54 protein-coding genes (1 of these 54 running past the window's edge) are annotated in these 57,671 nt (G+C 38.0%); 35 read left to right on the forward strand and 19 right to left on the reverse strand.

Annotated features, from left to right (window positions below; all coding sequences use genetic code 11):
• On the reverse strand, positions 1-249 hold a 249-nt coding region (locus B5440_RS15465; RefSeq protein ID WP_143533302.1), incomplete at its 3' end, for a transposase.
• Between the two features lie 193 nt (positions 250-442).
• Between B5440_RS15465 and B5440_RS08625 the strand changes: the two genes are divergently transcribed.
• The 5 genes from B5440_RS08625 (at position 443) to ctlX (ending at position 6,069) form a co-directional block, all read left to right on the forward strand.
• On the forward strand, positions 443-1,126 hold the full coding sequence (locus tag B5440_RS08625) for a hypothetical protein (protein WP_070053193.1): 684 nt from the start codon (positions 443-445) through the stop codon (positions 1,124-1,126).
• Between the two features lie 252 nt (positions 1,127-1,378).
• Positions 1,379-2,665, forward strand: a complete 1,287-nt coding sequence (eno, locus tag B5440_RS08630; protein WP_070053194.1) for a phosphopyruvate hydratase — start codon at positions 1,379-1,381, stop codon at positions 2,663-2,665.
• A gap of 200 nt (positions 2,666-2,865) precedes the next feature.
• On the forward strand, positions 2,866-4,146 hold the full coding sequence (locus B5440_RS08635) for a citrate synthase (protein WP_070053195.1): 1,281 nt from the start codon (positions 2,866-2,868) through the stop codon (positions 4,144-4,146).
• Between the two features lie 47 nt (positions 4,147-4,193).
• Entirely contained in the window at positions 4,194-5,141 is a 948-nt protein-coding gene (locus tag B5440_RS08640; RefSeq protein ID WP_070053196.1) for a dimethylarginine dimethylaminohydrolase family protein, read from the forward strand.
• A gap of 4 nt (positions 5,142-5,145) precedes the next feature.
• Complete coding sequence (gene ctlX, locus B5440_RS08645) at positions 5,146-6,069, forward strand: citrulline utilization hydrolase CtlX (protein WP_070053197.1); 924 nt, start codon at positions 5,146-5,148, stop codon at positions 6,067-6,069.
• Positions 6,070-6,415: 346 nt separating this feature from the next.
• Here the strand turns inward: ctlX and B5440_RS08650 are convergent, their stop codons facing one another.
• Together B5440_RS08650 and B5440_RS08655 are read right to left on the reverse strand one after the other, a co-directional pair.
• The gene (locus tag B5440_RS08650) at positions 6,416-7,906 is read right to left on the reverse strand and encodes a BCCT family transporter (RefSeq protein WP_079711109.1); all 1,491 of its coding nucleotides are present in this window, start codon (positions 7,904-7,906) and stop codon (positions 6,416-6,418) included.
• A gap of 72 nt (positions 7,907-7,978) precedes the next feature.
• Positions 7,979-9,424, reverse strand: a complete 1,446-nt coding sequence (locus tag B5440_RS08655) for an SDR family oxidoreductase (RefSeq protein ID WP_070053200.1) — start codon at positions 9,422-9,424, stop codon at positions 7,979-7,981.
• A gap of 69 nt (positions 9,425-9,493) precedes the next feature.
• Between B5440_RS08655 and B5440_RS08660 the strand changes: the two genes are divergently transcribed.
• Positions 9,494-9,697, forward strand: coding sequence for a hypothetical protein (locus B5440_RS08660; protein ID WP_057482209.1), 204 nt, complete (start codon positions 9,494-9,496; stop codon positions 9,695-9,697).
• 2 nt (positions 9,698-9,699) lie between these two features.
• Here B5440_RS08660 and B5440_RS08665 read toward each other — a convergent pair whose 3' ends face one another.
• Both B5440_RS08665 and B5440_RS08670 read right to left on the reverse strand, forming a co-directional pair.
• Positions 9,700-10,332 carry a MarC family NAAT transporter gene (locus B5440_RS08665; RefSeq protein WP_070053297.1) on the reverse strand — a complete coding sequence of 211 codons (633 nt, stop codon included), beginning with the start codon at positions 10,330-10,332 and terminating at the stop codon, positions 9,700-9,702.
• A gap of 107 nt (positions 10,333-10,439) precedes the next feature.
• Positions 10,440-10,865: a hypothetical protein gene (locus tag B5440_RS08670; protein ID WP_070053299.1), complete on the reverse strand. Its 426-nt coding sequence runs from the start codon at positions 10,863-10,865 to the stop codon at positions 10,440-10,442.
• A gap of 180 nt (positions 10,866-11,045) precedes the next feature.
• Between B5440_RS08670 and argS the strand changes: the two genes are divergently transcribed.
• The 4 genes from argS (at position 11,046) to B5440_RS08690 (ending at position 15,855) form a co-directional block, all read left to right on the forward strand.
• Positions 11,046-12,827, forward strand: coding sequence for an arginine--tRNA ligase (gene argS / locus B5440_RS08675; RefSeq protein WP_070053202.1), 1,782 nt, complete (start codon positions 11,046-11,048; stop codon positions 12,825-12,827).
• Between the two features lie 356 nt (positions 12,828-13,183).
• Positions 13,184-14,512 carry a signal recognition particle protein gene (gene ffh, locus B5440_RS08680; protein ID WP_070053204.1) on the forward strand — a complete coding sequence of 443 codons (1,329 nt, stop codon included), beginning with the start codon at positions 13,184-13,186 and terminating at the stop codon, positions 14,510-14,512.
• Between the two features lie 33 nt (positions 14,513-14,545).
• On the forward strand, positions 14,546-14,920 hold the full coding sequence (locus B5440_RS08685) for a four helix bundle protein (protein ID WP_070053206.1): 375 nt from the start codon (positions 14,546-14,548) through the stop codon (positions 14,918-14,920).
• A 26-nt stretch (positions 14,921-14,946) separates the two neighbouring features.
• Positions 14,947-15,855 carry a bifunctional 5,10-methylenetetrahydrofolate dehydrogenase/5,10-methenyltetrahydrofolate cyclohydrolase gene (locus tag B5440_RS08690; protein WP_070053208.1) on the forward strand — a complete coding sequence of 303 codons (909 nt, stop codon included), beginning with the start codon at positions 14,947-14,949 and terminating at the stop codon, positions 15,853-15,855.
• 97 nt (positions 15,856-15,952) lie between these two features.
• Here the strand turns inward: B5440_RS08690 and B5440_RS08695 are convergent, their stop codons facing one another.
• The 4 genes from B5440_RS08695 to rluF form a co-directional block, all read right to left on the reverse strand.
• Positions 15,953-16,354, reverse strand: a complete 402-nt coding sequence (locus B5440_RS08695) for a YkvA family protein (RefSeq protein ID WP_317039364.1) — start codon at positions 16,352-16,354, stop codon at positions 15,953-15,955.
• Positions 16,355-16,385: 31 nt separating this feature from the next.
• Entirely contained in the window at positions 16,386-17,405 is a 1,020-nt protein-coding gene (locus B5440_RS08700; protein WP_070053210.1) for an AI-2E family transporter, read from the reverse strand.
• 18 nt (positions 17,406-17,423) lie between these two features.
• The gene (locus tag B5440_RS08705) at positions 17,424-17,846 is read right to left on the reverse strand and encodes a VOC family protein (protein ID WP_070053212.1); all 423 of its coding nucleotides are present in this window, start codon (positions 17,844-17,846) and stop codon (positions 17,424-17,426) included.
• A gap of 89 nt (positions 17,847-17,935) precedes the next feature.
• Positions 17,936-18,742, reverse strand: a complete 807-nt coding sequence (gene rluF / locus B5440_RS08710) for a 23S rRNA pseudouridine(2604) synthase RluF (protein WP_070053213.1) — start codon at positions 18,740-18,742, stop codon at positions 17,936-17,938.
• 134 nt (positions 18,743-18,876) lie between these two features.
• On the opposite strand from rluF, the gene B5440_RS08715 reads away from it, so the two are divergent.
• The 4 genes from B5440_RS08715 (at position 18,877) to dnaG (ending at position 23,535) form a co-directional block, all read left to right on the forward strand.
• Positions 18,877-19,446, forward strand: a complete 570-nt coding sequence (locus tag B5440_RS08715; RefSeq protein WP_070053215.1) for an RNA polymerase sigma factor — start codon at positions 18,877-18,879, stop codon at positions 19,444-19,446.
• Positions 19,424-20,272: a hypothetical protein gene (locus tag B5440_RS08720; RefSeq protein WP_070053217.1), complete on the forward strand. Its 849-nt coding sequence runs from the start codon at positions 19,424-19,426 to the stop codon at positions 20,270-20,272. Before B5440_RS08715 ends, B5440_RS08720 begins: the two co-directional genes overlap by 23 nt.
• Positions 20,273-20,328: 56 nt before the next feature.
• Positions 20,329-21,381, forward strand: a complete 1,053-nt coding sequence (locus B5440_RS08725; protein ID WP_070053219.1) for a YbaB/EbfC family nucleoid-associated protein — start codon at positions 20,329-20,331, stop codon at positions 21,379-21,381.
• Between the two features lie 189 nt (positions 21,382-21,570).
• A complete protein-coding gene (gene dnaG, locus B5440_RS08730) occupies positions 21,571-23,535 on the forward strand; it encodes a DNA primase (protein WP_070053303.1) in 1,965 nt (654 codons plus the stop codon).
• Here the strand turns inward: dnaG and B5440_RS08735 are convergent.
• Together B5440_RS08735 and nadE are read right to left on the reverse strand one after the other, a co-directional pair.
• On the reverse strand, positions 23,528-24,166 hold the full coding sequence (locus B5440_RS08735) for a response regulator (protein ID WP_070053221.1): 639 nt from the start codon (positions 24,164-24,166) through the stop codon (positions 23,528-23,530). The genes dnaG and B5440_RS08735 overlap by 8 nt on opposite strands.
• A gap of 114 nt (positions 24,167-24,280) precedes the next feature.
• Positions 24,281-25,072 carry an NAD(+) synthase gene (nadE, locus tag B5440_RS08740; protein WP_070053223.1) on the reverse strand — a complete coding sequence of 264 codons (792 nt, stop codon included), beginning with the start codon at positions 25,070-25,072 and terminating at the stop codon, positions 24,281-24,283.
• Positions 25,073-25,177: 105 nt separating this feature from the next.
• On the opposite strand from nadE, the gene gldB reads away from it, so the two are divergent.
• The 3 genes from gldB (at position 25,178) to B5440_RS08755 (ending at position 26,919) form a co-directional block, all read left to right on the forward strand.
• Entirely contained in the window at positions 25,178-26,137 is a 960-nt protein-coding gene (gene gldB, locus B5440_RS08745) for a gliding motility lipoprotein GldB (protein ID WP_070053225.1), read from the forward strand.
• Entirely contained in the window at positions 26,137-26,475 is a 339-nt protein-coding gene (gene gldC / locus B5440_RS08750) for a gliding motility protein GldC (RefSeq protein ID WP_057482192.1), read from the forward strand. Before gldB ends, gldC begins: the two co-directional genes overlap by 1 nt.
• Before the next feature lie 78 nt (positions 26,476-26,553).
• Positions 26,554-26,919, forward strand: coding sequence for a GTPase (locus tag B5440_RS08755; RefSeq protein ID WP_070053227.1), 366 nt, complete (start codon positions 26,554-26,556; stop codon positions 26,917-26,919).
• Here B5440_RS08755 and yihA read toward each other — a convergent pair.
• Together yihA and B5440_RS08765 are read right to left on the reverse strand one after the other, a co-directional pair.
• Positions 26,916-27,533 carry a ribosome biogenesis GTP-binding protein YihA/YsxC gene (yihA, locus tag B5440_RS08760; protein ID WP_070053229.1) on the reverse strand — a complete coding sequence of 206 codons (618 nt, stop codon included), beginning with the start codon at positions 27,531-27,533 and terminating at the stop codon, positions 26,916-26,918. The genes B5440_RS08755 and yihA overlap by 4 nt on opposite strands.
• Before the next feature lie 66 nt (positions 27,534-27,599).
• Positions 27,600-28,367 carry an alpha/beta fold hydrolase gene (locus B5440_RS08765; protein WP_070053231.1) on the reverse strand — a complete coding sequence of 256 codons (768 nt, stop codon included), beginning with the start codon at positions 28,365-28,367 and terminating at the stop codon, positions 27,600-27,602.
• A 280-nt stretch (positions 28,368-28,647) separates the two neighbouring features.
• On the opposite strand from B5440_RS08765, the gene mraZ reads away from it, so the two are divergent.
• From mraZ to ftsZ, 13 genes are all read left to right on the forward strand, one after another.
• A complete protein-coding gene (gene mraZ / locus B5440_RS08770) occupies positions 28,648-29,115 on the forward strand; it encodes a division/cell wall cluster transcriptional repressor MraZ (RefSeq protein ID WP_070053233.1) in 468 nt (155 codons plus the stop codon).
• Positions 29,102-29,998 (forward strand): 16S rRNA (cytosine(1402)-N(4))-methyltransferase RsmH, encoded by an 897-nt coding sequence (rsmH, locus tag B5440_RS08775; protein ID WP_070053235.1) that lies wholly within the window; start codon positions 29,102-29,104, stop codon positions 29,996-29,998. Before mraZ ends, rsmH begins: the two co-directional genes overlap by 14 nt.
• A gap of 52 nt (positions 29,999-30,050) precedes the next feature.
• Entirely contained in the window at positions 30,051-30,368 is a 318-nt protein-coding gene (locus B5440_RS08780) for an FtsL-like putative cell division protein (protein WP_070053237.1), read from the forward strand.
• Complete coding sequence (locus tag B5440_RS08785; RefSeq protein ID WP_070053238.1) at positions 30,369-32,360, forward strand: penicillin-binding protein; 1,992 nt, start codon at positions 30,369-30,371, stop codon at positions 32,358-32,360.
• The gene (locus B5440_RS08790) at positions 32,357-33,823 is read left to right on the forward strand and encodes a UDP-N-acetylmuramoyl-L-alanyl-D-glutamate--2,6-diaminopimelate ligase (RefSeq protein ID WP_070053240.1); all 1,467 of its coding nucleotides are present in this window, start codon (positions 32,357-32,359) and stop codon (positions 33,821-33,823) included. Before B5440_RS08785 ends, B5440_RS08790 begins: the two co-directional genes overlap by 4 nt.
• A 36-nt stretch (positions 33,824-33,859) precedes the next feature.
• Complete coding sequence (gene mraY / locus B5440_RS08795; protein WP_070053241.1) at positions 33,860-35,098, forward strand: phospho-N-acetylmuramoyl-pentapeptide-transferase; 1,239 nt, start codon at positions 33,860-33,862, stop codon at positions 35,096-35,098.
• Positions 35,099-35,104: 6 nt separating this feature from the next.
• Positions 35,105-36,472, forward strand: coding sequence for a UDP-N-acetylmuramoyl-L-alanine--D-glutamate ligase (murD, locus tag B5440_RS08800; RefSeq protein WP_070053242.1), 1,368 nt, complete (start codon positions 35,105-35,107; stop codon positions 36,470-36,472).
• A gap of 131 nt (positions 36,473-36,603) precedes the next feature.
• The gene (locus B5440_RS08805; protein ID WP_070053243.1) at positions 36,604-37,812 is read left to right on the forward strand and encodes an FtsW/RodA/SpoVE family cell cycle protein; all 1,209 of its coding nucleotides are present in this window, start codon (positions 36,604-36,606) and stop codon (positions 37,810-37,812) included.
• Between the two features lie 10 nt (positions 37,813-37,822).
• Positions 37,823-38,914: an undecaprenyldiphospho-muramoylpentapeptide beta-N-acetylglucosaminyltransferase gene (gene murG / locus B5440_RS08810; RefSeq protein WP_070053244.1), complete on the forward strand. Its 1,092-nt coding sequence runs from the start codon at positions 37,823-37,825 to the stop codon at positions 38,912-38,914.
• Positions 38,915-38,970: 56 nt separating this feature from the next.
• A complete protein-coding gene (gene murC / locus B5440_RS08815; protein ID WP_070053245.1) occupies positions 38,971-40,326 on the forward strand; it encodes a UDP-N-acetylmuramate--L-alanine ligase in 1,356 nt (451 codons plus the stop codon).
• Positions 40,316-41,032 carry a cell division protein FtsQ/DivIB gene (locus B5440_RS08820; protein ID WP_070053246.1) on the forward strand — a complete coding sequence of 239 codons (717 nt, stop codon included), beginning with the start codon at positions 40,316-40,318 and terminating at the stop codon, positions 41,030-41,032. Before murC ends, B5440_RS08820 begins: the two co-directional genes overlap by 11 nt.
• Before the next feature lie 3 nt (positions 41,033-41,035).
• Positions 41,036-42,403 carry a cell division protein FtsA gene (gene ftsA / locus B5440_RS08825; protein ID WP_070053247.1) on the forward strand — a complete coding sequence of 456 codons (1,368 nt, stop codon included), beginning with the start codon at positions 41,036-41,038 and terminating at the stop codon, positions 42,401-42,403.
• 120 nt (positions 42,404-42,523) lie between these two features.
• Positions 42,524-44,572 (forward strand): cell division protein FtsZ, encoded by a 2,049-nt coding sequence (gene ftsZ / locus B5440_RS08830; RefSeq protein WP_070053248.1) that lies wholly within the window; start codon positions 42,524-42,526, stop codon positions 44,570-44,572.
• Between the two features lie 81 nt (positions 44,573-44,653).
• Here the strand turns inward: ftsZ and B5440_RS08835 are convergent, their stop codons facing one another.
• The 6 genes from B5440_RS08835 to dacB form a co-directional block, all read right to left on the reverse strand.
• A complete protein-coding gene (locus B5440_RS08835) occupies positions 44,654-44,857 on the reverse strand; it encodes a hypothetical protein (protein ID WP_057482176.1) in 204 nt (67 codons plus the stop codon).
• Positions 44,858-44,946: 89 nt separating this feature from the next.
• A complete protein-coding gene (locus B5440_RS08840) occupies positions 44,947-45,552 on the reverse strand; it encodes an inorganic diphosphatase (protein WP_070053250.1) in 606 nt (201 codons plus the stop codon).
• Between the two features lie 10 nt (positions 45,553-45,562).
• The gene (locus B5440_RS08845; protein ID WP_070053251.1) at positions 45,563-46,120 is read right to left on the reverse strand and encodes a hypothetical protein; all 558 of its coding nucleotides are present in this window, start codon (positions 46,118-46,120) and stop codon (positions 45,563-45,565) included.
• A gap of 25 nt (positions 46,121-46,145) precedes the next feature.
• Entirely contained in the window at positions 46,146-47,675 is a 1,530-nt protein-coding gene (locus tag B5440_RS08850) for a helicase HerA-like domain-containing protein (protein ID WP_070053252.1), read from the reverse strand.
• Positions 47,676-47,751: 76 nt separating this feature from the next.
• Positions 47,752-48,804, reverse strand: coding sequence for a S66 peptidase family protein (locus tag B5440_RS08855; RefSeq protein WP_070053254.1), 1,053 nt, complete (start codon positions 48,802-48,804; stop codon positions 47,752-47,754).
• A gap of 24 nt (positions 48,805-48,828) precedes the next feature.
• Entirely contained in the window at positions 48,829-50,163 is a 1,335-nt protein-coding gene (gene dacB, locus B5440_RS08860) for a D-alanyl-D-alanine carboxypeptidase/D-alanyl-D-alanine endopeptidase (RefSeq protein WP_232755976.1), read from the reverse strand.
• Positions 50,164-50,332: 169 nt separating this feature from the next.
• On the opposite strand from dacB, the gene B5440_RS08865 reads away from it, so the two are divergent.
• The 5 genes from B5440_RS08865 to B5440_RS08885 all read left to right on the forward strand — a co-directional run.
• Positions 50,333-53,419, forward strand: coding sequence for a SusC/RagA family TonB-linked outer membrane protein (locus tag B5440_RS08865; protein WP_070053258.1), 3,087 nt, complete (start codon positions 50,333-50,335; stop codon positions 53,417-53,419).
• A gap of 17 nt (positions 53,420-53,436) precedes the next feature.
• The gene (locus B5440_RS08870) at positions 53,437-54,849 is read left to right on the forward strand and encodes a SusD/RagB family nutrient-binding outer membrane lipoprotein (protein ID WP_070053260.1); all 1,413 of its coding nucleotides are present in this window, start codon (positions 53,437-53,439) and stop codon (positions 54,847-54,849) included.
• A 71-nt stretch (positions 54,850-54,920) separates the two neighbouring features.
• Entirely contained in the window at positions 54,921-55,592 is a 672-nt protein-coding gene (locus tag B5440_RS08875; RefSeq protein WP_070053304.1) for a peptidoglycan recognition protein family protein, read from the forward strand.
• Positions 55,589-57,046: a M14 family metallopeptidase gene (locus B5440_RS08880; RefSeq protein ID WP_070053262.1), complete on the forward strand. Its 1,458-nt coding sequence runs from the start codon at positions 55,589-55,591 to the stop codon at positions 57,044-57,046. The genes B5440_RS08875 and B5440_RS08880 overlap by 4 nt, the downstream gene beginning before the upstream one ends.
• Positions 57,047-57,103: 57 nt before the next feature.
• Positions 57,104-57,671, forward strand: partial view of a 7-carboxy-7-deazaguanine synthase QueE gene (locus tag B5440_RS08885; protein WP_057482166.1) — the 5' portion only. It continues 65 nt past the right edge of the window; the window shows 568 of its 633 coding nt (coding positions 1-568); the start codon lies at positions 57,104-57,106; its stop codon lies off the right edge, out of view.

The following is a 57,671-nucleotide window of genomic DNA, read 5'->3' on the forward strand; positions in this document are numbered from 1 at the left end:
CTCAATTTTACGAGAGGAATACATATTGCGAAGGTACGCATAGATGGTCACCTTGAGCAACATCCGGGGATGGTAACTGGAGGTACCTCCTCCTTTATAACTTCGCTCCAGGTCAGCGATGTCGATTTGATCAATAATCGTATTGACGATCCTAACGGGATGATGGGCAGGGACCAGATCATCATAACTGGGAGGTAAAAGACTTAACTGCGACTGGTCATAGGTCTTAAATACTGCTTTGGCTTTCATTACATGAAAATACTAAAAACCAGAAAATAATACAACAAAAAAGGCTGCCTTTTCAGACAGCCTCTTTTAATTTATTAAAACTGATATTGTTCTAAATTGCCGCATCAATCATCAAAAATCATCAATGAAAAAATTATTAATTTTCAGCTTTTGCCTATTTTCATTTATTTCCAATTATGCTGATTAGATTAGGATGGCGCCTTTCAAACTAATTTTTATCGGTTTTTTATTTCTCTGTATTTCTAAGGTTCATGCACAAAAACATCCTGTTTTCTATGCGGGTTTTGAAGGCTACAGGCATACCGATTTTGAAGATAATAGCTTCGGGAAGTTTTCAGTAGGATCTCAGATCTATCAAATTAAGTTTTTTGCTCCCGAAATTGGTTTCGATTATGGGGGAGGCACGCTCCCAGAAAGAACTGTTTTTGGTGAAGATTTTACTATTCAAGATCCAAGAAAGGGGCTTTTGAGGCAACGGTTTAAATTTTCAGTATTCACCTTAAACCCGAAACTTAAATTTGGTGAAGAAGATGCCTATATTACCTTTTCTCCAAAATATCATATAGGCAGGTTAATAGGCGAAGCTGCTTATCTAGTGTATAGTGGTGATAATAATGGCTACATAGGTGTGAAGGAAAGCGAGGAGTCTAAAATTAAAACTTCTTTTTGGAGTTTTGCTATTGGCTTTGAAGGTATTCAGATTTCTCCTAGGTATTGGTTTGCTCTTTCCATTCAGTATACATTGGTAGATGCTAACGAGGTTTGGGATGCCATGGAGTTTTCAACCGAAGATGCATTTATGCAGTCAGCTTCAACTTCTACAATTGGTTTGGGTTTGCGCTTTTATTATAACCCTTTTGCTTCCAAAAACGATTAAAACAATTAGATTTCCCAACATGGTTATTCATAAAATAACCTGATAAATTTTAGAAATGCGTAATTGGTTTGCTTTTCGGCAAATTCGTAACAAATAAAACCTTTTCCTGAAATTCCTTTAAAGACTTTCCTTTAGAAAACCATTTCGTGTTTTCATAATGTTATAAATGCTTTAAAACTACCTGTTTCGCTCGCTATTTTGGGCTTCAATTTGTATCTTGCATTTAAATCAATTAACTAATTAAAGAACATTATGAGTGTAATAATAAATATTCACGCCCGTCAGATTTTCGACTCAAGAGGAAATCCAACCGTAGAAGTAGATGTTTTAACCGAAAATGGAATTTTAGGGAGAGCAGCAGTGCCTTCTGGAGCTTCTACCGGTGAGCACGAAGCTGTAGAACTTCGTGATGGTGGCGATGATTATATGGGGAAAGGCGTTACTAAAGCCGTAGAAAATGTAAATGATATAATTGCCGAAGAATTATTAGGGTATTCTGTTTTTGAACAGAACCTTATAGACAAGGCAATGATAGAGATAGATGGTACCCCAAATAAAGCTAAGCTTGGAGCCAATGCTATTTTGGGTGTTTCTCTTGCTGTGGCTAAAGCTGCCGCTAACGAACTTGGCTTGCCATTGTACCGTTATATAGGCGGAGTAAGCGCTAATACGCTTCCGGTGCCAATGATGAATATCATTAACGGTGGTTCGCATAGTGATGCGCCAATTGCATTTCAGGAGTTTATGATTATGCCGGTAAAAGCTGAGAGCTTTTCTCACGCATTAAAAATGGGAACCGAGATCTTCCATCATCTTAAAAAAGTATTACACGAGCGCGGTCTAAGTACCGCTGTTGGTGATGAAGGTGGATTTGCTCCAACTTTAGACGGAACCGAAGATGCTTTAGATACTATTCTTAAGGCTATAAAAAATGCTGGTTATAAAGGAGGTGACGAAGTGATGATCGCCCTGGATTGTGCCGCAGCCGAATTCTATGAGAATGGAAAATATGATTATAAGAAATTTGAAGGTGAAGGCGGAAAAATAAGATCTAGCGAAGAACAAGCTGAATATCTTGCTGAACTTTCATCTAAATATCCTATTATTTCTATTGAAGATGGAATGGATGAAAACGACTGGGATGGTTGGAAAGCTTTAACCGATAAAATTGGAGATAAAGTTCAATTGGTTGGGGATGATCTTTTCGTAACTAACGTTGAAAGACTTTCTAGAGGAATTGAGGAAGGAATTGCAAATTCTATCCTTATTAAAGTGAACCAGATTGGTACCCTAACTGAAACTATTGCAGCAGTAAATATGGCGCATAATGCCGGCTTTACTTCGGTAATGTCTCACCGTTCTGGAGAGACCGAAGATAATACTATTGCCGATCTTGCTGTAGCTTTAAATACCGGCCAGATAAAAACCGGTTCGGCTTCAAGAAGTGACCGAATGGCAAAATACAATCAGTTAATTAGAATTGAAGAAGAATTGGGTGAAGTTGCTTATTTTCCGAAGCGCAAAGCCTTTAAAATCTAATTATTGATTTTAACTAAAAACAGAGTCCCTTTTGATATTTTATCAAAAGGGATTTTTTTTGGAGATAATTCAGCAAAAAAGCCCTCGAAATCGATGGTTTGAATGAAAATCTTATCAACGCTTAACGGAAAATTAACAGTAGATTTCTTAAATTAGCAACTCTCGAAAATAAGTTGAATCAAAGTATATAAAATTAAGATATGTCAAAAGCGACGATTGAAATAAATGGGAAAAAATACGAATTTCCCGTTGTAGAAGGAACTGAAAATGAACAGGGAATAGATATAAAGAAACTGCGTGCTGAAGCAGGCGTTATTACCCTGGATCGTGGATATAAAAATACAGGTAGCTGTGAGAGCGCTATTACTTTTCTTAATGGGGAAGAAGGCGTGCTTCGTTACCGAGGTTATTCTATTGAGTCTTTAGCAGAAAAAGCTGATTTCCTTGAAGTAGCTTACTTGCTTATTTTTGGGGAATTGCCAACAAAGACCCAATTAGATAAATTTTATACTGATATTAAAGAGGAGTCTACGGTAGATGAGGAGATGAAGAAGATCCTTGACGGTTTTCCAAAGTCTGCTCACCCAATGGGCGTACTTTCTTCTTTAACCAGTGCTCTTATCGCCTTTAACCCATCTTCCGTAAATGTAGAGTCAGAAGAAGATATGTATAAGGCTATAGTGAAAATTCTTGGTAAATTCCCGGTTCTTGCAGCCTGGACACTTAGAAAGAAAAATAGTCTTCCATTGAACTATGGAGACGATTCACTTGGTTATGTAGAGAATCTTCATAAAATGATGTTCGAAAAACCTGGGAAAAGCTACAGCGTAGATAAAGCGGTTATAGAAGCATTAGATAAATTATTGATTCTTCACGCAGATCACGAGCAAAACTGTTCTACTTCTACGGTAAGAATGGTAGGTTCTTCTCACGCCGGATTATTTGCTTCAATTTCAGCCGGAATTTCTGCACTTTGGGGACCACTTCACGGTGGCGCTAACCAGGCAGTGATAGAAATGCTGGAAAGAATTAAAGAAGATGGTGGCGATACCAAGAAGTTTATGGCAAAAGCCAAGGATAAAGATGATCCTTTCCGTCTAATGGGCTTTGGACACCGTGTTTATAAAAACTTTGATCCAAGAGCTAAGATCATCAAGAAATCCGCCGATGAAGTTCTTGGGCAACTTGGTGTAGACGATCCTGTATTGGATATCGCAAAAGGTCTTGAGAAGGAAGCTTTAGAAGATCAGTATTTTGTAGATAGAAAACTATATCCAAACGTAGATTTCTATTCAGGAATTATTTACCGTGCATTGGGTATTCCGGTAGAAATGTTTACCGTAATGTTTGCTCTTGGTAGACTTCCGGGATGGATCGCACAATGGAGAGAAATGAGATTGATGAAAGAGCCAATTGGGCGTCCACGTCAAATTTATACCGGTGCAAACCTACGTGAATTTAAAGAAGTTGATAAGAGATAAGAAACGATCTCACATAATAATAAATCAGGAAAAAGCTTCATCATCGTATGAAGCTTTTTCTATATTTGGTGAAAATTTTACTTGTGAAATTGAATATAAAAAATGAAACTTCACGCCTTAAGGCGGTGGTTCTAGGTACAGCAGAAAGCAATGGGCCTGAGCCTTCTTTGGAAGAGGCTTATGATCCAAAATCAGCCGAATTTATCAAAATGGGATCTTATCCCAAAGAAAAAGATATGGTTGCTGAAATGGAGGCCGTGGCCAAAGTGCTGGAAAAATATAATGTGCAGGTTTTTAGACCAAAAATTATAAAAGATTATAACCAGATTTTTACTCGCGATATCGCTTTTGTGATAGACGATAAATTTATAAAATCTAATATTCTGCCAGACCGTGAACAGGAAATTGAAGCTATTAGCCACGTAATTGAGCAAATAGATCCTTCAAAAGTCTTGCAGTTACCGGAAGAGGCGCATATAGAAGGTGGAGATGTAATGCCGTTTGGCGATTATATTTTGGTAGGAACCTATCGAGGTGCCGACTATAAAGATTATATCACGGCACGTACTAACGTGCAGGCGGTAGAAGCCTTGCAGGAATTGTTTCCGAATAAAAAAGTGGTTTCTTTTAATTTAAGAAAGTCGAATACCGAGCCTCGCGATAATGCTTTACATTTAGATTGTTGTTTTCAGCCTGTTGGAAAAGGCAAAGCAATTATTCATAGAAACGGATTTCTGGAAGAGGAAGAATATAACTGGTTGGTGAATCTTTTCGGAAAAGAGAATGTTTTTGAAATTACTCGTGATGAGATGTATTATATGAATTCCAATATTTTCTCTATCGCTGAAGATGTTGTGATTTCAGAAAAGAATTTTAAAAGATTAAATGCCTGGTTAAGAGAACAGGGCATTACTGTGGAAGAAGTGCCTTATGCTGAAATTTCTAAGCAGGAAGGACTTTTGCGTTGTTCAACATTACCTTTAATTAGAGAATAGAATTATGAGACAGATTACAGATACAATTTTGATGGTGCGCCCGGTGGCGTTTAGAATGAATGAGCAAACCGCGGTGAATAACTATTTTCAAAAAGATCTTACCGCCGATAATGTAAATGAACGCGCCCAGGAAGAATTTGATGAATTTGCCTCAAAGCTTAAAAAAGTTGGGGTTAACGTTATTGTGGTAAATGATAAACTGGAAGATGATTCGCCAGATTCTATTTTTCCTAATAACTGGGTTTCCTTTCACGAAAACGGGGATATAGGTCTTTATCCTATGTTTGCTGAGAACCGACGTAAAGAAAGGCGATTAGAATATTTTGCCAAGCTTGAAGAAGAAGGTTTTAAAATAAAAAATATTGTAGATTATACCGAAGCTGAAGAGCACGATCTCTTTCTGGAAGGAACAGGAAGCTTGTTGCTTGATAGAGTAAACCGTAAAGCTTACTGCGCACTATCACCCCGTGCAGATGAAGATCTTCTAATTGAATTTTGTGAAGATTTTGAATTTACACCGGTAATTTTCGAGGCTAATCAAAGTGTTGGAGGAAAAAGAAAAGCAATTTATCATACCAATGTTATGATGTGCCTGGCAGAAAACTTTGCGGTAATTTGTCTGGATACCATAGATGATGCTAAAGAGCGTAAAAATGTATTGAAGCATTTAAAAGAAGATGGGAAAGAAGTGATCACCATCACTGAAGAACAAATGCACGAATTTGCCGGAAATATGCTACAAGTACAGGGAAAGGATAATAAGTTTCTTGTAATGAGTGCTCGCGCTCACGGTAGTTTAAATCAGGATCAAATTGCTAAAATTGAAAAGCATTGTGAAATTTTAAGCAGTGACCTTCACGTAATAGAAACTTGTGGTGGCGGTAGCGCCCGCTGTATGATGGCCGAGGTTTTCTTACCAAAAGCTTAGTTTTACATATTTTCTTTTGACAAAATAATTAAAATACTTTCGTCAAGCTGTCCCGAAGCTTCGGGATATTTCAGCTTCTAACTTGATGGAGAGTATAATCAACCTAGATCCTGAAACAAGTTCAGGATGACGATTTAAAGTTCCTCCCCTTTTTCTTGCATCCGACGATCGACGAAAGGAGGGAGAGGAATGCAGAGGTGGCCACGGGCCGAAGGGGTTTTAGAGGATGTGATTCGTCAAGCTGAATTCATTTCAGCTTCTAACATAATTAAAATGTTCACGTCTTAGATCTCCGAATAAATTTCGGAGCAGGCTCTGAAACAAGTTAGGATGACGATAGGGCAAATTAGTGCTTCTTAAACAACTCCCTAATAAACAAAATCATTATTCCGGCGGTAAAAAATGCAAAGGGCAGGGAACTTATAATTAAGAACTTTTGCATAGCGGTAAGCACGTTGCTATCTGGTTTTATGTTTCCAAGAATTATTATTGCTTCTGAAAAAATAAGGATCAAAATCGCCCAGATTAACCTGAATTTTTTCCTGGGATGTTCCTTTCCTTTATCACTAAACATACTTAATACATAAATTGCAGAATCTACCGAGGTCACTAAAAAACTAATCAGTAGAATTATGGTGACAATATTGGTGAAATTCGCAAGCGGAAAAGCTTCAAAAAAGCGAAACAGGGAAGTGAAAACATTATCAAATTCACCGCTATAGCTTTCCATATTTCCTATTAGATCAAACGAAGCCGAGCCAAATACGCTGAACCAAAAGAAACTGCCCAGCGACGGAATAATAAGAACTCCCAGAACCATTTCTCTGATACTTCTTCCTTTTGAAATCCTGGCGATAAAAATTCCGGTGAATGGCGTCCAGGCTAACCAAAATGCCCAGTAATAATAAGTCCAGTCTGTTAAAAATTCTTTTCCGGGATTGTATTTGCCCAGTGCTAAACTAAGCGGAACAAAATCTACGATGTAACTATAAAGGGATTCAAAAAAACGGGACAAAACATTCAGGATATCTATCTGAAAAAAGACAAAGAACATTAGAATTACCGTGATATAAATATTCCAGTTTGAGATGCGTTTTATCCCTTTGTTTATTCCGGCGAATGCCGAAATAAATGCTACTAAACAAATTATAAAAACTAACAAAACTATAAGCCAAAGCGTTCCTGAAGGTGTGGAAGTAAGGTGACTAATGCCGCCTTCAATTTGTGTGGTGCCTAATCCAATTGCTGCAACCAAGCCAAAAACAGTAGTAAGAATAGTGAGCAAATTTACTCCCTCGGGTAAATATTTTATTCTTTTAAGCTGTGGTAAACTGGTTCCTAAAAGAATATCAGATTTTCTAACAAATAAGGAGTAAGCGATAAGTAATGCGAAAATCCCGTAAAATGCCCAGGCGGTAAAACCCCATTGGTAAAATGTATATTCCAGGGCAATCACTTCAGAAGAGAAACTCGTTTCTATAGGCGGATTTAAAAACATAAAAACCGGTTCTTGTACAGCCCTTAATAAAATCCCAGAACCCATTCCGGCGCTATAGAGCATAGCGATCCAGGAAAGCCGGTCGAATTCTGGTGGGGAATTTCCCAGCTTTATTTTTCCAAATCTTGAAAAGGCAATAAAAATTAGGGTAAAAACGCATAATAAGCCAAGCCACAGATAAAAGCCACCAAAATGCTCACGCACCCAAACAGATCCGTTTTCTATGAGTTCGTAGAAAAAATCTGTAAAAAAAAAGATAAAGAGAGCTAGAAAAAATAGAATTCCCGATGCAATATAAAGCAATGGATTTTTAAGAAAAGCTCGGAAAAATTGCGTCAAAATTTACTGCTATTCAATTTGTACTGTCCTTGTTGGTAAGTGGTTTTTCAAATTTAAAGAATTCCGTGGGAACTAAGCTATTTGTTTTTTGGGTTCGCCCTTTGCAATTTTATTCAGCATTCCTTCAAAAATAAAGTAGTGAAAAGGATACATAGCATACCAGTAAAGTCGGCCCCATATACCTTTTGGTCTAAACGTAGCAGTTTGGTGCAAAACATTTTCTTTATCTATACAGAATTCTAACCAGGCTTCACCTGGAACTTTCATTTCAGCAAAAAGCAATAGCCTTTTTTCCTCTTTATCGGCTAAAAGTACACGCCAGAAATCTAATGAATCTCCAGAAGCTATTTTGTTTGGGTGAGTTCTACCTCGTCGCAATCCTACACCGCCAAAAAACTTATCGATATATCCACGAAATTTCCATAACCAGTTTCCATAATACCAACCGGTTAAACCACCAATAGCCCAGATGCGTTCCAGGACTTCATCGGGATTCTCTACTTTGGCAGATTGCTTATCCAAAAGGCAACCATATTTGGGAACCTGTATATATTTGTTCAATTCTTTATCAAAACGGCCGCTGCTTAAAGAATCTTTCCAGCTGGAAATCACCTGGTTTTGTTCAATTTTATAAAAAGCAAGTTCTATGGCCTCGGTGTAAGAAATGGGTTTGATGTTTAGGATATCTTGTAAACGGGTGTCATTGGTGATAACTTCAACACTCATACTATCCACCAGATTTTGGGCAAGTTTGTAGGAGGTTGAGGTTACGAAATAAAGCCAATAGGAGGAGAGTTTGGGAGACATTACAGGTACGCTCAAAATCCATAATTTTAGATTTCGAACCTCGGCATACTTCAGCATCATTTCCTTATAAGTGAGCACGTCTGGGCCGCCAACATCAAAAGATTGATTATAACATTCTTCTTTCCCAATTACTCCGGTGAGAAATTTAATAATATCACGAATAGAAATGGGCTGACATTTTGTTTCCACCCATTTTGGAGTAATCATTACCGGTAACTTTTCACAGAGATCTCTGATAATTTCAAACGAGGAACTCCCCGAACCTACAATGATTGCTGCCCTTAGCACGGTGACTTTAAAATTACCGCTATATAGAATTTCCTCTACTTTTTTTCTGGATTTAAGGTGTTTAGAAAGTTCCTCAGTATTGATAATTCCACTTAAATAAATTACCTGGTTTACCGAAGTATCAGCCATTATTTTGTTGAAATTCCTAGCAGCTTCTGCTTCCTGGCTATCAAAATCTTTGGTGTTCCCACTCATAGAATGAATGAGGTAATAGGCTACATCAATATTTTTTATTTCTTCAGGAGCGTTTTCATCTTTAAGAAAATCAAGTTCTACGACCTCCACTTGTTCCAGCAATTTTTCATTAGAAGTAAATCGGTTTTTGTTTCGAACTGCGCAAACTACCTCGTGTCCCTGTGCTAAAAGTTCGGGGAGCAATCGCATTCCTATATAACCGTTGGCACCTGTAAGAAGAATTCTCATAGAAAGATTTTAAGCTTAAAATACCAATAAAATTAGTACTTTTCGTCCAGATTAGTAAAACTTTATAAAATGAATAACGTACTTAAAATAGTGCTTCTGGTAATTGGCGTTGGAATGATTGGGTATGGATTATACCGATTAATTACACCAGAGTTTGCTCTGGATGCCGGGCCGTTACAAATTGAAGCTCACGGCGATAATACACAGTCTTACGCGATGATTGGTTTTGGTGTTTTGGCACTAATTGGCGGGCTCGCCTTTGGGAAGCGTTAACCTTAGTTCAAAGCTGAATTTAATACAGCGATTACTGAAGAGCTGATATATTCTATCCCAATTGCGATTACTATAAAACCGATAATTCGGGAAATAGCGTTAATTCCTGAAGCGCCCAGCATCTTCACGATATAATGAGAACTTCTCAAAACCAAGAAAGTCGCTAAACAAACGCCAAGAATGGCAAAAATAGTAATGATCTTTTCAGAAATTACCGTGTAATCATCATACATTCCAATAAGAAGCGAAATTGATCCCGGTCCTGCCAGCATTGGGATGGCCAGAGGAGTAAGAGAAACACTATCCCTCTGAAAAGCATCATTCTTTACTCTTTCTTTTTCCATTCCTTTATGTTTAGAGAAAGAACCGGTAAGTAAAGCAAATCCCGAAGTCACGATAATGAGTCCGCCGGCAATTCTAAGGGATTCAATGCTGATTCCGAAGAAATGTAAGATGAATCTTCCCGTAAAAAACGAGATTAGAAGAATCACAAAAATGTTTACTGCTGTTAACAACGAAGTCCTGGAGCGCTCTGAAGCGGAATACTCTTGTGTTAATCCTACAAAAATAGGCACTGTTCCTAAAGGGTTTATTACCGAAAACAGCGCCGCAAATACGTAAATAAATAATTCCATTAATTTTTTTGGCAAAATTGCAGCAGAAGTACCAATTAAAAATTAAGGGGAGATTAATCTTAGATTATCAAAAATAGATGAATCGGGAAACGCTTGTAAACTTATAGTTAAAGATCCTGGATTTGGGTAGGAGCATTGTCTGATTTATAATCTAAAATCTTTTTAAAATATTTATGTATCGCTGGCGTATCGGCCTTTACCTTAATTTTAGAATGATCTTTATAAATAGAATATTCTTCAGCCTTGCCCTTATAAAGATGAAGTTTATAATAAGGAATAACCAGCGCGTAGGTTTCCAGTAAAGACCTGAACATTACTATAATTCCGTTGGGCCGCATTTCAACATTACAGGTATTGGCATTGTTATCCAGAACCAATAAGTTATGAATATCAATACTGGTATCGGTAATATGTAGTTTTGGAGATCCTGTGCCGTTTAATTTCATTCGCGCAAGCAGCGTAAAAGGCTTGCCAACTTCCTTATCAATTTTCTCTTTGGTTTTGCTCCGGTTATAGGAGATATTTAATAACATAGCTTTTTGTTTAAAGATAAGTAAATTACTTCGGGACATGCTCATGAAGTATTCACAAAAATAATTTACAATTTCGAGACAAGTCTTGGTGCATTTAATCTCGATTATCGAGTAAATTATAGGCAAAAGCCTATTTTCTGTTATCTTTGCAGGGCTTAAAACAATAAATAGAAGTAAGAAATGAAACTCCAAAGTACCCTCGCTACCCACGTAAAAGATGCTGTTAAAAAGATCTATGATGTTGAAATTGATAACTTAGAATTTCAGCCTACACGTAAGGATTTTGAAGGAGATATTACTTTGGTTACTTTCCCAATGCTGAAAACGCTCAAAACCAATCCTGTGAAATTGGGTGAAGAAATTGGAAATTATTTAACTGAAAATGTTGCAGAAGTTTCTGGATTTAATGTGGTGAAAGGCTTTTTGAACATTGTTTTAAGCGATGCCTATTTTCTCGATTTTTTCAGTGAAATGAAAGATAGAAAAGATTTTGGGATACTTCCCGCTGCAGAAGATGCTAAAGGGATTATGGTTGAATATTCTTCGCCAAATACCAATAAACCATTGCACTTAGGGCATATTAGGAATATCCTTTTAGGATTTTCTGTTGCAGAAATTTTAAGTGCTGCCGGAAATAAAGCCTATAAAACCCAGATCATTAACGATCGTGGTATTCATATTTGTAAATCTATGTTAGCCTGGGAGCGCTTCGGGAATGGAGAAACTCCACAATCTGCCGGCATAAAAGGAGATAAACTGGTTGGGAATTATTACATAAAGTTTGACCAGGAATACAAAAAGGAGATTTCCGAATTAATGGAAACCAAAGGGATCTCTGAGGAAGCCGCGAAAGCTGAAGCTCCAATTTTAGTGGAAGCCAAGCAAATGTTGCTGAAATGGGAAGCCGGCGATCCGGAAGTGGTTGCGCTTTGGGAGAAAATGAATCAATGGGTGTATGATGGTTTTGAAAAAACCTACGATGCCTTAGGAGTAGATTTCGATAAAAATTATTACGAAAGTGATACTTACCTTTTAGGTAAAGATGTAGTGAACCAGGGACTCGAAAAAGGTGTTTTCTATAAAAAGGAAGACGGTAGTGTTTGGATAGATCTTACCGATGAAGGCCTGGATGAAAAAATAGTTTTACGAAGCGATGGGACTGCTGTCTATATGACGCAGGATATTGGAACCGCCATTCAAAGAGTAAAAGATTTTGATATTAGCGGGATGGTTTATACCGTTGGGAACGAGCAGGACTATCACTTTAAAGTTTTATTTTTAATTCTGAAGAAACTCGGATTTGACTGGGCAGATTACCTGTATCATTTAAGCTATGGGATGGTAGATTTGCCTGGCGGAAAGATGAAAAGTAGGGAAGGAACCGTTGTAGATGCCGATGATCTTATTGCTGAAATGACCGAAACTGCAAGAAATATTTCTGAAGAATTAGGGAAATTAGACGGTTATACCGAAGTTGAAAAAGAAGAGCTCTACCGAATAATAGGATTAGGGGCTTTGAAATATTATATTTTAAAAGTAGATCCTAAAAAACGAATCTTATTTAATCCTGAAGAATCTGTAGATTTCCAGGGGAATACCGGCCCATTTATTCAATATACCTACGCCAGAATTCAATCTATAATTAGAAAAGCCGATTTTGATTTTAAAAAACCGGTAGCCGATGGTTATAAATTTCACGAAAAAGAACGTTCGTTAATCAAGCAACTTCAGTTATATCCTGAAACAATTCAGTTGGCTGCAGAAAATCATAGTCCGGCTTTAATAGCTAATTACACTTACGATCTGGTAAAAGAATTCAATTCATTTTATCAAAATGTAACGATTCTGGGTACTGAGGATATTACCGAAAAAACCTTAAGAGTGCAATTGGCAAATAGTGTGGGTAATGTGATAAAATCTTCTTTTGGCTTATTGGGAATCCAGGTGCCTGAAAGAATGTAGAAAGCCCCTGGCCCAGGAAGCGAGACTAAAGGCTGAGGATTTTAATTTTAGATTTTAACAAAAAGGAAAACAGAGAATCGACAATTGAGAACTGAAATAAAAGTTTTCACTTCAGGCTCAAATCATTAAATTTGCAATTCGTTGAAAAAGCGAATGTATAAAGCTTATTGAAATAGAAGGAGTTTTATGTCTCCTGCAAGGTTTATAAATCCTTGTAGGTATTGCTGATTTTAAACCTACGAGGGGTAAAAATCCTGGTAGGAGGATGAATTTTAAGTTTTAAAATATAGAGGCTTGCCTCAGCTAAATTATACTCTTTTCCAATTGTTTGGGAGAGATAAAACCACAGGAAAATTATGTTTGATAGTTTAAGTGATAAGTTAGATAATGCCTTACACGTTTTAAAAGGCCACGGTCAAATTACCGAGGTAAACGTTGCCGAAACTTTAAAAGAAGTGAGACGGGCTTTGGTGGATGCCGATGTGAACTATAAAATAGCCAAAGACTTTACCAATGTTGTAAAGGAAAAGGCTTTGGGACAGGACGTTTTAACCGCCCTGAAACCAGGTCAGATAATGGTAAAGTTGGTAAAGGATGAACTTACCCAGTTAATGGGGGGGGAGGCCGAAGGTATTAATCTTTCGGGAGATCCTTCTGTTATTCTTATGTCTGGATTACAGGGTAGTGGTAAAACAACTTTTTCCGGAAAACTAGCTAATTTTCTAAAAACTAAAAAGACCAAAAAACCACTTTTGGTTGCTTGTGATGTTTATCGTCCTGCGGCTATTAACCAGTTGCACGTAGTTGGTGAGCAGGTTGGGGTTGAGGTGTTTTCAGATGAAGGGAACCAGGATCCTGTATCTATTTCTAAAGCTGCAATTGCGTATGCTAAGCAAAATGGACATAATGTAGTAATTATAGATACTGCTGGTCGTTTAGCTGTAGATGAGGCGATGATGACCGAGATCTCGAATATTCACGAAGCAATTCAACCTCACGAAACTTTATTCGTGGTAGATTCTATGACGGGTCAGGATGCGGTGAATACTGCAAAGACCTTTAATGAAAGATTGAATTTTGACGGGGTAATCCTTACAAAATTAGATGGAGATACTCGTGGTGGTGCAGCGATTTCAATTAAATCGGTAGTTAACAAGCCTATTAAGTTTATTGGTACCGGTGAGAAAATGGACGCACTGGATGTGTTCTATCCAGACCGTATGGCCGATAGAATTCTTGGGATGGGAGATGTTGTGTCTCTTGTAGAACGTGCCCAGGAACAATATGATGAAGAAGAAGCAAGAAAACTTCAGAAGAAAATTGCTAAGAACCAGTTTGGTTTTGACGATTTTCTGAAGCAATTGCAGCAAATTAAGAAAATGGGGTCTATGAAAGACCTTATGGGAATGATTCCGGGAGCCGGAAAAATGTTGAAAGATGTAGATATTGATGATGATGCCTTTAAAGGAATTGAAGCAATAATCCACTCAATGACTCCCGAGGAGCGCAGCAACCCAAAAGTTATAAATTCAAGCCGAAAGAAACGAATTAGTAAAGGTTCGGGAACATCGGTACAGGAAGTTAACCAACTGTTGAAGCAATTCAACCAGATGGGTAAAATGATGAAGATGATGCAAGGTGGCGGTGGCCAGAAGATGATGCAGATGATGAAAGGAATGAAATAGTTTGCAGTATTTAAGTATGCAGTTAGCAGTAAAATGAGTTTCAAAACCTTATACGCTTATCAAAAAGCTTTTGATCTAGCAATGGAAGTTTTTAAGCTTTCCAAAACTTTTCCTACGGAAGAAAGATTTGCTTTGAGCAATCAAATCATACGGTCCTCAAGGAGTGTATGTTCTGCAATAGCTGAAGCTTATCGAAAAAGAGAATATCCTAAATATTTTACAAATAAACTTACAGATGCTGACTCTGAGAATGCTGAAACACAATTATGGCTTGACTTTGCTGAAGCTTGTAATTACTTACCAGAAAAGCATAAGATAGTTTTGCAATCCCAAAGCGAGGAGGTTGGGAAACTTATAAATTACATGAAAAATAATCCCGGTAAATTTGGAGTCAAAACTGACTGCTAACTGCCAACTAATTACTGCTAACTGAGATGACTATTTTAGACGGAAAAAAAACCAGCAACGATATTAAAGACGAGATTGCTGCTGAGGTTGAAAAGATTAAAAAAAGAGGTGAAAAAGTACCTCATTTAGCTGCAATTATCGTTGGGAACGACGGCGCCAGCTTAACCTATGTAAATGCAAAAGTAAAATCCTGTAAACGCGTTGGTTTTGAATCTTCTCTTTATAGATTACCAAATACGGTAAGTGAATTGGAACTTCTTGATAAGATTGAAGAGCTAAATCAAAATGACGATATAGACGGATTTATTGTTCAGTTGCCACTGCCACCGCAAATTGACACCCAAAAAGTACTAAATGCTGTAGATCCAGATAAAGATGTAGACGGTTTTCACCCTACTAACTTTGGGAAAATGGCTTTGGATATGACGTCTTTTATTCCTGCTACTCCCTTTGGGATTTTGGAATTACTGGAGCGTTATGATATTCCGACTAAAGGAAAACATACCGTAGTGATTGGCAGAAGTTACATTGTAGGTAGACCAATGAGTATCCTGATGGGACGAAGTGGTTTCCCCGGAAACTCAACCGTAACCTTAACTCACGAATTCACTAAGAATATTACACAAATCACTTCTCAGGCCGATATTATTATTATCGCGGTTGGAATTCCAGATTTTCTGAAAGCGGAAATGATTAAGGATGACGCCGTTATTATTGACGTTGGAATTACCAGGGTGCCAAACGATGAGGCTGAAAAAGGCTATGTAATTAAAGGTGATGTTGACTTTGAGAATGTAAGCAAACGTGCATCTTATATAACGCCTGTGCCGGGTGGAGTAGGACCAATGACGGTTTCTATGTTGCTTAAAAATACACTGTTGGCCACAGAACGCCATAAAAAAAGAGCAAAGGAAAGAAGTAAGGCTAATAAATAACTTTTAGAAGTTTAGCTATAAAAGAAATCCTATCAATCTAAATGTTATTTTTAGAGGTTGATAGGATTTTTTTATTGTTTTAATTTAAATTATAGAATTATTCTTCTTCCAGCTTCCAATCTAGATATTTATGAAGATCTGTTTCAATAAATCTTAAGGTAACGGTCAAAATTGCAAAATCATCTACGTAACCTAATCCCGGGATAAAATCTGGCATTAGGTCTAAGGGGTTTAAAACATATAGAAGGGCAAAAGCTATAGAGGCGATGGTGAACCAGGGCACACTGCTGTAAACGCCTTTTCTATAATCCTGGAGCATCCCAAACATTAATTTCCCGAGTTCGGTATACTTTCTTAAGGTGCTTGAATTAACAATTTTATCTTCTATTGTATCCTGGTTTTTTGCCGCAATTTCTACGTCTCCATCTTTTACTTTGGCAACACCTTTTTTTAGGTATTCCTCATCAATCTCTTTCTTCTTTTTACTGAACATATTCATAATTCTTCATTTTGTTGATTAGTAGTTATTTTTAAAGTCGGTCGTGGGCATTACCATATTCCTTTTTATAAATCTTCAGAATTAATAAAAACAGGGATATGAGTAAAGGCCCAAAAATTAATCCAATAAAACCAAAAAGCTGGACCCCTACAATTACACCAAATATGGTAATAAGGGGGTGCACTGCTGCCAGCCTATCTAAAATATAAAGCCTAATTAAATTATCTGTAGATCCAACCACCACAAAACCATAGATTAACATGGCTATAGCTTGCCAATTATCGCCCTGGGCTATCAAAAGTATTACCACGGGAATAATACCAATGGCAGTGCCTATAAACGGGATCATAGAACCTATAGCGGTTATTACAAACCAAAAGAAGGGGTCTGGCACGCCTAAGATCAAATATCCAATAAGCGCTATAATTCCCTGGAAAATTGCTACAAGAGGAATTCCCAATGCGTTAGATCTTACCAGTTGGTCACTTTCCTTTCCTATTATTTTTAAATTTTCATTGCCTAAAGGAATATATGAAATGAGTGAAGATTTCATAGAATCCCGTTTCACCAGCATATAATAAAGCATAAAATACATAATCCCGATAGCGATAAATGCATTAAATGTGCCGCCCGCCAGACTTTGTAAATTGTCAGACATCCAGTTGGTGATAGATGAAGTCTCAATAGAATCGCTTAAACTGTAACCTATATAAGTTTCGGCTTCGGTTAATTGTTCTTTTACAGCTCTAATTACCCGTTCTGAATTAGCAACTGCCTTACTCACTTTAGAGGATAGCATAATTACAATTAATGTAATGGGTACCAGGATTCCCACGAAAGAGCCCGCCATTAAAAGTGCTGCCGCTACCGGTGGTTTCCAGCCTCGCGCCAGCAATTTTTCCATCCAGTTACGCAAAAGAACATATAAGGTAATCGCTCCCAAAACCCCGGACAGGTAAGGGATAATTTCTTTAAAAATTAAAACCGTTAAAAATAGGATGAGCATTAGCACGAAAATTTGTCGTACCAGTGCCGGTTTTAATCTATTCATATTTTAGTAGTTGGTTGGTTATTTTGCAAATAGTTGTTCTTTATTTTTAAAGGCTTTGAATTCCAGGGCATTTCCGCAGGGATCTTTAAAGAACATTGTAGCTTGCTCGCCAACCTGTCCCTCAAAACGAATGTACGGTTCAATTTCAAATTCAATATTTTTGGATTTCAGTAAATTGGCAAACTCCTGAAAAACATCCCATTCCAGGACTACCCCAAAATGCGGTACGGGAACATCCTTACCATCTACCGGATTACTGTGCGCTTTTTCGGTTTCTTCTGCGGGTTTATAATGAATAACCAACTGGTGGCCGAAAAAATTGAAATCTACCCAGTGATCACTGCTACGGCCTTCGCCGCAACCCAGGGTTTCCTTATAAAATTGTCTTGCTTTTTGTAAATCTGAAACCGGTATGGCTAAATGAAATGGCTGTACCTTCATAAATCTTAACTTAGTTAATCTAAAATTCTACGCAATTAAAATTAACATGTAATCTTAACATGCCGGCAAGCCATTGCGCTAATAATGTGTTAAGATTTATTTCTACGGGAATCTGTAGCTCTTTTTGAATGTTTTTTATCTGAATTTTTTAGTCTGGAAGCTTCTTCTGTTTTGCTGGATTCATCAACCATTCTGTTAATGGTGGCGAGCTCTTCGTCAGTAAGATCGCGGTAGGAGCCCACGGGAACATCCAGGCTTACATTCATAATTCTAATGCGTTTTAATGCGGTAACTTCGTAACCTAAAAATTCACACATTCTACGAATTTGACGGTTTAGTCCCTGGGTAAGCACAATTCTAAAATCGTTTCTCCCCAATTTCTCCACTTCGCATTTTTTAGTGGTAGTACCTAAAATAGGAACACCATTCCCCATCCTTCTTATAAAATCTGAAGTAATTGGTTTGTTGACGGAAACAATATATTCTTTCTCGTGATTATTCCGGGCGCGTAAGATCTTATTTACAATGTCTCCATCGTTGGTAAGAAAAATAAGTCCTTCACTGGGCTTGTCGAGTCGGCCAATAGGAAAAATTCGCTTAGGGTAATTTATAAAATCAATGATGTTATCTTTCTCTACCCTTGTGTCTGTAGTGCAAACAATACCTACCGGTTTATTAAAAGCCAGGTAAACATTAGGTTCTTTTTTTTCTGCTTCAGAAACCGCTTTTCCATCAACCTTTACCAGATCGCCGGGTGCAATTTTAGTTCCCATTTCGGGGACAGTTCCATTAATGGTCACGCGCCCCTGATCTATGAGTTTATCGGCGGCACGGCGTGAGCAGTAACCTATTTCACTTAAGTATTTATTTATTCGGGTAAGCTTCTGTTCAGACATAAAAAAGATTGTGCTACAAAGATACAAGAATTCGCCGCGAAACTAATTTTTTAAAAAATAATCAAGGTACAGGCAACCTTTTGTAACTTTCCTGCGTCTATGTAAATAGAAGGCCTTTTTAATAAAGAAATCGGGTGAAAGTAATTCAACTTTTTAAAAGCGAAACTCAACTAATAAAGCGTGCGGCTAAAAAAGACCGTAAGGCGCAGCGCGAATTGTATGAGTTGCATTCAGGGAAAATGCTTAGCGTTTGCCGGCAATATATTAAGGATATGCATCACGCCGAAGAAGTTATGCTAAACGGATTTTTAAAAGTTTTCACCCACCTTAAAGATTTTGAATCTAAAGGAAGTTTTGAAGGCTGGATACGTAAAATTATGGTGCGGGAATCAATTTCTTTTCTTCGGTCTCAAAAGAAAATTCTTTTTAATAATGAAGAAATCGCAGACCCTGGTTTTTCGGCTGAAATGAATACGGAGCTTAATGTTGCGCATATTCAAAACCTCATAGACAATTTGCCGGAAGGCTATAGGATGGTTTTTGTTATGTATGCGGTAGAAGGATATAAACACGCCGAAATTGCGAAAATGCTGAAGATTACTGAAGGAACTTCAAAATCGCAATTATCTAAAGCGCGAAAAATGTTGCAGGAGCAATTAAAAACACAAAATACATCGGATTATGGAATCGAATCAAGAATATAGGAAAAAGTCCGGGAAATCGAAGTCACAAAACACTTCTGAAAATAAGGCTAAGTCTAAAGATATTAAACCCACTGGTGGGAATAAATTCGAAAAAAACCTAAAAGAAAAACTGAAGGAACGGAAAATCGAACCTTCTGCCGAAACTTGGGAGAAGTTAAACGCAAAATTAAATGTTGAAGAGAATAAAACTTCCCGAAAGTCCTGGAAATATATTGCCGCGGCCGTTGCCGTTTTGCTAGTCGCTGGAACTTTTCTTTGGAACCCAAATACTTCGGAAAGTCCTCAAATTGTAGAAGAACCGGTAAATAATATTATTGAAAAGCCGGCAATGAATAAGCCTGAAAATGATGTGCAAATCGCTTCAGAAGAAAATAATAGGGAAGAAAAAATTTCAGCTGAAAAGGAGATAAAAAACAAAGTTGTCCGTAAGTCTAAACCTTCAATATTAGCAGAAAAAGCTCCGGAAGTACCGGTTTTGGAAGAAGTTAAAATTGAAGAAGCAGTTGCGCTGGAAACAATTAGCCTGGAACCACCGGTTTCCAAAGAAAAAATAATTCAATCTAAACTTGAAGAAATTATTGCTTCGGCCGCTAAGAACGACGAGATTTCTGAGGATGAAGTTGATATTTTACTGGCTGAAGCCGCATCAGAAATAAGTAGAGAAAGGAATTTGAAATTATATACTTCGAGCAATGAGATTAATGCGAATGCACTATTAGCCGAAGTAGAAGGCGAAATTTACCAATCTTTTAAAGCCAAAGTTTTCGAGGTGCTTAAGGAAGGTTATCTCAAAGCAAAAACGGCGGTTGCCAACAGGAATTATTAATAATCATCAAAAATCCCACAAAAGGGTCATTCATCAAACTTTAAAAATCATTAATCATGAAAACCATTATTTTTTACATCACACTTTCGTTGTTCAGTTTAGGATTACAGGAAGTTAGTGCGCAGGAAGTTGCTTCAAAAGGAGTTGAGTTCACCTCCGAAGAAGAAGCAAGAGAATTTTTTGAAAAAGAAAAAGCAGAAATTGTTGCTAAAGAAAAGGAAAAACTCAAATACCAGATAGAGCGCATAAATGGAGAGCTGGAAAGAGGTGAGATCACGAGTGAAGAAGGCGAAAAGAAAAAAAAAGAATTGGCTGAAAAGCACGCCAAAAATATTGAAAATAAAATAGCCATTTTAGAGAATGAAATGGAATTACGCGATAGAAATGCCGATTCTTCAGAGAATTATATTGTGATTGGTGGTAAAGGGAAAGTCCTTGATATTAATATAAATACCAACGATAAATATGATAAGCGCACCACAAGCGATCTAGTAATTGCCGCCGGATTCAATAACGCCTTAGAAAAAGGGCAGTCCCTAAATAATTCAGATTTTAAACTTGCAGGAAGTCGCTTTTTTGAAATTGGTTGGGCCTGGAAAACACGGGTTTTTAAGGAAACAAACTGGCTGCGCGTTCGCTACGGACTTTCTTTTCAATTCAATGGATTAAAACCTACCGATAATCGCATTTTTGTAGAAGATGGAAATGAAACCTATCTCCAGGAATTTGCGCTAGATCTGGATAAATCCAAGTTTAGAATGGATAACCTGGTTGTTCCTATTCATTTTGAAATTGGACCATCTAAGAAAACAGAGACCGAAAGCCGTTTGCATTTTTCAACCTATAAAATGCTAAAAATTGGATTTGGTGGTTATGCCGGATTCAATATTGGAGAACGTCAAAAATTGAAGTATAAGGATGATGGGGATAAAGTGAAGGAGAAACTTAAAAACAATTATAATACCAACGATTTGGTTTACGGATTAAGTGCTTATCTAGGTTGGGGTGGTGCCACGCTCTACGGGAAATATGATCTAAATCCAATATTTCAGGATCCAAATAGAGAATTACACAACTTTTCTTTAGGACTTAGGTTTGATGTTGATTAGCCAATTTTAAATTGTAATTTTGTTTTCGCAGAAAAGAGGTGGTCTGAAAAGTTTTTAAAATCGTCATCCTGAATTTATTTCAGGATCTAAAAATATTGATAATCTAAACATATTAGAAGCTGAAACAAGTTCAGCTTGACGCAGCCAGACTTTTCAGACTTCCTTATTAAAGGCTTAAATAAGACCGCTTTGATCTCAAAATCCACCATAGATAATGTATTTGAAACCGCCCGCGTAGAGGAGGTTATTGGTGATTTTGTCCAGCTTAAAAAATCGGGGTCCAATTTTAAAGGTTTAAGTCCGTTTAGTGATGAACGCACGCCAAGTTTTATGGTTTCTCCCGTAAAACAAATCTGGAAGGATTTCTCAAGTGGAAAAGGTGGAAACGTGGTTGCTTTCCTTATGGAACACGAGCATTTCACCTATCCTGAAGCCATAAAATACCTCGCCAAAAAATACGGAATTGAAATCGAGGAAACCCAGCAAAGCGACGAACAAAAGCAGCAAGCCGATGAGCGGGAAAGTATGTACCTGGTTTCGGAATTTGCCAATAAACATTTTCAGAAAAACCTGCATAAAACCGATTTAGGGAAAGCTATTGGGTTAAGCTATTTTAAGGAACGAGGATTCACTTTAGAAACGATCAAGAAGTTTGAGCTGGGATATTCTTTAGACGAATGGGACGATTTCACTAAAGAAGCGCTCGCTGAAGCCTATAAACTGGAATACCTTGAAAAAACCGGACTTACCATTGTAAAAGGCGAAAAGCAGTTTGACCGCTTTAAAGGAAGAGTGATGTTTCCCATTCATTCTATGTCTGGTAGGGTTTTAGGATTTGGAGGAAGAATTCTTACCAACGAAAAAAAGGCGGCCAAATACCTGAATTCACCAGAAAGTGATATCTACCACAAGAGTAAGGTTTTATACGGGATAAATTTCGCGAAACAGGCAATTGCCAAAGAAGATAATTGTTTTCTGGTTGAAGGTTATACCGATGTGATTCAGTTTCACCAGAGTGGAATTGAGAATGTGGTTTCCTCTTCAGGAACTGCCTTAACACCTGAGCAAATTAGATTAATTAATAGGCTAACAAAAAATATCACGGTACTCTTTGATGGTGATGCCGCTGGAATAAGGGCTTCGCTGCGCGGAATAGATTTGATCCTGGAACAGGGAATGAATGTTAGGGTTTGTACCTTCCCAGAAGGTGAGGATCCCGATAGTTTTGCAAGAAATAATTCAGATGAAGCTTTAGCTGAATATTTACAGGAGAATGCCCAGGATTTTATTAGTTACAAAGCTTCTTTACTTATGGAGGAAGCGAAAAAAGATCCAGTTAAAAAGGCAGAATTAATTCGGGATATTGTAAACAGTATTTCGAAGATTCCAGATACAATTCAGCAGGAAGTTTACTTACAGGAATGTTCCAGGATAATGGATATTTCTGAAAATGTGCTGTTTTCCAGCTTAGCGCAATTAAATGCGAAAAGTGGAAGAACTTCTCCTCAACAAAAGGAACAGAAGAAGTCTTTTAATGTAGTTAAAGAAGACCAGCAGCCAAAAACTTCTAAAGTAGATGAGCAGTACGAACTTGAAAAGAAGATTATTAGTCTTTTGCTTCAATATGGTACGGTAGAGGAAGAATTTGAAGACCTTGTGCTTAAGGAGAAAGAAGATGGGGAATTTGGTTTGGAAAAGGAAGTGCAGAGAACCAGGGTTTTTGAAAAGATCTTCCTGGATCTCCAGGAAGATGAAATTGCTTTTGCTAATCCTAAGTTCAGAGATATTTATGCCGAATTAATCTCACGTCTTAACAGTGAAGAGAAATTCGAAGTAAAGAATTTTATCAACGATATAGATCCAGTTCAGGCATCAGAGATTACCTCGATTCTAATGGAAGAAGAGCAATATAAATTGCACGAATGGGACAGGCAAAATATTTTCGTGAAGGCAAAAACTGAAACTATTTCCAGGCACGTTAGCGAAACCATTCTTTCTTTACGCAGGTTTTTAATAAATCAGAAGATTAATGAGCTTTCAGAAAAAGTGAGAACTCCAGATGGAGAACAGCAAACACAGCATATCCTGGAAGACGTGAAAGACTATTTAACACTAAAAAAAGTACTTTCAGAAAAATTGAATCGAGTTATGTAGTGCTTATCTGCAATAAGCGAGAACGCGTAATTAGATCGGCTACGTTATCTACCTGTAATTTTTTAAGTAACCTGGTTTTATAAGTGCTTACGGTTTTCTCATTTATATGCAAGGCTTCGGCAATATCTTTATTGCGCTTGCCCGAAGAGATGAGGTTTAAAACTTCAGATTCTCTTGTAGAAAGTTTTTTAAATTTTGCAATTAAATTTCTTCCGGGAGACATTCCTGCATTTAGCTTGTCGGTAATTTTTTTGTTGAGGTAAATTCCACCTCTGGCTACCTGATAAATGGCTTTTTCAAGTTCTTCAGGTTTTGCCATTTTAGAAATATAGCCTGCTGCTCCTGCTTTTATAGCACTTAACGCATAAACTTCTTCTGGATGCCCGGTGCAAACCAGGATCTTTGTTTTAGTATAATCTTTTTTAATGGTGCGAAGCGCGTTTATTCCATTTATCTCCGGAAGATCTATTTCAATAATCAAAACATCGGGTTGGCGCTCGCTTAAAAAACCGTATAACTCCATACCGCTATGAACGCTACCCACAACTTCCAGCGCTGGATTGTTTTTAAGAATACATCGAATACCCTCATGCACCACAGGGTGATGATCTGCAATTAATACTGTACTCATAATTTTAGGTTTGGTTGAAAAACACGCCGGGGTAGGACAAGCGCGTTTATACTACTAAATTTAACAGAATTTATCTTTCATTCTGTTTTCTGAGTACATTATTCGATAAAGTGATTATTTTTTAAGATTAACGGGTATAGTGCACACGGGTATCGGGTTCATTTTGTGAGAGTTAGCTCGATGTCGGCTTTTGTATATTTTAAAAACCTCTTGTTTGCGTCCCTCAAAATCTTCGATAGATTTACCTTTCTCTGCTTCTTTCATTGCCCATTCTAATTCGGGATAAGATGCGCCTATTTGATCTTCGTCTGTGCGGGTATCGCCAAAAAGTCCGTCGGTTGGTGCTGCGGTTACGATCTCCTCGGTTATTCCCAGAAATTTAGCAATTTCATAGACTTCCGTTTTCATAAGGTCGGCAATTGGGCTTAAGTCTACGCCGCCATCTCCATATTTAGTATAAAATCCCACGCCAAAATCTTCTACTTTATTACCGGTGCCAGCTACAAGGTAACTATGCAAACCGGCAAAATAATACAGCGTAGACATTCTTAATCTAGCCCTTGTATTTGCTAAAGTAAGGTCTAAAGCTTCAGAAGCTTCCACATTTGGAACTGCCTTTTTAAAATTGTCGAAGACCGGTGTTAAGTTAACTTCCAGGTTGCTTACATTGGCATAATGAGTTTTTAACCAGGCAATATGCTGTTGGGCCCTGGTTACCTGATCTGTGTGCTGGTGAATTGGCATTTCAAGGCAAAGTGTGCGCAAACCGGTTTTTGCACAAAGTGCTGAAGTTACTGCAGAGTCAATCCCGCCACTAATTCCGAGTACAAAACCGTTCATTCCTGCATTTGTAGCGTAGTCTTTTAACCAGTTAACTATATGGTCTACCACTTTTTCAGTTTGCATAATTTTGGGTGATTAAGTTTGTAAATAATACCTTTGCACACAAATCTACTATTTAAACATAATTATTAAAAGGGTAGGGCGTTAAAGCCTTCATAAAGAATCCCTATGTGTAAGAAAATAATTTTCCTATTCTGTATTATCGCTTTTGTTTCCTGTAACGAGGAAGCCGAAATTGAAAAGGAGATCGCTGAGGTGCCGGTAGATTTTGAAGTGGTGCGTTTTGATAGGCAATTTGCCGAAGCTAAACCAGAAGATATTCCGGAGCTAAAACAGGAATATCCATTTTTGTTTCCGCAGCAATTTTCAGATAGTGTTTGGATAGAGAAACTAAATGACACTATTCAGCAGGAAATAGATAGAGAAGTTGGTAAAGCTTTTCCTTCTTTTGAAAATAAAAAAGCAGAACTCCACAGCCTTTTTCAGCATATAAAATATTATTTCCCACAATTTGAAGCGCCAAAAGTATTTACGGTAACTTCTGAAGTTGATTATAAAAATAAGGTGATTCTTCAGGATGATTATTTATTCATTTCCCTGGATACCTATTTAGGAGAAGATCATCATTTCTATATTGGAATCCAGGAATTCCTAAAGAAGAATTTTAAGAAGGAGCAGATACTTCCGGATGTTGCCAATGCATATGCCGAAAAATATGTGGAAAGACCCGAGTCAAGAACTTTTCTAGCGCATTTGGTTTACTACGGAAAACTATTATACTTAAAAGATAGGTTTATTCCTGAAGTACCTGATGCAGAAAAGATAGGTTATACCGAAGAAGAATTCACCTGGGCGCAAAATAACGAAGCTCAGATATGGCGGTATTTTGTAGAAAATGAATTGTTTTTTGATACCGATACCGAACTTTATTCGCGATTTCTATATCCTGCACCTTTTTCAAAATTCTATTTGCAGTTAGATGCCGATTCTCCGGCAATGCTGGGGCAATATATAGGATGGCAGATTGTGCATAGCTATATGGATAAAACCGATGCATCTTTAGAGGAAATGATAGCAACAGATGCCGAAACAATATTTAATAAAGCCAATTTTAAACCAAGAAAGTAATGTCAGAATTTAAAAAATCAGAAATAAATATTGAAGTGGTAACCGATGAAAATCGAGTACCAGAAGAGATTACCTGGAGCGCTGAAGACGGAAATGTTTATAAGGAAGATGCCAAGGCTTTAATGCTTTCGGTTTGGGATAGCAAATCCCAGGAAACCTTACGAATAGATCTTTGGACTAAAGATATGCCGGTAGATGAAATGAAGAAATTCTTTCACCAAACGCTTGTTTCTATGAGCGATACTTTTAACCGTGCAACACAGGATGAAAAAATGACCGCGACAATGAAAGACTTTTGCGATTATTTTGCTGAGAAATTAGAAATTACTCAAAAATAACTACCTTGGGTAAGTTCACGGGACATGCATAGGAAAAAAATTTAATTTAGAAACAGAATATTAAATCTCGATTATCGAGTGGAGAAACTCATCTTTGTTTATAACGCGTTTTCCGGAACACATAATGCTGTTCTGGATGCGCTGCATAAAATTGTAAGTCCCAAATCTTATGCTTGCAATCTTTGCAAACTTACCTACGGAACTTTTTCTGAAAACTCACAGTGGAAAGAATTTCGGCAAAAGTCTGATGTAGAAATGGATTTCCTGCATATAGATGAATTCCGAAAGAAGTATGCTTCTAAGTTTAGCTATAAATATACATTCCCAATCGTTTTGTGGGAAGACGAAGCTGAAATGGGTATTTTTATCCCTACTGAAGAACTGGAACGAGTTCCAAATACTGAAGCTTTAATTTTCCTTATTGAAGAACGGCTTAAAATTTAGCCAGCCGAATTATTAGATCTTAATTCGTTATTAATAGCATCAATATAGTCCAGGATTTCATCCTGTCCTAGTTTAGAGGTAGCCGAGCTAACAAAAAACTCTGGCATCTCTTCCCAGATTTCCAGCATTTTGTCCTGGTAATTATTAATGTTTTTTTCAAGCATCTTCGGCTTTAGCTTGTCGGCTTTGGTGAAAATAATGCAGAATGGAACCTGGTGATCACCAAGCCATTGCATAAATTCCATATCTATGGGCTGCGGCTCGTGCCTGCTGTCTATAAGAACAAAAGCGCAAATCATTTGTTTGCGTTTGTCAAAATAAGCGGTAATAAATTTCTGAAAAGTACGCTTTGTAGATTTAGAAACCTTGGCATATCCATAACCCGGCAAGTCTACAAGATGCCAGTCCTTATTGATCAAAAAATGATTAATAAGCTGGGTTTTTCCTGGTTTAGCTGAGGTTTTTGCCAGTGTCTTTCTATCGGTAAGCATATTTATTAAGGAAGACTTCCCTACATTACTGCGACCAATAAAAGCGTATTCGGGCAGTTTGCTATCGGGGCATTTGTCTACTCGGGTATTGCTTACAACAAATTCTGCCGACTTGATTTTCATCTTAAAATGTTTAAAAATTGATTTTTGAAATAGACCTGAATGAAGTTCTATTAGCCTTAAATAGGTTTATTTAAAATTTCGTTTTTGCAACCAGTCGTGAAGTAGTTCATTAAAGCGTACCGGGTGTTCCATCATAGCAGCGTGGCCGCATTTGTCTACCCAGTAAAGATCTGCATCCGGGAGCAGACGCTGAAAATCTTCAGCTACTTCTGGCGGGGTTACATTATCGTCTTTTCCCCAAATAATACAGGTTGGGGTTTTCATTTTAGGTAGATCTTTGGCCATATTATGTCTAATGGCACTTTTAGCAATAGCAAGGGTTTTTACCAGTTTATTACGATCGCTTACCGTTTCATAAACATCGTCTACCACTTCTTTGGTGGCAACTTCAGGATCGTAAAAAACATCCTGGGCTTTTTTCTTGATAAATTCGTAGTCTCCACGGCGCGGATAGCTCTCGCCCATAGAATTTTCGTAAAGTCCCGAACTTCCTGTAATTACCAGGGCCTCTACCATTTCAGGATATAATTTTGTGGCTAATAAAGCAATATGTCCGCCTAGGGAATTACCTAGCAGGATCACTTTATCGTAACCTTTAAAATCTATAAATTCTTTTAAATATTTAGCAAAAGTCTGTACGCTGGTTTTAAGTAGCGACATGGAATACAAAGGAAGTTCAGGAATAACCACTTTATAACCATGTTTCGGAAAATATTCGGTAACCCCATCAAAATTACTTAAACCGCCCATAAGTCCGTGTAAAATAACTATCGGGGTTCCTTCTCCTTGCTCCAGGTACGTAAACTTTCCCTCTTGCCTTAAATTATCTTTCATTGATTGGCTTTGCGGTTAGCAATCGCAAATATAGCGATTTCATTACAAGTATAATCATTTTTAAGAAATAGCAAAGCCATTTAGGAATTGCATTTCTTCTACATTTTTAAAAATTTTTAACAGGAAAATCACAATAAAAACCAAGACTCTGAAACCTAAATGAATAGCGCTATTTGATAGTCTTTCAGCTAAATACAGTGGAGAAACTTATCAACAAAGTGGTAGAAAGTGGTAAAATGTGGTAATTTTTTCAATATATTTGACTCTATAAAGTATAGAAGTGGTAAACCTCATTGGAACATACGAATGTAAAGCAGATGCCAAGGGCCGGTTAATGGTTCCTTCGGCATTAAAAAAGCAGCTTGCGCCTATGTTGCAGGATGGTTTTGTGTTAAAACGTTCGGTTTTTCAGCCTTGTTTGGAGTTGTATCCAATGCAGGAATGGAATGTTTTAATGGAGAAAATTAACGGGTTGAACCGCTTCAAAAAGAAGAATAACGATTTTATTAGAAGGTTTACTGCCGGTGTGAAGATGGTAGAAGTGGATTCTAACGGTAGGCTTTTAATTCCAAAAGATCTTGTGGGATTCGCCGGGATCAACAAAGAGATCGTACTTTCTTCTGCAGTAAATATTATTGAGATCTGGGATAAAGATAAATACGAAAACACCATTGGCGAGATTTCAGATGATTTTGCTGAATTAGCTGAAGAAGTAATGGGAAACGATGATTTAGATGCAATATCATAATCCGGTATTATTAAAAGAGTCTGTAGACGGCCTTAATATTAAGGAAGATGGCGTGTATGTAGATGTTACGTTTGGTGGTGGTGGTCATTCCCGCGAAATTTTAAGCAGGCTTGGTCCTAACGGAAAACTTTTTGGTTTTGATCAGGATAAAGATGCCTTGCAGAATACCATTGAAGACCCGCGGTTTACGCTAATTCACGAAAATTTCAAATTCATAAAGCGATTTTTGAGGTTTTACGGAATTAAGAAAGTCGATGGGATTTTAGGTGATTTTGGGGTTTCCTCACATCAATTCAACGAAGCAGAAAGAGGTTTTTCTACTCGGTTTGACGCGCGTTTAGACATGCGAATGAATCAGGGAAGTAAGTTGAGTGCTTATGAGGTGATCAATGAATATGGAGAAGAGCAGCTTAAAAAGTTGTTTTACGAGTATGCTGATTTGAAAAATGCGCCGAAGCTTGCCCGGCTTATTGTGGATGCAAGAAAGGAAAAGCCGATAGAAAGCAGCGAACAATTAAACGATTTGCTGAAGCCACATTTATTTAAAGGTAAAGAGAATAAAATACTGGCGCAGATCTACCAGGCAATTCGAATTGAGGTAAACCAGGAGATCGAGGTTTTAAAAGATTTTTTAAGACAAACCGAAGAGCTAGTGGTAAAAAATGGGAGAATCAGTCTTATTTCTTATCACTCTTTAGAAGATAGGTTGGTGAAGCGATACATAAGAAGTGGTTTGTTTGAGGGAGAGCCCGAAAAAGATTTCTATGGAAATATTTCGGTGCCTTTCAAAAAAGTAGGAGGACTTATAGTGCCTTCGGCTGAAGAAATTAAAGAAAATAATAGGGCGAGAAGTGCCAAGTTAAGAGTGGCGAAGAAACTATAGTTTTTTTAAAACTATAGATGAATTCTCGCCATAAGGTTGAAGTTAGAAAGAGATGAGGAAAGGTTTTTACAACATACTACGTGCTAATTTTCTTATTAGCAGGGATGCGGTAAACAACTGGCGCTTTATAGTCTTTTGTACGCTACTCGCTATAATTATGATTGCGAGTTCCCATAGTGCAGAGCGTAAGGTGCATAAAATAGCAAAACTTCATACAGAAGTAAGGGAGTTAAAAAGTGAATTTGTAGATCGTCGTTCCGCATTAATGCGAATAAAAATGGAATCTACAATTACCCAAAAAATGAAAGGTCGTGGAATTCTTCCTTCCGAGAATCCGCCGTATAAAATTAAAGTGAAGATAAAGGAGTAAATGGCTACATCAGAAAAAGGCATATTAAATAGATTATACGTGGTTGCGGCCTGTATGTTCATTTTTGCTGTTGGGGTAGGTGTGAAGCTGCTCGATATTCAGTTTGTGGAGGGAGATTATTATAGAAATCTTGCCGAAGAACGTACTGTGCGAAGCTTTAAAATTCCTGCCAGCCGTGGAAACCTTTACGATGTCAACGGAAATCTTTTGGCAACTTCAGTCCCTAAATACGATATAAGATTTGATGCGGTTACTGTTTCAGATAAAAACTTCCAGGAGAATATAGTGCCGCTTTCCAATAACCTAACCGAAATGTTTGGTAAGTCGGCTGCATATTGGTCTCAACGTTTAAGACAGGCAAGAGCTAATGGGCAACGTTATCTCCCCATTGCGCAAAATCTTGGTTATTCAGAATATATGAAAGTTAAAAGCTTTCCTATGTTCAATTTAGGTGCATATAGAGGCGGTATTATTGTAGAGCAAAGAACTGTTCGGGAACATCCGCTTGGAAAAATGGGGGAAAGAACGGTTGGCTACGAGCGGCAGGATGAAAACGGCTATTTTACCCGTGTAGGTCTTGAAGGCGCCTTTAGCTCTTATTTAAGGGGAACCGATGGGCGTAGGTTAAAACAAAAAATAGCCAAAGGCCAGTGGAAGCCAATTAGTGATAATAACGAGGTGGAACCTAAAGATGGTTACGATGTGATTTCTACTATAGATGTCAATATTCAGGATATTGCACACCATGCTTTATTAAAACAACTCGAGTATTTTGAGGCAGATCATGGTACCGTGGTGGTTATGGAAACCAAAACCGGCGAGATCAAAGCGATGTCTAATCTTGGGCGTACAGAAGCCGGAACTTATTTCGAAAAAAGAAACTACGCGGTTTACGAATCTAGTGAGCCGGGATCTACGTTTAAATTAATGGCGATGACCGCCGCCCTGGAAGATAATGTGATAGATACCAGTTCGGTAATCGATACCGAAAATGGTGTGGTGAGATATTACGGAAGACCGGTTAGGGATTCCCGTCGTGGAGGTTACGGTAAAATTTCGGCAGCACGTGCTTTCGAAGTTTCTTCTAATACTGCTTTCACTAAAATTATTACTGAAGGTTATAAAAATAATCCTTCCAAATTTGTTGATCGCTTATACGATATGGGGCTTAATAGTAAAATAGGCCTGGATATAAAAGGAGAAGGCTCACCACGAATTCCGCATCCAAAAGATAAAAACTGGAATGGATTGAGTTTGCCGTGGATGGCCTTTGGCTACGGAGTTTCCTTAACGCCACTTCAAACACTTAATTTCTACAATGCCATCGCCAATAATGGCGAAATGGTAAAACCGAGATTTATAAAGGAAGTCAAGGAATGGGATAAAAGTATTTTAAAGGTTGAACGTGAGGTGATGAATCCTAGAATTTGTTCTCCTGAAACCGCTAAAAAACTTCAAAATATGATGCAGCATACCGTAGAAAGAGGTACTGCAGCAAATATTTATACCCCAAATTTTTCTATGGCCGGAAAAACAGGAACCTGCCAGGTTGAATACTGGATAGAGCCGGGAAGATACATTTCTTCTTTCGCCGGATATTTTCCTGCCGAAAATCCTAAATATTCGTGCATTGTGATTATTCACAAGCCAAATAAAAGAAAAGGTTATTACGGGAATATTGTTGCTGCACCGGTTTTTAAACAAATCGCCCAAAAGATCTATACCGACACTCCGGTTATGGATATCCTGCCGTCACTTGATATTAAAAATGATAAGGTAGTAGAGGATTTTGAAGCTTATTATGCAAGTTTCGAAAATGAAAAGCTAATAATGCCAGATGTAACCGGAATGCCTGCAATGGATGCTGTTTCTCTTTTAGAAAACCTTGGTTTAAAAGTGAATTTTAATGGAACCGGAAGAGTTAGAGCGCAATCAATATCTGCAGGACAGAAAATAAAAACTAACCAACAAGTAAATTTAAATATAAGTTGAGAGTCTTAAAAGACATATTATATAAAGTAGAGATCGATGCCGTGGTAGGAAATACCTCGGTTACTATTAACAAGCTTCAGTTTGACTCCAGAAAAGTTGAACTGAATGATGCTTTTGTGGCTATTCGGGGAAGTATTTCAGATGGTCACGAATATATAGCCCAGGCAATAGATAAGGGTGCGCTCGCGATAATTTGCGAAGAACTTCCGAAGGAAATTGTAAACGGAGTCACTTATATAAAAGTTGGAAACGCCCAGCAGGCTTTAGCTTTTATGGCTGCGAATTATTTCGATAATCCTTCAGAGAAATTAAAACTGGTAGGAGTTACCGGAACCAACGGGAAAACTACTATTGCTACACTTTTATATAATTTATTTACAAAAGCAGGCTTTAAAGTCGGATTACTTTCTACCGTAAAAGTGATGGTTGCTGAAAATGCTTTTGATGCGGTGAGAACCACACCAGATTCTATCTCTATCAACGATTACCTAAAGCAGATGAATGATGAAGGCGTTGAGTTTTGCTTTATGGAAGTTAGTTCTCACGGGATAGATCAGCATAGAACTACAGGGCTGGAGTTTGCCGGTGGAATTTTTACGAATCTAAGCCACGACCATTTAGATTATCACAAAAGTTTTGCTGAATACCGCGATGTTAAAAAACGCTTTTTCGATGAATTACCGGCCTCAGCATTCGCATTAACGAATATTGATGATAAGAACGGGCAGGTAATGCTTCAAAATACAAAAGCCCAAAAATATACTTACGCCTTAAAATCTTACGCCGATTATAAAGCGCAGATCCTTGAAAATTCTTTCACAGGTTTACTGCTGAAGGTGAATGACCAGGAATTATGGACACGCCTAATTGGAAGTTTCAACGCTTATAATGTTTTAGCTATTTATGCTACTGCAGAACTGTTAGGTCTTGAAAACCTGGAAAGTCTAAAGATTATCAGTGAGCTAAATTCTGTTAGCGGAAGATTTCAATATATCATTTCAAAAGAAGAAAAAATTACGGCGATCGTAGATTACGCGCATACGCCAGATGCTTTGAAAAATGTACTGGAAACTATAAACAGCATCCGTACAAAAAATGAAGAGCTTATAACTGTCGTTGGTTGTGGTGGAGATCGTGATACTACTAAAAGACCAAAAATGGGGCATATCGCCTCTGCTTTAAGTACCAAAGTGATCTTTACTAGTGATAATCCAAGAACCGAAGATCCCGATAAGATTATTGAAGATGTTGAAGCCGGGGTAGAGCCGCAGAATTTTAAGAAAATTATGTCTGTGACCAATAGAAAACAGGCTATAAAAACGGCCTGCCAGATCGCGGGAGAGAATGATATCATTTTAATCGCAGGAAAAGGTCACGAGACCTACCAGGAAGTAAATGGAGAACGTAGCGATTTTGATGACCTCAAGATAGTAACCGAATTTTTAAATCAATTAAATAAGTAAGCCTAAAACTTTCCCAGGAAAGAGTAATTAGAAAACATGTTATACTACTTATTTCAATATTTAGAAGCAGAATACCAGGTGCCCGGGGCGCGTTTATTTGAGTATATCTCATTTAGATCGGCCATGGCCATTATTCTTTCTTTGGCTATTTCTACTATTTACGGAAAAAGAATTATTAGTTATTTGTTGGCGAAACAAGTGGGAGAAAGCGTTCGTGATCTTGGCTTAAGAGGGCAGAGTGAGAAAGCTGGAACACCTACAATGGGTGGTTTGATTATAATTTTTGCAACCCTTGTTCCGGTTTTGCTTTTTGCGAAACTTGAAAATATTTATGTGATCCTGCTAATTGTAACCACCCTTTGGATGGGGGCAATTGGGTTTATAGACGATTATATTAAAACCTTTAAGAAGGACAAAGAAGGCCTCAAGGGCAAGTTTAAGGTTCTTGGCCAGATTGGTTTAGGTATTATTGTGGGAGGTACTTTGTTTTTTCATCCTGGTGTTACCGTAAAAGAGGAAACCAATGAGCCGGCTCCAGAAAAACAGGAACTGGTAGATAGTTTTCAGAATATTCGGGAGATGGGACCGGAAATTAAAACCACCACTACCACCATTCCTTTTGTAAAGAATAACGAATTCGATTATTCCAGTTTAATAAGTTGGATAGATCCTGCTTTAAAGAATTATGCCTGGTTAATTTTTATTCCCATCGTAATATTTATTGTCACTGCAGTTTCTAATGGCGCCAATTTAACCGATGGAATAGACGGCCTTGCAGCCGGTTCTTCGGCAATAATTGTGCTCACGCTGGGGATTTTCGCCTGGGTTTCGGGTAACATAATTTTTTCTGATTACCTGAATATTATGTACATCCCGCGATCTGGCGAGATGACCATTTTTATAAGTGCCTTTGCGGGAGCTTTGGTAGGTTTTCTATGGTACAACACTTATCCGGCGCAAATCTTTATGGGAGATACCGGGAGTTTAACGATTGGCGGAATTATAGCCGTACTCGCTGTTGCCACCAGGAAAGAATTACTGATCCCGGTTTTATGCGGAATATTTCTGATGGAAAACTTATCGGTGGTATTGCAGGTAGCCTGGTTTAAAATCACCAAACGAAAATATGGCGAAGGCCGAAGAATTTTCCTGATGTCTCCTTTGCATCATCATTATCAGAAAAGAGGATACCACGAAAGTAAAATAGTAGTGCGCTTTTGGATTATTGGAATTTTCCTGGCCATTGTAACTATAATCACACTAAAAGTAAGATAAGAAATAGTGAACACTGAAACTCAAAATAATAGTAATTCCGGTAAAAGACTGGTGATTCTCGGCGGCGGCGAAAGCGGTGCGGGAACTGCCATCCTCGGGTTGAAAGAAGGCTTTGATGTTTTTGTTTCAGACAAAGGAAAAATAAAAGAAAAATATAAGTCGGTTTTTGAAGAATTAAAGATCGATTGGGAAGAAGAAACACATACCGAAGCTAAAATTTTAAATGCTGAGGTTGTGATGAAAAGTCCTGGAATTCCTGAAACTGTTTCAATCGTAAAACAATTAGTAGAGAAAGGTATTCCGGTGATTTCAGAAATAGAATTTGCTGCTGCGTTCACTTCGGCAAAAATTATTGGGATTACAGGAAGTAACGGGAAAACCACTACCACCAAATTTGTGCATCATATTTTAAAGAATGCAGGCATAAAAGTAGGGATGGCGGGTAACGTAGGAGACAGTTTTGCGAAACAAGTAGCTGAAACCAAACCCGATTGGTTTGTGCTGGAATTGAGCAGTTTTCAGTTAGACGGAATTAAAGATTTTAGGCCAGATATTTCGGTATTGACCAATATCACGCCAGATCATTTAGACCGCTACGATCATAAACTGGAAAATTATGTTTTTTCGAAATTTAGAATTGCTGAAAATCAAACAGAAAAAGATTTTTTCATCTACGATTTAGACGATGAGATCATCACCAGGTGGTTAGAGAAAAACCCGGTGAAAGCACAAAAATTACCGTTTTCCCTTCAGCAAAAAGTAGAAAACGGATCATATATAGAGAACCAAAATATTATTGTCAATATAAAAAACAACCAATTTAACATGCCAACAACAAAATTAGGTTTACATGGTAAGCACAACACTAAAAATGCTATGGCTGCGGCCACTGTTTCCCAGCTATTAAGAATTAGAAAAGAAACTATTCGTGAGAGTATGGAGAGTTTTCAGGGGGTGGAACACCGACTTGAAAAAGTGCTGAAAATTAATAATGTACAGTACATAAACGATTCTAAAGCAACTAATGTAAACGCTACTTTTTATGCTTTAGAGAGTATGGAAAGCGAAACCATTTGGATTGTTGGAGGTGTAGATAAAGGAAATGTTTATGACGACCTTTTGCCTTTGGTAAATGAGAAGGTAAAGGCTATAATTTGTCTTGGCGTAGATAACCAAAAGCTGATGCAAAACTTCGGCAATTGTGTAGATACTATGGTAGAAACTCAGTCGATGAAAGAAGCTGTGAGAATGGCTTACAGTCTTGCTGAAAAAGGAAATTCGGTATTGCTTTCACCGGCCTGTGCAAGTTTTGATCTTTTTGAGAATTACGAAGACAGAGGGCGCCAGTTTAAAGAAGCAGTAAGAAATCTTTAAAATTAAAGGTTTTAGAGCTAGGCTCTCGTCAAGCTGAACTTGTTTCAGCTTCTAACAAGTTAGATCCTGAACCAAGTTCAGGATGACGTTAAAGAGTTTGGCTGAATAAAAAGAATATTACTAAAAATTAAATGAGCAGTATTTTTTCAAATCTTAAAGGCGATAAGGTTATCTGGGCTACGGCCGGGCTGTTGGCAATATTTTCATTTTTGCCGGTCTACAGTGCCAGTAGTAACCTTGCGTATCTATATGGAGACGGAAGCACTTTCCAGTATGTGGTGGTGCATTTCTTCCATTTGCTTTTAGGTTTCTGTTTGCTCTTTGCTGTACATAAAATTCCCTATCATTATTTTAGAGGGCTCTCCATCTTGTTTTTGCCGGTGGTAATTGTGTTATTGATTTATACCGTTGCCCAGGGAACAATGATTGACGGGGCTTATGCAAGTAGATGGATTCAAATTCCGGGCTTAGGCGTTTCGTTTCAGTCATCTACGTTGGCATCAGTAGTTTTGATGATCTATGTAGCGCGTTACCTCTCTAAAAAAACTAACGATAATCTCACTTTTAAGGAGTCAATTTTACCGCTTTGGGTGCCTGTAGGACTGGTATTATTATTAATTTTGCCGGCCAATTTCTCTACAACAGCTATCATTTTTTCTATGGTGCTGGTACTCATGTTTTTAGGAGGATATCCGGTAAAATACCTTGGAATTATATTCGCTGCCGGCTTGCTTTTATTGACGATGTTCATTTTAACAGCGAAGGCATTTCCGGGACTTTTACCTAACAGGGTAGATACCTGGGCCAGTAGAATTGAAAGTTTTACAAATGATGAAGATACTGAAGCCGATTACCAAATAGAAAAGGCAAAAATTGCTATTGCGAGTGGTGGTGTTGCAGGAACGGGAATTGGAAAAAGTGTGCAAAGGAATTTTTTACCACAGTCTTCCTCAGATTTTATCTACGCGATAATAGTTGAAGAAATGGGATTAATAGGCGCATTTGGCGTGATGGGAGCATATTTATTATTGTTGTTTAGAATCGTAATTGTTGCCACAAAATCGAATACGGTTTTTGGAAAATTACTGGTTATGGGTGTTGGTTTGCCAATAATCTTTCAGGCTTTAATCAATATGGGAGTTGCGGTAGAATTATTTCCTGTTACGGGACAAACGCTGCCACTAATTAGTAGCGGTGGAACATCTATTTGGATGACCTGTATGGCACTTGGAATTATTTTAAGTGTAAGCGCCAAACGTGAGGAAATGAAAGAACGCGAAGAAGCTGAAAAGGAACTGGATAATGAAAATCCTTTAGATATTTTAAGCGAAGCGATATAAGAAGTGAAAAATGAAAAAGGATTTACGTGTAATATTATCTGGAGGCGGCACAGGCGGGCATATTTACCCGGCCATCGCTATTGCCAACGAGATTAAAAAGCGTTTTCCTAAAGTTAAAATATTATTTGTAGGCGCCAGTGACAGGATGGAGATGGAGAAGGTGCCGCAAGCAGGTTACAAGATAGAAGGTCTTTGGATTAGTGGAATTCAGCGAAAGTTAACGATGAGCAATCTTGTGTTTCCATTTAAGCTGTTAAGCAGTTTGGCGAAATCCCGAAGAATAATTAAGGAATTTAAGCCAGATGTGGTAATTGGAACGGGAGGCTTTGCTAGCGGACCCTTATTAAAAGTAGCGAGCTCAAAAGGAATTCCGAGTCTTATTCAGGAGCAGAACTCGTTTCCGGGAATAACCAACAAACTTCTGGCAAAACAAGTCGATAAGATTTGTGCCGCTTATGAAGAGGTAAAGAGATTTTTTCCTGCTGAAAAAACCATAATAACCGGCAATCCGGTAAGACAGGATCTGTTGAAGATTGACTTGAATAAGGAAAAAGCATTGAAGCACTTTAGTCTTGACAAAGACAAAAAGGTTGTTTTGGTTTTAGGCGGAAGTCTTGGCGCAAGAAGAATTAATCAATTGGTAGAAGCCAATTTAGAAAGGTTTAAAAAGGAAAATATTCAGCTTATCTGGCAAACAGGGAAGCTGTATTTCGAAGAATATAAAAAGTACAATTCAGGATTGGTGCAAACGCATTTATTCCTGAATGAAATGAATTTTGCTTATGGCGCTGCAGATGTGATTATTTCAAGAGCCGGAGCAGGCACGGTTTCAGAATTGAGTATTGTGGGAAAACCGGTGCTTTTTGTGCCTTCGCCAAATGTAGCTGAAGACCACCAGGCTAAAAATGCAATGGCTGTAGTAAAGAAAAATGCAGCGATGATGTTGAAAGAAAATGAGCTGGATGAAAAATTTGTAACCCAGTTTTTCGCATTAATGGCTTCCGAAGAGAAGCAAAAAGAACTGGGAGAAAATATAAAGAAACTGGCTTTGCCAAATGCAACCGCAAGGATTGTAGACGAAGTTGAAAAATTGATTAAATAAAAATTAAGAAAATTAGATCCTGAAATAAATTCAGAAAAGTGAGATTAAAAATATAAATGCAGGATTTAAACCACATAGAAAACATTTATTTTATCGGTATTGGCGGTATTGGGATGAGTGCGCTGGCGCGTTACTTTAAATTCCAGGGGAAAAATGTAGCCGGTTACGATAAGACTTCAACTTCGCTTACCAGAACGCTGGAAGCCGAAGATATCGTTGTGGTTTATGATGAAAAATTAAGTGCTGTTCCTGCTGACTTTATGCAGAAGGAAAATACACTTGTGGTTTATACACCCGCAGTTCCTGTCGCTCACGAACAACTGGTTTATTTTAAGGAAAATGATTTCAACCTAAAGAAAAGAGCCGCTTTACTTGGATTGATCTCTAAAGGAAAAATCACTTTAGCTGTAGCCGGAACTCACGGAAAAACTACCACTACAGCAATCTTAGGACATTTACTTAAAGAAACCGATGCGAAAGTCACCGGATTTTTAGGCGGAATAAGTGAAGATATTCAAAGCAATTTAATTCTTAAGGGTGACGATGTTATCGTGGTGGAAGCCGATGAATTTGACAGGTCTTTTCTTCATCTTTCGCCAAATATCGCAGCGGTAACCTCTATGGATGCCGATCATTTAGATATTTATGGCAAAAAAGAAGAATTAGAAAATACCTTTAGGCAATTTGCCGCTCTCGTGCCAGAAGACGGAACGCTATTTGTAAAAAATGGCTTACCGCTGTATGGAATTACTTTTGGAATAGAAGACAATGCCGATTATTCGGCACAAAATATAAAGATCAAAAATGGGACGTATCATTTTGATCTAAAAACTCCAAACGGGGTTATCGAAGGTTTTAAGTTTAATCTACCCGGCAAACACAATTTGCTAAATGCTATAACCGCCCTGGCGATGGCTATCCAATATGGATCCCCAATCCCCAAGCTAGCCAGGGCGTTATATAGTTTTAAGGGGGTTAAACGCAGATTTTCTTATAAAATTAAGTCAGATAAGCTGGTGCTTATTGACGAATATGCGCATCATCCGGCAGAGATTGCTGCGGTGAACCAGGCCATAAGGGAAATGCATCCCGGGAAGAAGGTTTTGGCAGTTTTTCAGCCGCATTTATTCAGCAGAACTAAAGATTTTGTCGATGATTTTGCTGAAAGCCTGGCTTTATTTGATGAGTTGATGTTACTGGATATTTATCCGGCGCGAGAATTGCCAATTGAAGAAGTTACTTCAAGCTGGCTTTTAGAGAAAGTTCAGAATTCAAATAAGAAATTAATTCAGATAGAAAATATTATTGAAGAAATAAAAAGATCAAATCCGGAAGTTGTGGTGCTTATGGGCGCCGGTAGTATTGGAGAAGAAGTGGAATCTGTAAAGAACGCATTAAAAGATGAAGCATAAACTTAAGTACATAAAACTACCTGTTCTGCTGATTTTAGTGGCTTTTCTCTTCGGTTTTGCTGAAAAACGCAATAATGCCCGGAAAGTAAGCGAAGTTAAGGTGCAATTTATAGCAGGTGAAAACCTATATGTGACCGAGGAAGCGGTTAATAAGTTGTTGATACAAAATGATGTAGCGGCGGCGGGCATAGATAAAGAAATTTTAGATTTGAATAGGGTAGAGCGCCTTTTGAATAATCACGATATGATAGAAAATGCTGAAGCTTTTTTAAGTCTGGATGGCAAACTCCAGACTAAAATAAGTCAGCGTAAACCTATTGGTAGAATAGTTGGAAGCTCTTCCTTTTATTTAGATAAAAATGGGCTTGAAATGCCTTTGTCACCCTACTATTCGGCTCGTGTGCCGTTATTGTTAGATATAGATTCAAGTAATATAGAGAAGGTATATCCGCTGATGGCATATATTCAGCAAGATAAATTTTTAACTCAGCATATCACCGGCGTAAGGCGTTTACCCGGCAATAAATTTGAGTTGCAAATGAGAAAACTGGATTTTAAGGTTTATTTCGGGAAGGCCGAAAATATAGACCTGAAGTTCAATAATTTTAAAGCATTTTATAAAAAAGCTTTGCAAGACAAGAAATTAGAGACCTACAAAAAAGTGAATTTACAATTTGGAGATCAGGTTGTTTGCACTAAAAAGTAAATTATGGAACACAGCGACATAGCCGTAGGATTAGATATAGGGACCACAAAGATTGTGGCCATGATTGGGCGTAAGAACGAGTATGGAAAAGTGGAGATCGTAGGTATTGGGAAATCCAAAAGCCTTGGCGTGCACCGTGGAGTAGTGAATAATATCACTCAAACCATCCAGTCAATTCAACAGGCTATTCAGGAAGCGGAAGCAGATTCCGGTTTAAAGATAAGTGATATTGTAGTTGGTATTGCGGGCCAGCACATAAGAAGCCTGCAACACAGCGATTACATAACCAGGACAAATCCTGAAGAGGTAATTGATGCCGATGATATTCATAGCCTTTGCAACCAGGTTCATAAGCTGGTAATGCTACCGGGTGAAGAAATTATTCACGTTTTACCCCAGGAATTCAAGGTAGACGGGCAGGCAGAGATCAAGGAGCCTATTGGAATGTACGGCGGAAGATTGGAAGCAAATTTCCATGTGGTGGTTGGCCAGGTTTCTTCCATTAGGAATATTGGAAGATGTGTAAAAAGCGCCGGTTTAGAACTTTCGGCAGTGACTTTAGAACCATTGGCTTCGGCTAATGCAGTATTGAGTCAGGAAGAAAAAGAAGCCGGGGTTGCGCTTATAGATATTGGTGGCGGAACTACCGATTTAGCGATTTTTAAAGACGGAATTATTAGACATACCGCGGTAATTCCTTTCGGAGGAAATGTGATTACCGAAGACATCAAAGAAGGATGTTCAATTATAGAAAAACAGGCTGAATTGCTAAAAATTAAATTCGGTTCTGCCTGGCCGGGAGAAAATAAAGACAATGAAATTGTTTCTATTCCTGGTTTACGTGGAAGAGAGCCTAAGGAAATTACCTTAAAGAATCTTTCAAAAATAATTCACGCCCGTGTAGTGGAGATTATTGAGCAGGTTTACCTGGAAATTAAAAATTACGGGCACGAAGAACAAAAGAAAAAATTGATTGCCGGAATGGTTTTAACCGGAGGTGGCGCACAGTTGAAGCATTTAAAACAACTTGCAGAATACATTACCGGTATGGATACCAGAATAGGTTATCCAAACGAGCACCTGGCAGGAAATAATGATACCGAAACTACCAGTCCGGTTTATGCTACTGCGGTAGGTTTGGTAATGAATAGCCTGGAACACGGTGAAAAGAAGTTTCAGGAAGAAGTAGTGCTGAAGAGCAAGGAAGAAAGAGAAAAAGAAGAAGCGCAGTTGCAGGAAGATTTTGACCAAAATCCACCGGAAGGTGAAGATTTGAAGCAAGATCCCGAAGCATCAAAAGGACCGCCCAAAAAGAGCATTTTTGATAAATGGGCAGAGAAGTTTAAAGATTTTTTAGATAACGCAGAGTAAAATACCTCTAGGCAAACCCACGAGGTATAAAATTAAAAAATAAAAACATTTCGACGGAGGCGTCGAAGCATAATAAAGCTCACTTAGTGAGTAAAAGATAGAACCAGTAAAACAGAATTTATGAGCAGTACAGAATTCGACAACATTGCATTCGATTTGCCAAAGAATCAATCGAACGTCATTAAGGTTATTGGTGTTGGTGGTGGAGGCAGCAATGCCATAAACCACATGTTCCAGTTAGGGATAAAAGGTGTAGATTTTGTGGTTTGCAATACCGATGCGCAAGCCCTTGATAACAGCTCAGTTCCCAATAAAATACAATTAGGTGTTAGCTTAACAGAAGGTTTAGGGGCCGGAGCTAACCCACATATTGGGGAACAGGCAGCAGTAGAAAGTTTTGACGAAATTAAACAAATGCTTGATGTAAATACCAAAATGGTATTTATTACCGCAGGTATGGGCGGTGGTACCGGTACAGGTGCCGCACCGGTTATTGCGAAACAAGCTAAAGATATGGATATCCTTACGGTTGGGATCGTGACCATTCCTTTTCAGTTTGAGGGGAAAATGAGAAACGAGCAAGCTCAACTTGGGGTAGAAAACCTAAGAAGTCATGTTGATTCATTAATTGTAATCAACAATAATAAATTGCGTGAGGTTTACGGTAATCTTGGCTTTAAGGCCGGTTTTTCTAAAGCCGATGAGGTTTTGGCAACTGCCTCTAGAGGTATTGCTGAAGTAATAACTCATCACTATACGCAAAACATTGACCTTAGGGATGCTAAAACAGTATTGAGCAATAGTGGGACTGCAATAATGGGTTCTGCCCAGGCTACTGGTGCTACCAGGGCGCAGGATGCTATTAGTAAAGCTCTGGACTCTCCTTTATTGAACGATAATAAGATTACCGGTGCTCAAAACGTATTACTGCTAATCGTTTCGGGTTCTGAGGAAATTACTATTGATGAAATAGGGGAAATCAACGATCATATTCAGGCTGAAGCTGGTCACAGCGCCAATATTATTATGGGTGTTGGGGAAGATGAAGCTTTAGATGAAGCGATCTCTGTTACCATTATTGCTACGGGATTTAACGTAGAACAGCAAAACGAAATTGTAAATACCGAAACCAAAAAAATAATCCACACGCTGGAGGACGATCAGAAAGCGGAACAGAATTTAAATCCGAAGAAAACTCGTTCTTACCCTGAATTCAACCAAAGGGTGGAAGAGCCTAAGCAAGAAGAACCAAAAGCGCAGGAGGCAGAAAAACCAATTGTACATACTTTAGATGATAGTGTAGAGGAGGTAGATGAATTGGGAAATATTCAGAATAAAGAAGATGAATTATTGCAAACGCCACCTTCGGCGAGGAATATGGAAGTTTCTTATGAGGAAATAAATCCCGACGATTTTATTATTAATGATACTTCAGAAGAAGTAAAGCAGATGGATGTTAATGAGCCGGAAGAGGTTCAGAATGATAATGAAGATCAGTTTATGTTCACTTTCGATTTTCCTATAAACCAGGAGAAAAAAGAAGAACCTCAACGAGAGCAGCCTAAACAGCAGCAACAACAGCAACAACAACAAACCAGGCCACAACAGCCGCAACAGGAAAGAAAGCAGGAAATTAGACATCAGCTTGAAGAAGATGAGTCTAAGAATATAGAGGTCAATGAACCTGTGGAAATTGTTCCGGTAACCGAGAGTTCCACACGTGGAGTTAAGCGTTACAGCCTGGACGATTATATGGAGTTTGAGCAATCTTTAGATCGCTCTAAACCCCAGGCCAAAAAGAAAGAGGAGCCAAAGGATGAAACAATTGCTTTTGAAAAGAAAACGGTAAAACCAGAACCTCAAAATCCTGAAAAAAAGCAGGAAGAGCACGGTGAGGAAGATCCGTTTAACAATCCAATTTCTGAAGTGCTAATAGAACGTGCAGCAGAGCGTAGGGCTAAAATGAAGGAGTTTAATTACAAGTTTAGAAGTAATGCAGCCCAGATTGATGAAATTGAAAAGCAACCTGCCTATAAAAGACAGGGAGTAGATTTGGATAAAAACGATAGAGGAGAAGGGAAGTTATCTAGAACTACCCTGGGGCAGGACGATAATGATGATCTTCACTTTAGAAGAAATAACTCCTTTTTACACGATAATGTAGACTAACACCAATCTTTATTATATATTACTGTTCATAAAAAAGGTGCCTCGCAATGGGCACCTTTTTTCTTTTATAAAAATCTGGTTTTAAGCTTTTTTCTCTGCTTGAATATCTTCGGTGTCTTTTCTTCTTTTAATAAGGGAAATACCCGAAATAAAGAAAATAAAACCAATAATAGCCAATGCCCAGGGGCTTAACATAAGGGCAATACTTCCAAAAATTCCAAGAATTCCCATTACCAGTGCAATTGCACCGCCAACGGTTAAGATAATTCCTAAGATTTTAATCATAACTAAAGTGTTTTGGTTAGGAAAATAAAGGTAGCCAAATGTTTGAAAATTATCTTGTGATTAACATTTCTTAAAGAAAGTAGACGTTTCTAAGGCTGGGAACTCCATTTTTCTATTTCCATTATCGCTTCAGTTTCATTACCCCAACCTTCAACTTCTAACACTTGAGATTTGTCATAATAAGTGAACCAGCTCTCCAGGATCTTAATTACTTCAGGATAATCTGAAGTAAAGTTTTGGTAATTTTCAGAAATAATAATTCGGTCTTTTAATTCCGCCGGAATCGCGATGATCTTATAATCCAGTTCCTTTTCATCTATTAATTTTAAAACGGCAATAGGAATAATTTCTATAACACTACCGGTTTTTAGACTTTCGCCCAGAACGAGAACATCGGCGGCATCACCATCACCACCAAGTTTAGGATTAGAAAAAGTAGAGGGAATAAAACCATAATTTCCGGGATAAGGAAGAAAATTGATAATTCTATCTTTTCGGTCTCTTTGGTCTATTAAAAACTCCTTTTTCTCTTTGTGATATTCTATCTTTTTATTGGTTCCTGCAGGGATTTCAATCACCGCTAGGTAATTTCCGCTCTCAGTTTTGCCAGGTAACTTGCTTAAATCTTTTGAAGGTTTACAGCCAGAAAAAACTAGTAAAAACCCTAAACCTAAACTGAATAGCAAGCTTTTCATCTTAAAAAAATTAATCCCAATAGATCATAAAATATTTGATTTTAGCATCATCAGGAATTTGTGAAGCCCTAATCTTAGAATCGGTATCGTACCTAAGATCTGCAGGAAGTTCTTTTTTATCTATGGTGATATATGCGTTTATTTCGTCTAGAAAAACAACCGCGGCGTTCAGGGTGTTTTCTATTCTTGAAATATTATAATCTTCCATAATATCTTTAAAAGTACTTTGGGTACTCAAACCGCTTTTGGTTTCGTAACGAGGGTCTATAACGCGTATATAGCCAATGGTGCTGGTGGAATCGAATTCCTGGAGAGGTTCTAATATCATCAGTGGTTTTCCTCCTTTTTCAAAAACCTTAATTTCATCGGTAGCGCGAAATTCCTGAGCGCCACTTTTTTGTTTTACCAGGGAATCTTTTGCAAATAAGGAATCTAATTGATTGATCCTGATGTCCCGGTTTACAGGGCCAACCTGGTTAGCGGTAATTAAAAAAGGATTGTCTTCATCCTTTTGACAAGAGGTTAGGCCTAAAGTTAAGCCTAGAATAAGTAGCAAAGATTTTTTCATTTCTTAGATTGAATATTGATGATAATTATTTTAATAATTTATTGAGCACTCCCATGACGCCCCTAATAAAAGTTGCGCTGGTAAGCACTTTAATGATAGCGCCCTGAGTTTTACCCGAGTTGCTCCTGCCGGTAGTAGTGACAGCCTTTTTTCTTTCTAAAGCTTCAGCTTCGGCCTTTTCTTTGGCCTCTTTTGCTTCGGCTTCCTCAATTTTCTTATTCAGAAGTTCATAAGCGCTTTCGCGATCAATTTCTTCGTTATATTTTGACCTTAATTTAGACTGAAAAATCAGTTCCTCAAGCTCGCTATCGGTTAGAATATCCATTCTGCTCATTGGTGCTCTTAACATCGTGGCGGCAAGTGCCGAAGGTCTTCCTTTTTCATCTAATGCAGAAACCAAAGCTTCTCCAATACCTAACGAGGTGAGCTCGTTTTTGGTATCATAATATTTAGAAATTGGATAATTTTCTGCTGATAATTTTATTGCTTTTCGATCTTTTGCCGTAAATGCCCTTAAGGCGTGCTGAATTTTTAATCCTAGCTGTCCCAATACTTCCGAAGGAACATCGGTTGGGTTTTGGGTTACAAAATAAAGTCCCACACCTTTAGACCGGATTAGTTTGACAATACTTTCAATTTGATCTAATAAAGCATCTGAAGCTTCCTTAAAAATAAGGTGAGCTTCATCTATAAATAGCACTAATTTAGGTTTGTCGCTATCACCTTCTTCAGGGAAAGTGGTGTAAATTTCAGCCAAAAGGCTAAGCATAAATGTTGAAAATAACTTTGGCTTATCCTGGATATCGGTAAGCCGCATAATGTTGACATAACCTTGTCCTTTTTCGTCTTTCCTGGTAAGATCTGTTACTTCAAAAGAGCGTTCGCCAAAAAAGCGTTCTGCACCTTGCTGTTCTAGCGCTACAATCTTTCTAAGAATAGCACCTGTGGAGGCGCTGGAAATTCTCCCATATTCGTTTTCTATAGTTTCTCGGCCTTCATTAGTGACATATTGCAGCATCTTTTTAAGATCTTTAAGGTCTAAAAGAGGCAAATGATGATCGTCACAGTATTTAAAAATTATGGCTAGGATGCCTTCCTGGGTTGGCGTAACATCTAAAATTCGTGATAAAAGAATGGGCCCAAATTCACTAACCGTTGCTCTTAATCGAACACCATTCTGTTCTGAAATTGTAAGAAATTCAACCGGTGATTTTGAAGCTTCAAATGGAAATCCAAGTTTTTTATGGCGTTCGTGTAAAAACTCTTCTCCGTTAGACGGTTTTGCGATTCCGCTAAGATCTCCTTTTACGTCCATCAGCAAAACCGGAACTCCTTTTTGAGAAAGATTTTCAGCTAAAATTTGCAGCGTTTTAGATTTTCCCGTTCCGGTAGCCCCGGCTATAAGCCCGTGGCGGTTCATTGTTTTCAACGGAATTTTAACCGCAGCATCGGCGAAAGTTTCCCCATTTAGCATTGCGGCACCCAAATGAATATAATCACCTTTGGGATTATAGGCCTGGCTGATATGTTCTACAAATTCTTGTGTTTTATCCACGCTTCAAATTTCCTTAAAAATAAGAATTGTTGCGAATAATTGGCGGTTTTAAGCCAATTTACTTTTTAGGAAATAATTATTTAACGGGGTTTTCCAGAAGTTCTATGCTTCCTTTTATTGCGTTTATCTTCGCTTTCAGTCCGTTAGGAATTGTGACGTTATCATCTATATGGCCGATCATCGCTCCCGAAAATGCCGGAATATTTAGAGGTTTTATATAATGATCTATAACCTCTTCCATAGTAAGCGAACCGTAACCGGAGCCGCCTGGATTGCAGCTGGTGCATTTTCCGAAAACAAATCCGCTAATCTTATCCAGTACACCACCTAATTGCAACTGGCTCATCATCCTGTCTACCGCATAAATTTGTTCGCCAACATCCTCTAAGTAAAGAATGTTGCCTTCCCAATCTGTGGGGAAGTATTCCGATCCCATAATTCCTGTAAGCACCGAAAGATTTCCGCCAATTAGTCTACCGCTAGCTTCACCTTCTCTAATAGTCCTGATTCTGTTTTCTATTTGCACCAGGTTATCGCCTTTATCGGTAGGATTGGTGAAGGTGATTTTTTCCTTATCGAATAGCAAACGTTTAAAATAATCAAAACTGAAAGAATTCCAGGTAGAAACCGCTAACGGACCGTGAAAAGATACAAGTCCGGTTTTTTCGTAGATTGCCAAATGCAGCGCGGTAATATCGCTATAACCTATAAAGATCTTCGGGTTGTTTTTAATTGTCTCGTAATCTAATTTATCCAGAATTCTCGCTGCGCCAGATCCTCCCCGAAGTGCCATTACAGCCTGAATATTTTCGTCGCGAAACATCTCGTTTAATTCCCCTGCACGTTCTTCATCGGTTCCTGCCAGATGCCCGTAACGCCCTTTTACAAAATCTCCGAATTTTACCTTCAAACCCATCGCTTCCAGGTTTTCTTTCGCAATTTCGTAAGGTTCGGTTTCAAAAATAGCGCTAGACGGACTTACAACGCCAACCGTATCGCCTTCTTTTAATCCCTGCGGAATTATCACCGAATTATTAGTAGATACGATTTTATCAATTTCGGTAAAACTAGCTAGCGGAAAAGCTAAACTTCCAATTCCTATATTTTGAATGAATTTTCTACGTTGCATGGGGATGTTTTTAGAAATTTAAATTTAGTAATTATCACGAATCTGCAGCAGAACTTTTTCCATTTCAGCCTTTAAAACTGAAGTCGGAACCGTGTAGTTGCTATTCATAAAACTAAAAATCACTAATTTGCCTTTTTTGGTTTTTAGATATCCACTAAGGCTATGATTGTTTTTTAATGTACCGGTTTTGGCGAAAACATAAGGCTTATCGGCTTTATAGTAATTTTTTATCGTTCCAGAATGTCCACCTGCAGGCAGCATGTCTAATAATTCTTCCTGAGAGACTTCAGCTTTAATTTTTTGAAGTAATTGAACCATACTTCGGGGTGTAAAAAGATTATAGCGAGAAAGGCCAGAACCATCATACCAAATAGGTTCATCTGGCAGGTCTTTTAGATGGTTTTCTTTCATATAGTCTATTGCAATATCAGATTTTAGGGTGTCTGAAACTTTATTTGCCGCCATTAATAAAATTTGTTCAGCTATAAAATTATCGCTCACCTTCAGCATTCTTTTGTGTATACTGTCGCTTGGGATACTATATAGTGTATTATTTAGCTTTTTATTTAATGCTGAATTCTGAACGAGACTTATCGGTTTTTGAAGTGTATCGCTTAAGAGATTTACGAAAATTTCTGAAGAATATTTAAAAGGAACAACTTGAGAAAACTCTGAATCTTTCTCTTGATTGTTGAACGTAAAACGGTTTTCAACTATATCGCGCCTAAGCCGAGAGGAAATTAGGCTGTCTTTTGAGCTTACCAGGGAATCCCTGAAAATTGCGGGTAAAACCACGGGAAACTCCTTATTTTTTTGAAACTCAAATCCTACAATATTGCCATAAATAGGAAAGGCGGTACGTTCAGCCGAATAGTAAGCATTGTAATCGTCCCAGGCCCAACCGGGGCCCTGATGCTTTTCGGTATAGGTTGGGGCAACGTAAGTTAGGTGATTTTTATTTTTCTTTAAAAATTCAAAAACCTTTGATTCTGGTAGATCTTCATTTAAAAACGAAGGATCTCCGGTAGCCTTAAAATAAAGCGTATCATTTTGAATTCGGTATTGAAGCGCAGGAATAGAATCGCCTAATATCTTTAGCCCTGCATAAAAGGAGAAGAGCTTGGTATTTGAAGCCGGGGTAAAATATTTTTCTTCGTTATGGCTGTAAAGGGTTTTGTTTTCTTCAGGGTCAATTACCATAAAACCTGCGAAGCCCTGTTCGAAAACAGGGGATTCCTTAAAAATTTTGTCTAAAGGCCTGCTTATTTTTCTAGTGCTTGAGCAGGATGCAAAAATTATGATAGTTGAAAAAAGGATAATAGCTTTTAGAGAAAATCTAATATGGGCGCAATTTTTCACAATTATAAACTTTTAAATAGGTTGGGATATTTTTAAAAAATTAATACGAAGTTAAATTAATAATCAAGAACTTAATAAAAGTTTAAATTTTAATGTTACTAATTAGCTTAAATATGTGGGTTTTAGGTATATTTAATTTATAATTTAGAAAACTTTAACACAGAAAGGAATGAAAAACAAAATTACAATTATGGCCTTGCTGGCGTTTTTCCAACTTACCGGAATGTTTGCTCAGGAACAAGAAGTAACCGGTACGGTTACTGTGGCCAATGATGGAATGCCTTTGCCAGGCGTTAATGTGCTGGTTAAAGGAACAAACGAAGGTACGGTTACTGACATGGAAGGTAATTACGCTATTGAAGTTGGAGAAGATGCTGTTTTGGTATTTTCTTCCTTAGGCTTTGAAAAGCAAGAGCAACCTGTAAATGGAAGAAGCGTAATTAATGTTAGCCTGGTTGAGAACCTTGAGGGACTCGACGAGGTAGTGGTTACCTCCTTTGGTATTGAACAGGAAAAAAGAGCGTTGGGATATGCCGTGCAGGAAATTAATGCAGAAGAAATTACTAAAACTAAACAACAGAACGTGGTAAGTGCATTGCAGGGACAAGCCGCCGGTGTGCAAATCACCAATTCTGGTGGAGCTCCCGGGCAAAGTGCCAGGATTATAATTAGGGGTGTTAACTCTTTAGACCCTAATGCCGATAACCAACCTTTATTTGTTGTAGACGGTGTACCAATTGATAACTCCACTACCGAATCTGCAGGTACGCCTCGTGGATTAACAAACAGGGCAGCAGATATTAATCCTAATGATATTGAATCTTTAAACGTCTTAAAAGGAGCTGCGGCTACCGCTTTATATGGAGTTAGAGCTGCCAACGGAGCGGTTATTATTACTACAAAGAAAGGTAAGGAGGGACAGGTTAGAATTAACCTTAATAGTTCAATAGGTTTTGAGGAGATTAATCAGTATCCCGATTTCCAGGAAGTATATGGACAGGGATTTTCTGGAGAATACGATCCAAGCTCTTTTTGGCCTAACTGGGGTCCTTCTATGGAAGAGATCAATGCTATAGATCCCGATGCTAAATTTTATGATATTTGGAGAGATGCTTTTGATACTGGAGTGCAAATAGATAACTCTTTAAGTATTTCTGGAGGAAATGAAAAAGCTACTTTTTATGGTTCGCTAGGTAATTTAGGTCACGAAGGGATTATGCCTTTTAGTGACTGGAACAGAACCTCGGCCAGATTAAATGGTCAGATAAAATTCAGCGAAAAATTTACGTTTTCAGGAAATTTGAACTACACTATTTCGGGTGGTAATCGTGTTCCGCACGATAGGTTTATGGAGCGTATGATGTACTGGGCACCAAACCATGATGTTACCGATTATATAAATCCAGATGGCACCATGAAAACCTATGGGAATACAAACCCATTATATGATGCTCGTTTTAGCACTTTTGAGGATGAGGTTAATAGAACTATTGGGAATTTTAAATTTACCTACAGCCCTTTTGAGTGGTTGGATATTAATTACCTGATTGGTACCGACTACTACAGTGAAAATAGAACAGAGATCACTCCTGGTCCTTTAGGAATAGATGGTGAAGTGCCGCTAAGCAGTACCGGTTCTATTTCAGAAACAAGTATTGAAAGTCGTGATATCAACTCTAACTTCTTTATTACACTCACCAAAGATTGGACAGAAAAATTCGGGAGTACTTTAAGAATAGGTAACGATGTTTTTGAAAGAGATTATAAAAGATTTGATGCCTCTGGCTCTAACTTTGTAATTCCACAATTTTACGATCTAAGCTATACGAGCCAAATATCAAATTCACAGGATAAACGCAAGAAAAGACTTGTTGGGGTTTATGGAGATTTGATGTTAAGTTATGACGATATGTTATTCGTAAATATAACTGCCAGAAACGACTGGACTTCTACACTTCCAATAGGTAATAATTCATTTTTCTATCCTTCAGTAAATGTGGGTTGGGTTTTTAGTGAAGTTGTTGAAACGCCAGAATTTTTAACGTTTGGTAAATTGAGAGCTTCGTGGGCACAGGTTGGTAAGGATACAGATCCATACTTAATAGGGCAAACCTACACTTCACCTTCAAATTATCCACTAAACGGCCAGGTTGGATTTACTCGTTTTAGCCGTTTTGGAGATCCATTGCTAAAACCTGAAGAAACCACTTCTATTGAGTTTGGTACAGATCTTAGATTCTTTGAAAATCGTTTAGGAATAGATTTTACCTGGTATAAATCTAATAGTAAAGACCAGATAATTCCTGTTCCGGTTTCAGAAAGTGTTGGTTTTTCAACATTTGTAACCAATGCTGGAGAGATTGAAAATAAAGGGGTAGAATTTATTGTTCGTGGTACTCCGGTTAAAACTGAAGATTTTAGATGGGATGTTTCGCTAAACGCTGCTTACAATCAAAATGAAGTAGTAAATATAAGAGAAGGTATAGAAGAAATTGTTGTTGGAAGCCAATTTGGATATGCCGGAAGTACGGTGACCATGAAGCTTATTGAAGGAGAAGCCTATGGTAATATTTTTGGAAGCAGTTATCAAAGATTTGGTGCAGATGAAAATAGTATCTTTTTAAACGAAGACTTGCCAGTAGTAATTGGTGAAAATGGTTTTCCTTTAAGAAATGGATCGCAACTTGTTCTAGGAAACACCACTCCAAAATGGATTGGAGGTCTTAAGAACGACTTCACTTATAAAGGTTTTGATTTCTCCTTTTTAATAGATTTCAGAACTGGATTAGAGCAGTACAGCCAATATGATAACTTCTTTTCTGCCTTTGGTATTGCAGAATATACCCTGGCAAGAAATGACACCCGCGTTTTTAATGGCGTCTTAGCAGATGGTTCTCCAAATAATCAGGAAGTGTGGTTAGGCCAGGGCGAAGGGCCAGATGGTAGAAATTATGGTGCAGGTTTTTATAGAAATACCTATAGAACCGTGAGTGAGAATTTTGTTCACGATGCTTCATTTATAAAGTTGAGGAATATTTCTCTTGGATATAGCTTACAGGAAAACGTATTAAGTATGTTGCCTTTTACTTCAGCGCGTGTTTCTGTGGCGGCGAATAACATTATCCTTTACACCCCATGGGATGGTTTTGATCCCGAGTCTTTTAGCGCAGGGGCTGGTGGTAATGCTGTTGGTTTTACTGGGTTAGGTTACCCGGGAGTGCAAAGTTTATTTTTCACGCTTAATCTAGGACTATAATTAAAAAGATAAAGAATATGAATTTTCTAAAAAATAAATACACATACCTTGTCATTGCCAGTATGTTCATGTTTTCGTCTTGTGACGATTACCTGGATATTAATGACAACCCGAATAATCCTACAGAGGCGCCAATTTCGGCCTTAATGGTGAATTCCACTTTTGAGACAGCCCAGAATACATTTAGAATGGGAGATATTTCTACTAATTATGTGCAACATCTTGCTTCGCCTAATCCGGCCAGTTCTTCAGATGTTATGGATCCGGTTAATTACAGCGGTACCTGGTCCAATATGTATAACGTAATGACAGATTTAAGTGATCTTATAAATCAGTCCGGGGAAAATGGAGCAAATCATTACCAGGGAGCAGGGCAGATATTAATGGCCTTAAACCTGGGAATGACGGTAGATGCCTGGGGAAGTATTCCTTATAGTGAAGGTTTGGATTTTCAAACTATCACGCCGTCTTATGACAATGATAGTGAATTGTACCAGGAAATTTTGAACTTGTTAGACCAGGGCCTTGTAAATCTATCTAACCCTACCGAAGTTTCATTGGGGGAAGACGATTTTATTTATAATGGAGATATTAGCAAATGGATGAAACTCGGAAACATGCTTAAAGCCAGATATCTTAACCACTACAGCGAAACAGGTTCTTATGACCCTGCCGCGGTGCTTGCTGCTTTAGATAATGGAATGGAGTCTAATTCAGATGATGCTCAGGTAGAATATTTTCCAGAACAGTTTAATCCCTGGGCAAACGTGGCTATAAATAATGCTGATTTACTTCTTGGAGGATGGATCTCAGAGCAATTTATAGAAAGTTTGGATGGAACTCTATACGGGGTTCAGGATCCGAGATTGCCTTATATGGTTGGAGCTACAGACGATGGTGAATATATTGGAGTAGAGAATGGAGTCGGTAGAGGAGATGCCCCGGAACAGGGGGCTCGTTCTGTGCTTGAACCAGGTGACTATTACTCGAGTGAGCTATCGCCAATTTTAATAGCAACTTATTTCGAGCAGAAATTCATTGAAGCCGAGGCCGCTTTTGGAATTGATAAAAGTAGATCTTACGAAGCTTATTTAGCCGGAATTAGAGCTCATATGACTAAAATAGGAGTAGAACCTGCGGAGATAGAGGCTTATATGAGTAATCCTGAAGTGAGCATGGGCGAAGCAGATTTTAGCATGGAAGATATCTTTAAGGAGAAATGGATCGCAATGTTCTTGCATCCTGAAACCTGGGTTGATGCTCGTAGATACGATTATTCCTATGAAGATTTTGATCTCCCTGCAAATGTAAACCCAGATCTTAATGGCGAGTTTATTAGTAGGTTAGCGTATCCGGATTCTGAAGTTAGTAGAAATGGAAGTAATGTTCCCGATGTAAGTCTTACCGATAAGATTTTTTGGGATGAATAAGATTATCAAATATTAATAATGAACAAATCTCCCGGCTTGTCCGGGAGATTTTGGTTTTAAAAATGTTTTCAATGAAATATATAATTATCATTCTCACGCTCTTTTTATTTAGTTGTAAAAGTGCTGATGTTTCCGAGAGAATAATAGATCGTCCTATAATTTTTAACGAAGAACGAACGCAGCTTAGCCTGGACTATCTGGAAGAACGTTACGGTTTAGAGAAATCTTCTCCTGAAATTACTCCAAAAATGATCGTGCTGCACTGGACGGCAATTCCAGATTTAGAAAGTTCATTTCGTGCATTTAATCCCGTTAAATTACCTGGCGCCAGGGAAGATATTCAACAAGCCGGTGCTTTAAATGTATCTGCTCATTTTCTGGTGGATCGCGACGGCACAATTTATAGGTTAATGCCTGAAACTGTTATGGCAAGGCATGTAATTGGCTTAAACCACGCCGCAATTGGAGTTGAAAATGTTGGTGGTACAAAAGAAACCCCGCTTACTAAGGCTCAGCTAAAGGCTAATATTGATTTAGTGAAATATTTAGCTGAAAAATATAATATAGAATATTTGCTGGGGCATTATGAATATCCGCAGTTTGAAGACCACGAATTATGGTTGGAGAAAGACGAATCTTATCGAACTCAAAAGACCGATCCCGGAAAAGAATTTATGCAAAAAGTTCGGGAAAAAACTAAAAGCCTTAATTTTAAACCTGTTCCTAAAAAAGATACTAAATGAATTTCAAAAAAATAAGCTTCTTGTTTTTTTTATGCGCGTTTTTTACCCTTTCAAGTAGCTCAGCGCAGGAGAAAGAAATCTATAGAGAACTTTATAATTCTTATGAAGATTTTAAAGAAAAATCTATAGAAAAACGCCGATTTACCCAGGCTAAAATTCAGCCTTTAATCAATGATTTCGACCAAAAGGAGCATTTTAAAGTCACCAAAGTTGGCGAATCTATAGAAGGTAGACCGCTTCAGTTAATTTCTTTAGGTAAAGGAGATGTAGATATTTTTCTGTGGTCGCAAATGCACGGCGATGAGTCTACGGCTACCATGGCGATTTTCGATATTCTCAATTTCCTTGATGCCGAAGCATTTTCAGAAGAAAAAGAAGAAATGTTGAAGAATGTAAAACTTCATTTTTTACCTATGCTGAATCCTGATGGTGCAGAGCGTTTTCAGCGTAGAAATTTGTTGGGAGTAGATATTAATCGTGATGCCCTGAGATTGCAGTCTCCGGAAAGTAAAACTTTAAAAAATGTGCGTGACAGCCTGGATGCCGATTTTGGTTTTAATCTCCACGATCAAAGCACTTATTATAATGCCGAAAGAACTCCAAAACCCGCAACCATGTCGTACTTAGCACCAGCCTATAATTATGAAAAATCTATAAATGAAGTGCGTGGGGCAGCGATGCAGGTAATTGTGCAAATGAATAACATTCTGCAGGAATATGCGCCCGGCCAGGTGGGACGCTATAACGACGATTTTGAGCCGCGTGCATTTGGAGATAACATTCAAAAATGGGGGACAAGTACTATTTTAATTGAATCTGGTGGTTACCCAAACGACCCGGAAAAACAGCAAATTAGAAAGTTGAATTTTGTTTCTATTCTTGCCGCCATATTTTCTATTGCCGATGAAGATTATAAGAACGCTGAAATTTCTAAATATGAAGAGATTCCCAATAACGACAGGAAACTGTTTGATTTAAAACTTACCGCTCTTACTTATGAATTACTAGGAGAGGACTATATTTTAGATTTAGGGATTAACCAATACGAAGTTCAGGATGAGGATCTGGATTATTTTTATAATTCCAACATTTCAGATCAGGGAGATCTTTCTACCTATTACGGGTATGAAGAATTTGATGCTTCTGGTTATAAATTTGTGCAGGGAAAAATTTACCCGGAAACCTATGAGAATTTGGAGGTATTTCAACAAGAAAATATTTCAGAAATACTCAAAGAGGGGTATTCTTATGTCGTTTTAAAGGAGTTACCGGAAGATGGTTTTACCAATTTACCTCTAAACCTGGTAACCGAAGATTTTGAAATTTCTGAAAATTTGCAGCCTAATTTCTTTCTAAAAAAAGATGAAAACTTGGAGTATGCTGTAATTAATGGGTTTTTTATAGATCTTTCAAAAGAAAACTTTGATGTGGGAAATGCTCTTATTTTAGATTAGAGAGGAATTCGGCCTGAAGCACAGGATAAAAAAAGAGATTCCGTATCTTTGCCGGCTATGATTACAGAAGAAACTAAGGCATTGGTAGATGATGGGATAATGCTTCCTTTAATGGAGGAGTTTTATACCATACAGGGAGAGGGATTTCATAAAGGAACCGCCGCTTATTTTATAAGAATTGGAGGCTGCGATGTAGGATGCCATTGGTGCGATGTTAAAGAAAGCTGGGACCCTTCTATTCATCCGCCAACACATATTGGTGAGATCGTGGAAAAAGCGGTAGCAAGTAGTAAAACTATTGTGATTACCGGTGGGGAACCGCTTACCTGGGATATGACGAGGCTTACCGGGGCATTAAAGGCCAAAGGTTGTGATATTCATATTGAAACCTCGGGAGCATATAAATTAACCGGACAGTGGGATTGGATTTGCTTATCACCAAAGAAAATAAAATTACCTACTGAAGAGATTTATCCGCTGGCCCACGAGCTGAAAGTGATTATTTTTAATAAGCACGATTTTAAGTTTGCTGAAGAGCAGGCTGAAAAAGTTAGCGAGAATTGCATTCTTTATCTGCAACCAGAGTGGAGCAATAGAGATAAAATGATGCCTTTAATAGTTGATT

Origin of the sequence: Salegentibacter salarius (genome assembly GCF_900168265.1) — a bacterium.
Lineage (GTDB): Bacteria > Bacteroidota > Bacteroidia > Flavobacteriales > Flavobacteriaceae > Salegentibacter > Salegentibacter salarius.

Bases quoted from the DNA above. Each gene is read 5' to 3' on its own strand.
- B5440_RS08625 (WP_070053193.1), top strand. From the start codon at position 443: ATGGCGCCTTTCAAACTAATTTTTATCGGTTTTTTATTTCTCTGTATT.
- eno (WP_070053194.1), top strand. From the start codon at position 1,379: ATGAGTGTAATAATAAATATTCACGCCCGTCAGATTTTCGACTCAAGA.
- B5440_RS08635 (WP_070053195.1), top strand. From the start codon at position 2,866: ATGTCAAAAGCGACGATTGAAATAAATGGGAAAAAATACGAATTTCCC.
- B5440_RS08640 (WP_070053196.1), top strand. From the start codon at position 4,194: ATGAAGCTTTTTCTATATTTGGTGAAAATTTTACTTGTGAAATTGAAT.
- ctlX (WP_070053197.1), top strand. From the start codon at position 5,146: ATGAGACAGATTACAGATACAATTTTGATGGTGCGCCCGGTGGCGTTT.
- B5440_RS08655 (WP_070053200.1), bottom strand. From the start codon at position 9,424: ATGAGAATTCTTCTTACAGGTGCCAACGGTTATATAGGAATGCGATTG.
- B5440_RS08660 (WP_057482209.1), top strand. From the start codon at position 9,494: ATGAATAACGTACTTAAAATAGTGCTTCTGGTAATTGGCGTTGGAATG.
- B5440_RS08665 (WP_070053297.1), bottom strand. From the start codon at position 10,332: ATGGAATTATTTATTTACGTATTTGCGGCGCTGTTTTCGGTAATAAAC.
- B5440_RS08670 (WP_070053299.1), bottom strand. From the start codon at position 10,865: ATGTTATTAAATATCTCCTATAACCGGAGCAAAACCAAAGAGAAAATT.
- argS (WP_070053202.1), top strand. From the start codon at position 11,046: ATGAAACTCCAAAGTACCCTCGCTACCCACGTAAAAGATGCTGTTAAA.
- ffh (WP_070053204.1), top strand. From the start codon at position 13,184: ATGTTTGATAGTTTAAGTGATAAGTTAGATAATGCCTTACACGTTTTA.
- B5440_RS08685 (WP_070053206.1), top strand. From the start codon at position 14,546: ATGAGTTTCAAAACCTTATACGCTTATCAAAAAGCTTTTGATCTAGCA.
- B5440_RS08690 (WP_070053208.1), top strand. From the start codon at position 14,947: ATGACTATTTTAGACGGAAAAAAAACCAGCAACGATATTAAAGACGAG.
- B5440_RS08695 (WP_317039364.1), bottom strand. From the start codon at position 16,354: ATGAATATGTTCAGTAAAAAGAAGAAAGAGATTGATGAGGAATACCTA.
- B5440_RS08700 (WP_070053210.1), bottom strand. From the start codon at position 17,405: ATGAATAGATTAAAACCGGCACTGGTACGACAAATTTTCGTGCTAATG.
- B5440_RS08705 (WP_070053212.1), bottom strand. From the start codon at position 17,846: ATGAAGGTACAGCCATTTCATTTAGCCATACCGGTTTCAGATTTACAA.
- rluF (WP_070053213.1), bottom strand. From the start codon at position 18,742: ATGTCTGAACAGAAGCTTACCCGAATAAATAAATACTTAAGTGAAATA.
- B5440_RS08720 (WP_070053217.1), top strand. From the start codon at position 19,424: ATGGAATCGAATCAAGAATATAGGAAAAAGTCCGGGAAATCGAAGTCA.
- B5440_RS08725 (WP_070053219.1), top strand. From the start codon at position 20,329: ATGAAAACCATTATTTTTTACATCACACTTTCGTTGTTCAGTTTAGGA.
- B5440_RS08735 (WP_070053221.1), bottom strand. From the start codon at position 24,166: ATGAGTACAGTATTAATTGCAGATCATCACCCTGTGGTGCATGAGGGT.
- nadE (WP_070053223.1), bottom strand. From the start codon at position 25,072: ATGCAAACTGAAAAAGTGGTAGACCATATAGTTAACTGGTTAAAAGAC.
- gldB (WP_070053225.1), top strand. From the start codon at position 25,178: ATGTGTAAGAAAATAATTTTCCTATTCTGTATTATCGCTTTTGTTTCC.
- gldC (WP_057482192.1), top strand. From the start codon at position 26,137: ATGTCAGAATTTAAAAAATCAGAAATAAATATTGAAGTGGTAACCGAT.
- yihA (WP_070053229.1), bottom strand. From the start codon at position 27,533: ATGAAAATCAAGTCGGCAGAATTTGTTGTAAGCAATACCCGAGTAGAC.
- B5440_RS08765 (WP_070053231.1), bottom strand. From the start codon at position 28,367: ATGAAAGATAATTTAAGGCAAGAGGGAAAGTTTACGTACCTGGAGCAA.
- rsmH (WP_070053235.1), top strand. From the start codon at position 29,102: ATGCAATATCATAATCCGGTATTATTAAAAGAGTCTGTAGACGGCCTT.
- B5440_RS08780 (WP_070053237.1), top strand. From the start codon at position 30,051: ATGAGGAAAGGTTTTTACAACATACTACGTGCTAATTTTCTTATTAGC.
- B5440_RS08785 (WP_070053238.1), top strand. From the start codon at position 30,369: ATGGCTACATCAGAAAAAGGCATATTAAATAGATTATACGTGGTTGCG.
- mraY (WP_070053241.1), top strand. From the start codon at position 33,860: ATGTTATACTACTTATTTCAATATTTAGAAGCAGAATACCAGGTGCCC.
- B5440_RS08805 (WP_070053243.1), top strand. From the start codon at position 36,604: ATGAGCAGTATTTTTTCAAATCTTAAAGGCGATAAGGTTATCTGGGCT.
- murG (WP_070053244.1), top strand. From the start codon at position 37,823: ATGAAAAAGGATTTACGTGTAATATTATCTGGAGGCGGCACAGGCGGG.
- murC (WP_070053245.1), top strand. From the start codon at position 38,971: ATGCAGGATTTAAACCACATAGAAAACATTTATTTTATCGGTATTGGC.
- B5440_RS08820 (WP_070053246.1), top strand. From the start codon at position 40,316: ATGAAGCATAAACTTAAGTACATAAAACTACCTGTTCTGCTGATTTTA.
- ftsA (WP_070053247.1), top strand. From the start codon at position 41,036: ATGGAACACAGCGACATAGCCGTAGGATTAGATATAGGGACCACAAAG.
- ftsZ (WP_070053248.1), top strand. From the start codon at position 42,524: ATGAGCAGTACAGAATTCGACAACATTGCATTCGATTTGCCAAAGAAT.
- B5440_RS08835 (WP_057482176.1), bottom strand. From the start codon at position 44,857: ATGATTAAAATCTTAGGAATTATCTTAACCGTTGGCGGTGCAATTGCA.
- B5440_RS08840 (WP_070053250.1), bottom strand. From the start codon at position 45,552: ATGAAAAGCTTGCTATTCAGTTTAGGTTTAGGGTTTTTACTAGTTTTT.
- B5440_RS08845 (WP_070053251.1), bottom strand. From the start codon at position 46,120: ATGAAAAAATCTTTGCTACTTATTCTAGGCTTAACTTTAGGCCTAACC.
- B5440_RS08855 (WP_070053254.1), bottom strand. From the start codon at position 48,804: ATGCAACGTAGAAAATTCATTCAAAATATAGGAATTGGAAGTTTAGCT.
- B5440_RS08865 (WP_070053258.1), top strand. From the start codon at position 50,333: ATGAAAAACAAAATTACAATTATGGCCTTGCTGGCGTTTTTCCAACTT.
- B5440_RS08870 (WP_070053260.1), top strand. From the start codon at position 53,437: ATGAATTTTCTAAAAAATAAATACACATACCTTGTCATTGCCAGTATG.
- B5440_RS08875 (WP_070053304.1), top strand. From the start codon at position 54,921: ATGAAATATATAATTATCATTCTCACGCTCTTTTTATTTAGTTGTAAA.
- B5440_RS08880 (WP_070053262.1), top strand. From the start codon at position 55,589: ATGAATTTCAAAAAAATAAGCTTCTTGTTTTTTTTATGCGCGTTTTTT.